Source organism: Microbulbifer epialgicus, assembly GCF_041447265.1.
Taxonomy (GTDB): Bacteria; Pseudomonadota; Gammaproteobacteria; order Pseudomonadales; family Cellvibrionaceae; genus Microbulbifer; species Microbulbifer epialgicus.
In genome coordinates this window covers 1-57,671 of sequence record NZ_JBGMEK010000004.1, presented here as the reverse complement: position 1 = coordinate 57,671, position 57,671 = coordinate 1, and the positions used below count along the sequence as shown (strand labels likewise).

Below are 57,671 nucleotides of genomic sequence, written 5' to 3'. Positions count from 1 at the left end.
AAGTATACTGGGGCGTTTACTCGGTTGACTCGCCCAATTGTAGTCAGTTGCCCGAGGCTGTACAGAATCCTGAAAAAGTAGTTATGTCATTAAAAGAGACTGAGTGGTCGCGCCCAATTTATGGTGCTGGCCCGGGCTGGCATTATGAAGCCCTCAGTGGGGCTCAGGTAAATGGAGTTGATCTGGATATCATGATCCATGCGAGGGATATTGCTCAGTTGGCCGTGCCACTTTGGCAGGAAGGCACCGCAGTAATAGCAGAAGAGTTGGAGCCAGCGTACTTGCGTAATGAAGTGACCTGGCAGAAACGACAAAAAATAAGATCCAAGTAATTCATGGAAATATTTCAGATTGTTGTATTGGCCCTGATTCAAGGGTTAACTGAATTTTTACCTATCTCCAGTTCGGCACACCTGATTTTACCCTCAGAGGTTCTGGGTTGGCAGGATCAAGGGCTGGCTTTTGATGTAGCTGTACATTTTGGTTCACTGATTGCTGTAATCACCTATTTTCGCAAGGATATTTGGTTACTGGTACGCGACGGGCTGGGAGGGTTCGGATCAGGACAATTTAGTGATGAAGGGCGGCTGGCTTGGTTAATTGTACTGGCTACTATTCCAGTCGGCCTCGTAGGATTGATATTTAAGGGTTATATAGAAACCCACTTGCGTTCGGCCGCGGTAATTGCAGCGACTACCATCGGATTTGGCTTACTGCTTTGGGTGGCAGATGTGCGTGGAGCTCGAACGCAGACCCTAACACAGCTCAATTGGAAAAAGGCCTTGTTAATCGGTTGTGCCCAGATCCTGGCTCTCATCCCTGGCACCTCCCGCTCAGGAATAACCATGACAGCTGGACTCATGCTTGGTATGAAACGTGAAGCCGCTGCGCGCTTTTCTTTTCTATTATCGATACCGGCAATCGCTTTGCCAGCGATGTTACTGACATACGATCTACTTGCTTTAGAAAGTGTGCCCTGGGGCGATATTCTACTGGGCACGGTACTTTCGTTTATCAGCGCTTATTTGTGCATTCACTTTTTCCTACAGTTTATTAGCCGCATCGGCATGGCGCCATTCGCGATATACCGCCTGATACTGGGTGCGGCCCTTATTTGGATGATATGGGGTTAATAAATATGGCAACCGTAGCGTTTTTAGGGTTGGGAGTGATGGGATACCCCATGGCTGGTTATCTGTCCAAAGCCGGCCATAAAGTGAGAGTTTATAATCGCACCCCCAGCCGTGCTGAAAAATGGCTGGGGGAATATGAGGGTGAGAGTTTCTCCACGCCGGCTGAAGCAGTAAAAGGAGCAGAAGTGGTATTCGCTTGCGTAGGTAACGATAACGACCTGCGCGAAGTGGCAATCGGTGAGCAGGGTGCTTTTGCTGCTATGGAAAAAGGCAGCCTGTTTGTGGATCACACCACTGCCTCAGCCGATGTTGCACGAGAGCTTGCGGAGATTGGCAAAGACAAGGGCATAGGGTTTCTCGATGCGCCAGTATCCGGTGGGCAGGCGGGTGCAGAAAATGGCGTGCTGACAGTCATGGTTGGCGGTGAGCAAGCGGATTTCCAGCGTATCCAGCCACTGGTTGATACCTTTGCGCGCGCTGTGACGCTGATGGGCCCCGTGGGTAGTGGCCAGTTGTGCAAAATGGTCAATCAGATCTGTATTGCCGGGGTGGTCCAAGGGCTTGCCGAGGGGTTACATTTTGCCAAGGCTGCCGGGCTGAATGCAGAGCAAGTGGTGGAAGTGATCTCCAAAGGGGCCGCCCAGAGCTGGCAAATGGAAAATCGTTCAAAAACCATGTTGGCAGGAGAGTATGATCATGGCTTCGCTGTAGACTGGATGCGCAAGGATTTGGCGATCGTTCTGCAGGAAGCCCAGAGTAACGGGGCCCTATTGCCGGTGACTGCATTAGTTGACCAATTTTACAGCGAAGTGCAGGCCATCGGCGGCTCTCGCTGGGATACTTCCAGCCTGTTTGCTCGTTTAATGAATGTGCGTTCCTTCGATTGACATTCCCTGCCTAAATACATACAGGGCTGGATATTTTAACTTCCAGCCCTGCATTTAAGACCTTAGTTATTTTATTCTCAATGAAAGTTCTACTGCTCTCGGCTTACGACGCGGATAGCCACAAGCGTTGGCGCAAGGGCCTGGTCGCCGCCTTTCCCGAATGGCAGTGGAGCGCTCTCACTTTGCCACCCCGCTATTTCAGCTGGCGCATCCGAGGTAATAGTTTGACTTGGGCCAGGGGTGAAGCTGCGCAAACTCTGAAGCAGGAATGGGACCTGATTATTGTTACCTCCATGACCGATCTTAGTGCCCTCCGTGGGCTGGTGCCGGAAATTGTAGGGATACCCACGGTAGTGTATTTCCATGAAAATCAATTTGCCTACCCGATAAGCTCAGATGCTTTTCAGTCCATTGAGCCGCAGCTACTTAATATTTATACCGCATTGGCTGGGGATCTTCTGTTATTTAACTCGGAATACAATCGTCGCACCCTAATTGAGGGTGCTGCGAAATTACTAAAGCGTTTTCCAGATTGTGTGCCGCAAGGGGTTTGTGAGGAAATTGAGCGTAAGTCACAGGTATTGCCTGTTCCTTTGGAGGATAAAATCTTTGAAAAGAAAAAAAATATGGCTGACTTTTCCTGGAATCACCGCTGGGAACAGGGTTACCAAGGTAAAGTGCCGAAAGATTCACTGATCATAAGTTGGGCCGCCCGCTGGGAGTATGATAAAGGCGCTGACCGGTTGTTACAAATCCTCCAGAGCCTAAAAGAGAGAAAAGTGAGCTTCCTCCTTAATCTGATGGGCCAATCGTTCCGCAATAGTCCAAGAGAGTTTGAGCAGATTAAACAGGAATTCGCGAATTATCTTCTGGTTGTTGGATATGTAGAAGATGCAAAAACCTATTGGCAGACCCTTCGCAACAGCCATGTTTTCTTATCCACGGCATACCATGAATTTCAAGGGCTGGCAGTAATGGAGGCTGCAGTGGCAGGGTGTACGCCATTGGTGCCGGATGAGCAGTGTTATCCTGAGCTTTATCCAGAAAAATTTCGTTATATAAATGTTGATAATGCAGTTGGAAAACTGGAGGCCAGTGCTGAGGCAATTAAAAGGGAAGAGCCGCTCTTTAAGATGGCACTTGATTCATTCTCTTGGGGGAGAGCAAAGAAACTATATGATGAGTGTTTAAGTAGTTTATAAAAAATTCATTTAGCCTGTTTGTTCGCAAGGATGGCGGTCAAGTCCTATTGGTCATTGTCTTTTGAGCTTCCCACTATTTCTTCTCATCCACATTTGGTGGTGACCCTTCATTATTTAGCTGGGGCTGTACCTGACTGTAGTAGCCGACGGTGTAATCGGTATACTTGGATTTCTATTTTTTGGCTTGAGGCTAAGCTGAATTTTATCAAGTTTCGCGGATTAAATTGACCTAAGTGAAACCCAGTGCTCAGGATATCACCGACACGGCCACGGTGTTACAGATCCGCGCGGCATTGGATTTGATAGAAGCCGATGTGGAGGCTATTTCCCCAGCCTTGGGTAAGCTGGCAAAAGAGCACCGGGATACACTGATGGTGGCGAGAAGTAATTTGTAGCAGGCTGTACCGATTGCTTCTCTGAAGCGGTTATGATGGCGTTGGGCCCCAAATTGGTCGTGAAAAAGCTCATGACCTGGGTTACCAAAATTGCTGCGATGCGGTGAAAAGTAGGCAGCCCTTTGCGAATCTATTAAAAGAAAACCCGGAAGTGTCTGCCAATCTCAGTCCCTGCGAGGTGGATAAAATGCTCGATCCTAGCAATTATTTGGGACTATGTGGAGAGATGGTGGACCAAACTCTGGACGGGCAAGAGCGGTGAATATCGAGATTTAGAAGTGTAGTTCTTATTACTATTGGCTCAGAAGGGATGAATACACTACACTCGAGACGCGCTGTGAATACATCCCTGTAAGCTCACAATCGGCATCCATGCCTCATACGGTCCCGAGCGCAGTGCATTCTTTCTTTCCCTCTATTTAGTAGGTCTGGATTAATGAATAAGTTTAATCGGACGAAAGTCGTACAGAGTTTGTGTCGAAAGTATTTATCTGCCTTGGAGAAAGGGGATCTAGAGGCCTTGCTAGCTCTTTTTACTAAAGATGCAATGGTTTTTTCGCCAATATTTGGAGAATGTCGAGTGGTGGATTTTTACTCCTATGTAATAAAGGCAACAAAAGATCGGTCTATGACTTTAAAGAATATTATGCTGGGTGTTGTAGATCCAAACCAAGTCGCTGTTTATGTAAGCTATACACGTGCTGTTGAAAATAATAAGCCAGCCACTATTGATACGGTTGATGTTTTTGATCTTGCCGCTGACTTAAGTGCATTTTCTTCAGTAACAATTATTTACGATACAGCGCCGGTTAGAGGTGATTTTAAGGCGCCTATATAAGTTACTTTTTGGCTTCCGTCAGCACCGACTCATTGAAAAGTTTAGGGTGTTAAAATTAAGCGAAATGCAATTATTAGAATCATTCCAAAGCATAAAATTAATTGAGGATTACTACTGGGCCAGAAGGAAAGAATACATTGCACTCGAGACTCGTTGTGAATATATGTCTCTGTAAGCTCGTAATCGGCATTCATCCCTCATACGGTCCGGAGCGCAGTGTATTCTTTCCTTTCCCCTTTTCAGTACAATAGAGGGGTGATATTGTTGCTCGAATAATATCCATGTCAGACCAGCAACTCTTTTTTGTAGGTCAATCCCCTGTCTGTAGATATATATTGATGGGGATTAATTTGTATTTCCATGTAATTCATCTTTTTGTTCTGCTCTGTATAATCACTTGGCTTTTCATAACCACAATATGCAGGTAAATATATCTGGTTAGTTGTAGTCTTGCCGGATATCGTGTGCTTCCTTATCAGCACTTTCTTTTTTAATACAAAAAAATCTGCCAACAGAATATTGCTTGAAAATATCAGTGATTGAGTGGCTTTGTGATATCTGGTTCATAAAGCTGATCATGCCTATTCCAGGTAATTGAGAGTTGGCGTCCAAAAGTCCAGTTTGCGATGGATAAAAGGTAAACCGTGCAGCTATTTATCGAAAATATCCATGGGATTAGCCATATTGCCCAAAAGAATTCGGGTAGTGAACCAGCCCTGACCGGGCCAGTGGATCCTGAGCGACTGCTCAGCATGTTCAGTAAGTCCACCCTGCAGAAAATTTACGATCACTTCTTTGGGATGGGGGATGGCGTCCAAGACTTCTTTCAGTCTGGATATCAATCCAACAATCAGGGTGGCACATCATTCTCCGCTCATCCTGAAGTTCCAGAAAGCCTTTCTTATTTCGAGAAGGTTATTTATAAAGCCCTGGCTCAAAATACCTTGATTATTGAAGAAGCGCCATTTGCCGATGAGGTGCTCACTCAAAAGCAAGCCAAGCTTATCCCTCAAATCTACATGAGCTTGCAACAAATTATTGTGCAGGAGAAAGCAGAAGCCGCTGAAATTCAGCAGCGTCATGAACAGCGTTCCACCCTGGAAAAGGTAGGTGCATATATCAATCACGGCGCTACAGGGCTTGGAAACGCTGCTTGGGGGCTGGTGACCTGGTGTAAGGATGTTCTGGATGTGGTAGCGCTGGTTCATCCTATCCGCCTGAGCTTAGAAGCACGTAGGGCAACGGTTAGTTATCTCTTGAATGACAAAAGTTTTGAGGAGTCAATTGAAGAGCACTTATCGCTAATACACAGAGAAGTAGTGGACGTCCTCGGTTTCGACCCTTCAAAAATTACTCAAGCGCAGCTGGAGCTGGCTTTCGAAGTGGCCGAATTGATTTATGAAGAAGCGCCGCTGCGTGATGCGATTTATCGTTTTGCCAAGGATTACGCAAATGCTCAGCACAGCCTTGAAATTACTGAAATGGCTGGCGGTGGTGTCTTTGAAATTATCCTCACATTTGTGCTGGCAGTAGTTACTGCCGGTGCCGGTGCTGCTGTGGTTATCGCTAAAAATGCACGCCTGATGACATCCTACCGGGCTGTGGGCGATTTAATGTTGGAGTTCGCAAAAATCAAAAAGCAGCGCAGCCTGCTATCCAAAAAGTATAGCGGCAAAGATGCGGACGAAGGTAAGGGAGCCAGTTTTGCCGACTTACCATCTAGTGAGACCGTCAATCCTTACAGTGAAGGTGGCCCTTTGCCAACTGGGGGGGGGTCCACGCAAAGCCAGCGTCATAATAATGACACCAACCCAGAAAGTGATACCAGCACACAAGAAAAACAGACCCAAAATAGTAATCCCAACCCATCCAACGAGCCGGATAAAGCCAGTACTGCTACTGGCAAAAACCATAATGACGGCAGCTCTCAAGACAATGCCAAGGCCTGTGAATGTGGCGATCCAATTAATTTAAAAACAGGGGAAGAGCGCCTTACTTTATCGGATGCCATGCTCGATGGCCCCTTGCCATTTATTTTTTCCCGCACCTACCGCAGCAGCAATCCCAAAGACTTCGGCCTGGGCCACGGCTGGACCCACACCCTGGGAGAGAAACTGGTCTGGCGCCCCGGTAAAACCGTGCAATACCACGATGCCGAAGGCCGGGTTATCAGCCTGCCCGTACCAGGAGACAGTGGTCGCAGTCACAACGTGGTAGAGCATTTAACTCTTACCCGTGTTAATGACGAACACTGGTTTATCACTCCCTACGGTGCCCCAAAGGGAGTGCAAAAACATTTTAAAGCCACCGGTGATACAGGCAGCCTCAAACTCTCAGAAATCCGCGATGGCTACGGCAACTACTACCTGTTCCACTATATCGATGAACGCCTGATCTGCATCGAAAGCAGCCTCGGTGAAGCCCTGCATATCACCCCACCGGAAGGAAGTGGCAACAGCCACCATATCGGCGAACTCAAAAAAGAAACCCGCGATGGCCGTATCAAAATACTCGCCCACTATGAATACAGTGATGAAGGAGACCTGATCAAAGCCACCGATGCCGATGGCCACAGCGAGCACTACCAGTACCATCACCATGTCATCAAACAGCGCACTCTAAAAAGCGGCTACCGCTTCCACTTTGAATGGGATGCCGAAGGCCCCTCCGCCCGCTGTGTACGCCAATGGGGCGATCCCATCGATGGGCAGGACACTTACAACTACCAATTTGTTTGGGATGATGACGGCAAGGGCGTAACCGTTACTGACACTCGCGGCGGTAAAGAACGCTACCGTTTTAACGATCGCGCCTTACCTATTTACCACCGCGACCCCGAAGGTGCAGAAACCCTCTACACCTATAATGACCTCGGCCAAATCACCCGCGTACAACTGCCCAGCGATCATGGCAGCCACCGGGAAGAACACTGCCATTACGACGATCAGGGCCGCCTGGTTAAAAAAGTGGATGCCAGTGGCAACAGTCATCGTATCGAATACAACAGCGAAGGGCTCCCCGCAAAAATTACCGACCCCAACGGTAACAGCTGGCAACGTGAATACAATAAAAACGGCCAGATCGTAGCCACCAAAGATCCTCTCGGTAACAGCACCCAATACGGCTACAACCCCGTTGGTTTAATCGGCAGTGTCACCGACCCTCTTGGCAATACCACCCGCTACCTCTGGAACCCGGAAGGGAACCTTGCTGCGGTAAAAGACCCCATGGGCCGTGCCCAGCACTACCGCTACGATAGCGCCCGGCGCCTCGAAGAAGTGCAGCACGCCCCCGGCCAGATCACCCGCTACGAATACGACACCCAAGACCGTATTCACGCAATCACCACCCCGGATGGCGCCCGTACTCAATACAGTTACGACCCCCACGGGTTACTCGCCGAAGTGATCGATTCCGAGGGTCGCAGCACCAGCTACACCTACGACGGCCTCAGCCAGGTAAAAACCCGCACCAACCCCGATGGCAGTCGCCTGGAATATCACTACGACGGTGAACGCAACCTTATTGGCCTCACCAATGAAAACGACGAGCGTTACCAGCTGAAATACGACCTTAACGAACGCCTGATTGAAGAAATCGGCTTCGATGGCCGCATCACCCGCTACGCCTACAATCGCGCCGGCCACCTCGCCAGCTCCAGGGCGGTTACCGACCCCGAAACCGGCAAAGGCATTAACACCATCTTCGAACGCGACCCCTTCGGTCGCCTCATAGAAGAAATTACCCCAGACGGCATTACCAACTTCCGCTACAACCGCAGCGGACAACTGATCGAAGCCGAAAACGCCCACCGCAAACTCCGCTGGGAATACGACGCTAATGGTCGCCTGATTACCGACTGGCAAGGCAAAGAAAAACTCAGCCACCAATACGACGCCGCCGGCAATCGGACTGCCACCACACTGCCCCACGGTGAAACACTAAGCTTCGCCTTCAATCCCTCAGGCCAATTCCAAAGCCTGCACCGTCGCCCTGTAGGCAGTGATTCCGATCAACTGATCACCAGTATCAGCCACGACGAACAGGGCAGGGAAAGCCAGCGCCAACACGGCAATGGACTGGAAAGCCAAAAGGACTACGACCCCCAAGGCCGCCTGCAAAAACTGCGCCTGGGTAAAGCCAGCAGTGAAAACCAGAGCCCAGTCTCCGATCCAGTACAAAATACCTATCCCATACTGGAGCGCGGCTATCAATACAACAAAGCCGGCCAAATCGCCAAGATCGAAGACAGCCTGCGAGGAACCCGTAACTACCACTACGACGCCCTGGATCGCCTTACCCAGGTAGATGGCCCCAATCCGGAATATTTTGTACACGACCCCGCACACAATATTCTCGCCGCCGCTAACTCAAAAGATGAAGCCAAACAACAGGCTGGCGCCACCCAGGTCAAAGGCAACCGCCTAGCCTTCCGTGGCGACACCCACTACCGCTACGATATCCACGGCAACCGCATTGCCGAACTGCGCGGCAAAGGGCAAAAACTGCAAACCCGCTACCACTACAACAGCCGCCAACAACTGGTGCGGGTAGAAAAGCTCAAAGTAGAGAAGGGCACAGAGCAATTCCAGAAGGCCATCCATTACCAATATGACCCCCTGGGCCGCCGTATCGGCAAAGCCACAAATACAGAACAAACCAACTTCCTCTGGGACGGCGATACCCTCCTCAAGGAAACCAACACCGACAACCAAACCAAGCAGGACCTCAATACCCGCACCTACTACTTCGAGCCAAATACCTTTAAACCGGTTGCGTTAAAGGAAAGTCAGCAAGATAAAGAACAGGTCTATCATTACCACCTGGACCACCTCGGTACTCCTGACACTCTTACTAACGAAGAAGGTGAAGTGGTATGGAGTGTTGCCTACAAGAGCTATGGTAATATCGCCTTAGCCCAAGAAAACCAAATTGAACAACCGATTCGATTCCAGGGGCAGTACTTCGATGAAGAGACCGGGCTGCACTACAATCGGTTTAGGTACTATGATCCGCAGGTTGGGGAGTTTACTCAACAGGACCCGATTGGGTTGTTGGGGGGGGCTAATAATTATCGGTATGTGCCTAATCCATTAGGCTGGATTGATCCGTTTGGCTTGCAAGCTGACAAAAAAAAGAAGTGTAGTAAATTAGGCTCAAGTGTTCCAGACAAGCCTGAAGTAATAATAAGAGGTACGGTTGATTTTCCGCATGAGGGGCCTCAAGCAATTAGATTTGGTGAATTACATGGAGGAGGTGTTTTTGATTTTGGCGACAGCAAGCAGGGAATTGAAGGTTACTTTACTCAAGCTGGGAGCGGTCAGGAAATACCTGTTTCACTTAAAAATAAACCTGAAACAAGTAACTTAAAAAATATTTTCAGAAAAATAAAGGAAAACGCTGGACAAATTCAGAAAGCAGAAAGCTGGCCAAGTAGTCACGTTAATCACTTGCCAGAAGGTACAGGGAGGGAGGCTGTTATTCATGTGCAGACCCCTCAATTTAACGCACAGCAAGTCATTGATCATGTTGACAATAGTAAAGCCAATATTTTCTTGGAAAACGTCTATAAAGAAATATTGATAGATACATCCGATGGGTTGGTAGTTATTGATGCTGAAAGGAAGGCGTCACTAAGGGATTAATTATGAGTATAGATGTTGAAGTTATACCCGGTAATAAGGCTCCAATTTATTTTTACAAGTTGAAAAATTTGATGTGTGAGTTGTTAATTGAAGGCGAAATTCAAGAGTTTGGAGGGGTTATTTTCCAAGAAATTGGCAAAGATAAACCTGTAAGCGAAGAAGATTGCTTAGTGCTAGGTAAGGATTATGAATTAGTTTCCGTTGAGGTTAATACATTAGTTCTATCTTTCATGCCTAATGACCCAGATGATGATGAATTAGAAATTGACATGTTAGAAGACTATGGGCGAAATTTGGAAGAGAATGAAATAAAAAGTATGTCTGAAAAGTGGGCTAAAATTGGCTTCACTTATAAAATAACGAGTAAAGCGGGTAGGCATAGAGTGGAGCCTAGGATATTTTGGGCAATAGTTGGGGCATTAACTGCCCTTTCATCTGGTGATGTAATTGTTATGGAATCAGATATATTTAGCCTGCCGGTAGGCGTTTATAAATACTCTGAATTTATAGGTTGTGAGGTGGTTTTTTAGTTTCAAATAAAGTTGATGTTTTAGGTGGTATGAAGCTAGCAGCTAAAGTTGATAAAGCAGACAGGATTTCTGGATAGCCATAATTTGAAGGATTGAAAATAATATTATATGGCTCCGCCTTAACAACTGCTTTTCTTTGGTTCAGGAGTAAAAGGAAGCGCCGACAATCGCCTATACCGTGCACCCAGCGTTTATCGAGCTGGGTACAAACTTGCCGTACTGCCTCCACTGGTACCACAAAGCCTTTAAAGCGACTTTCAAAATTTCGATTGAGGTAGAGCCAATGCATTGGCGAGCTACCTAATTGCTTAAGAATAGAAGGCGTGTTTTCAAAGATAGAACTGCGCTTTCGGGGATCTAAATGTCGACTATAGCAGTCCACCAGCCCTAAATAGTGATTTGGCTGAAAGGGCAGTCCTTTTGGCCTTATCAGACGCTCGCTGCCTGTAAATGACAGAAGCTCTTTGGTCTAAACTAATCCAATTATACAGGCTGCCAGGGCTTTTCCTTCTAGTAAACCTGGGACTGAATCAACCTTCCCAGAAGCAGCCGGTGGAATCATCTTCGCTATTGGTCTGCCGGGCCATAGATTTATTTAGACTCCTCACTGGCACAGCGCTACCTTCCGGGCATATGAAGAAATATAGGGCAATGGAGAGTATGCAAACATTGCCAATATCCAACTCAAATATTATCACTGAGATAGAAAGACTCCATATCTGATAGTCAATGTCCTAATTTGTCGACTTTATGTCCTTTGCGACTAGTCCTATTAATTTATGCTTTTAGCTGCCTCGACTAGAGGCGTTCTATTCATATGGCAGGACTTTCGTGATGTCGATGATAAATTGTCGAATATACCTCTGTACCTGCTAAAAATGACTGAATTTTAAATTTAAGTTAATAAGGATATAAGCATGAGACTGTTTCTCTGGACTGCCCTGTACTCGCTACTTTTAAGCAGTGTGACTTGGGCGCACTCCATATCTAAGGATGCTTTTCATATTGGAATACTGCTGTACGACGATGCGCAAACTATTGATTATGCCGGCCCTTATGAAGTTTTTGGTCAGGCAAACTATCGCTTGACCACCATTTCTGAAAATGGCGAAACCATTACCTCAGCGATGGGATTGCAGGTGGTTCCAGATACCAGCTTTGATCAGGAGAGTCAATTTGATGCGGTAATTATCCCTGGGGGTGGCATCAATAAAGCGATGGAGAACCCAAAAATATTGCGGTGGATTAAGGAGCAGTCGGAGCAGGTACAATATGTTTTAACGGTATGTAACGGTGCCTTTATTCTGGCGAATACCGGGCTGCTTGATGGAAAGAAAGCAACCACTATTCGCGGAGCCTTTAATTCCTTTGAGAGCAGCTTCCCTGATATTGAGTTAGTTAAGGATAAAAAATTTGTAGATAACGGGCAGCTTATTACTACCGCAGGGTTATCGTCAGGAATAGATGGCGCTCTATACCTGGTGAGTAAGGTTGATACGATGGAGAAAGCCAAAAGTGTTGCTGCGAAGATAGAGTATCAGTGGCGGCCACAGGGTGGTTATATCCGGGGTATGATGGCAGACAGGATTATGCCTGACCTTGGTGACCTGCCTGGCTCTATTCAGTTTGTTTCAGAGGAGTATAGCTACGGTAGCCTGGAGGATTGGTATTCCGCATTTCAACTATCTGCAGATATAAATGCGGTAAAAAATTGGCTAAATGAGCAGATGATAGAGAAATCTAAATGGAAGAAGGATCTAAAGAAATCCAATGCTAATAGGTGGGTATATCATTCTATTGATGAGCATGCTGAGTTCCAGGTTGATTTTGTTTCCCCCTCTAAATCCCAGCCCTGGGTGATTAAGTTAAGCATACTTGCTCAGCCATCGTAGACTGGCATCTAAGTGCGATAGAGGGGGGCGAGGAGTTGCGGTTGGACCAGATATTGTAAATTCGGTTTTTGGCGTGAAGCGTGAGTCCGTATTTATCGTCGACGCACTCCCATTGCCTCAAAGTTTCCATAAATTAGAACAGCGGAAACATATTGCCCTTGGGATCGTCTGATTCCACATATCGTTTGCAGCGCCATAAGGTCATTTTTGAGTTGCATTGTGCGGGCACTTCATTGCGGCGGTAGCATATTTGGTACGGCCTCTCAATCCTCCATCCTTTTCGTACATTTTTGTAGGTCTGATAGTTTGTGAATGATGGGTTCTTTCCTCCTGTGACTTGCACTTCACAAATACTGTCCCAGTTTTCCAACGTGACTCCAACAGAAGAAGCAAGGGAATAAGTGGGTATTAAGCACAACGAAAAGAGGAGGAGGGCCGCTTTCACAATCGTCTTTCCTACTTGGTTTTCCGCCACTCAGATTAAAACACTGGCAATTTTAGTGTTGTAAATCTTCAGCGGCGAATAGATTGTGGGCTATTTATTTCCAGCTAATGAAATTGAAACCAGTCAGTCATATTTAATTGCAAGGGTGAGTATCAACTCCGTAATTTAGGTTCTTGTTTTTGTGCGCGATTCGTTATCAAGACCTCCATATCATTTTACAGCATTCCATTTTAAGAACGGTTTTATCGATTTGCTTTTGGTAAATTCCAAAAACTGCTTACTAAATGCAAAGTGGTTCTGCCATGGCCACAAAAATCAGTTATTTTAGCAGCGGCGAAGGACGCGTTGTATTCCTTCTGGCACTAAAGGCTCGGTGATTAGCTCCACTTTGCTTATTGACTTAAAAGGTAGTTGACTTATAGCGGTTCGCCTCAGCTCGAGGAATTGGCCCTGGAATAAAGATTACGGTTACATTGATTGAGAAGGGTGATGCAAGGAAAAGCCCAAGCTTTGGACGGACAATATAATATCCGTTTTAAGTGTGCTCGGAATATTTCAAATCTAGTCAAGGCTGAAAGTGAGCGGCATGGCCTTTCTGATCAATTTCAAAATTGGTGCGAATAATTTACTCGAATTAACCCTTAGACTAATAAGGGACATTTGACCGCGTATTTTTAACCTACGAAAAATATTAGATTTAACATTATGATTGAACACATTTAGCTACAATAGCGTATCTGACTAAATGAGCTTTGTTTCATAACTGAACCTAACTGCCTAATTAAACACAAATGCAATAGGAGTACTAAAAATGCACCATAATCGGCCAGTAGACAGCCAAGTTTTATACAAACCCTTCTATCAAAAGAGAATAAGTGACTTTTCTTGATGTGCGGGTAATATCTGCGACATCCTGATAATAGAAGTCTATTAGATACTTTCAAATGAGGGTTGAAAAGTCACTGGAGCTGTGATGGGGAGGCAGCATATGAAACCGGCAGTAATCACCAGCAGATCTTTGGGTGAGAAATTAAGTCATCGCCGCTCCGCAGGAATCGCCTATCGATCTGACAATATGCTTAGAAGGCATATAAAAGAACGATAAGGTGAGACAGCTGTAGTAATTACAGAAGTTTTTTCTATTTATCATTAGATTCAATAAAGTAGAGGTTTAAAGCGGATTTTTATTCCGTTATATTGATCGATAGACACTCTATTAAGCGTTAGCGAACACCAGTGTCACAATATTATCTTTTCAAATGGGTGCATTTGTTATTTTTCTACGTCGCTGGCGCTCGACGTGTATTTGTAACAGTTAACTGGTCATCTGATCAGTCATCTTTGAATTAAACTCATGAAAAATTATCCATTGATTGATCAGTAATTTCTGGTTAGTATTTTCTATTCATTTATAAAAGCAATTTTAACAATAAAATAAATTAGAATTGTGGTCTAATCACATTCTCTACCACCACAATGAATGACATATTAACTTTAAACTCGTCCTCTATGTTTAAGATACTGTGCTTAAGTTGTATATTTATGATAGATGCTGCGGCGCAGGAACTGTCCAATCAAGATCAAAAATACGAAACCATTGTAGTTTATGGGGATAAGATTCAGCGCAGTTTTCTTGACACGACATCCAGTGTACAGGTGTTAAATAAGGATGTAATGGCTAATAGATCGGACCAAACGGCTCTGGATTTATTGCGATTTTCAGCTAATGTCAGTGCCTCTCCAGATGGAGAGGGTTTCTCTATTCGGGGTATAAAAAGTGGCGGGGTGACCACGGACGATGGAAGTGCCCTCTCAACGGTGGTTGTCGATGACATACCCGTAGTATATGGAATTAACAGTGATGGCCTGTCCGTATGGGATATAGAGCAGATTGAACTCTGGCGTGGACCACGGTCGACAATTCAGGGACGCAATACCCTTGCAGGGGCCTTGATATTACATTCAAAAGATCCAACCAATCAGGCCGAGGGCGCAGCTCGTGTAAAAGTAGGGGGGTACAACACCCATCAGTTAGCGGTAATGCAAAACACACCTCTTTTGGAAGACGAATTAGCATTGCGTATTGCAATGGAAGAACGTTACACGGATGGTTTTCTAAAAAATACCACCCGAAATGAAGAGGACTGGGATCGTCGCGAGTCAAAACTGATTCGCACGAAATTAAGCTATAAACCCAAAGACTGGCCCAGGCTCTCCGCACTACTGAGCTTAATGCACTCACAGCAGGAATATGGAGATGACCGTGTGCGTAGCGCAGATCCGTTTTTGCGCCAGGCAGATGATAATTTTCGTGCATTCAGGGATTATAAACGTACCGGTATCAGTGCAAAAATCGATCTAGAATTAAATGGTGGCTGGATAGCCAGAAGTATCACAGGCTACTCTGACCTCGATAAGGTATATAAGTTTGATGCGGACTTTGGCCCTACACCCCAAGGTGCGGCAAATTGGCCAGAATTTGAGCAAAGTGTAAATCAGGAAGTTCATTTTCAATACCAGGATGACTCTTTCCAGGCGATTACCGGGATCTATTTTAGCCGTGCAGATGTGGATCAACAAAAGATTTCCGAGCAACCTTTCCTGGCATCGCAGGTGGGTTTGGGGGATTTAGCATCACTAATCCCCTATCTAACAATAGATTTGAATTTAGCACTTAAACGTGAAACAGAGGCGGCTGCATGGTTTGGACATATCGACTATGCGTTATCTGATAACTGGTCGATTCAGACAGGGTTGCGATGGGATTATCATCAGTCAAAACGACATATTGACAATCAGTTTAATATACTGACAGATGTTGATGCGCTTGTAGATGGCAAAACCATAGAATTTCAAAATAGAGTAGTTACGATTAATTCATTGACGAAACCATTTATTTTGAGCGCATTGGGGTTACCTTATCAGAGCTTTAACGAGGCATCTTTAAACTTCTCCAGGCAGGCATCAACCGATCTTCTCGGCAATGAGCAAGATAATGTTTGGTTGCCGAAATTGGCTCTGATTTATCACGATAATGAATGGAGTACTGGATTAAGTTATACCAAAGGATATCGGCGCAGCGGAGTTTCCGTTAACATTGTACGCGGTAGCATAAGTCAGTATGAGCCCGAATTTACTGATAATTTTGAACTATTCTATCGCGCACAATGGCGGGATCAGAGCATTGGATTAAATGCTAATCTATTTTATGTACGATGGCGTGACCAGCAGGTGTTAACACGGCTCTCAGATAACGAATATGATAGTCAGGTTGAAAACGCCGGTCGCTCTCACTTGAAAGGGGGGGAACTGGAATTTCAGTTTAGGCCAAAATCATGGCCAGAATTTTCTGCCTGGGGAAGTATTGGCTATGTTAAAACGGGGTTTGAGCGTTTTAAGGATTCCATGGGTACAGATTACCAGGGCAATGAGTTTCCGGAAGCGCCTCGCCTCAGTACTGCTTTAGGTTTGGAGTATCGAAGTTCTAACGGCTTTATCATTGAAACTGATATAAGCTATCGCAGCTATGGTTATGCTGGCGTGGCGAATGAATTACGTTCGGATAGCCGTGCAATTGTAGGACTTGTTTTTGGTGTTGATAAGCCGAACTGGGCTATTAATTTATCGATACAAAATCTATTTGATCGAGAGTATATATCGCGTCCCAATGTTTGGGGAGATGCCTTTTATGCCACTAGAGTCGGAGAACCCAGGGTAGTGAGCATAAATAGTGAATATCGCTGGTAAAGCAAAAATGCGCACTATAGGCTTCACAAGGGGTAATATTATCGGTATTAACCCGATAATATTATTTGAAGTGCTAGTAGTACAGCTCAAGGGAAGACGTTTATTAGACTCTGATCAATCTAAATCGCAAAGGTTTACAAAAAAATCGACGGGAAGGAAGGATCAGTTTTCTTATAGAGCTAAGTATCCAAAGAGATCTTCGTATAGACTAAAATATTTTTTACTGTCTCTATTTTTGTTGACCAACAGTTATACTGAATATGCTCATGCGAGTGCTGCCCAAAAGATTGATGAAGTTGGGCTGAAATATGATATGGAGTGTGTCAAAATATCGAGCCTGGATCAGCCATTAAACCTGCACCCATATCTATACCATCATGAGGATGCGAGCCGCAGTCTTAAGGCCCCATGGAATGATAGAACGCTACCCTTTAAACGCGTTAACTCTCAAGAGTTCCATCATCGGTTTGATCAGATTGATAGTGATCACTGGGTAAAATTTTGCCTCACTAATGAAACTGAAGTGATTCAGGAATTCATAGTGACCTTTGGTCCAGCAATGATATCAGAGGTTGACTTTCATCCCCTTCAGGACAACCAGCCAGCCTTCTATACGGGTCATAGAAAACCCTACGATACAAGAGACCTGAGAGATCCAGCTTATAGTTTTAAATTGGTTGTGAGACCAGGTGAAACCTCATACTATTTTGTCAGGTTGTTTCTCGAGCGTTCATTTTTTTTTACTACTTTATGGGACTTGCATAGCTATCTGGATTTTAAAGCTGAGTTCGATGGTATGTGGGGAATATTCTTCGGTATATTTCTAGCTTTAGCTCTCTATAATACGATTTTATTTATTGCCATTCCTCAAAAGTCAGTATTGCTCTATATATTATTTAGCTCCAGCTTGTTTTTTTTAATGGCATCTTTTGATGGGAGGATTTCAGAGTATATATTGCCTAACCATCCCTCCCTGCTATATTGGTTGGAGATGTTTCTCTATTATATTACTAATTTCCTCGGCATGCTTTTTTTGCGCACCTTTCTTAATTTATACAAATATCCATGGCTTGATAAAATTGGATGGTTGGCTGCGATAGTATTTTCTGTATGGGTGATATTGACTGCAATTACAGACCATAAACAATTAATTGTCGTAAGCTCCATATATGCGATATTTGGTATAATTTACGCTTTGAGCGCGGGTTTTTATACGCTATTTAAGGGCGCATTGGAAGCGAGGTATTACCTAACTGCGCAAGTTCCACTCATTATAACAGTGGCTGATCGAACGCTTTATAATATGGACATAACGTCTTTTTATATTGTGCCCTTTCGACCAGAAGCTGGACTTTGTTGTTCTATGATTTTGCTGGCATTCGGTGTGGGCCGTATGATTTTTCATGATAAGGAACTGGCGCAAAAAGAAGCTATACGGCAGGCCGAAATTAGCAATCGATTGAAGAGTAATTATAATACGCAGCTGGAAAAAGAAATTGAAGAAAATACGACTGAAATTCGTGCGATGAATTCCAGTTTAGAGCGTCAGGCAAAACAGCTAGTGGAACTGGATAATATAAAATCCAACTTCTTCGCCAATATCAGTCATGAATTCAGAACGCCGCTGACTCTGATTCAAGGTCCTTTAAAAGGACTGTTGGAAAAGGAGGGTTTTAAGGAAAAAGCGGTCGTTGCCGGTGCTATCCGCAATTCTCAACAACTGCAACGGTTGATTGATCAGATTTTGATGCTGAGCCAATTTGATAATAGCAGTGTTCGACTTCAGACCAGTAAATATGATTTAGTTGAAGAACTGCGTTTTCAGACATCTCAGTTTTTAAGTCTGGCACAGAGAGAACATATAACCCTAAGCTTTACCAGTTTAGAGGATAATCTGGAAGTCTACTTCGATTATGACAAGCTCCAGATGATCATTAATAATTTATTGAGTAATGCGATAAAATTCACTCCAGAAAAGGGCGAAGTTCGTGTTGAGCTATCTCGGTTTCCTTCTGGATCTGCTTGGATCGATCCATCAGAAGAGGATTATCCGACAGATCGTTATGCTCAGATTGTCATAGAAGATACCGGGCGAGGAATTCCATCGCGAGATTTACCCCATATCTTTGATCGCTATTTTCAGTCATCCGATCCATCTTTCAGTAAAAAAGTCTATCCGGGGTCTGGTATCGGCCTGGCGTTGGTTAAGGAATTGATTGATTTGCATATCGGTCAAATTGATGTGAATAGCACTCAAGGGCAGGGAACCAAGTTTACGATATTACTTCCCCTAGGCCGCACTCATTTACATACTTCTGAAATCGTTGCTACAGAGGACGAAGCTAAAGATCATGACCTTTCCAATTGGGCACCTGTAAATGATCAACTCATTTTGAACGATCATAAGGACAACAAAGTTCTTATTGTCGATGACAACCGTGATATGCGCGATTACCTCAGGAGCCTATTGCAAGATGAATATGAAGTTATAGAGGCGTGTGATGGCTTCGATGCAGAAATAATGATGGAGCAACATTGCCCTTCCATTGTCGTCACTGATCTTATGATGCCTGAGCGAGATGGCTTAGCGTTTATTCGTTCGATTAAAGCTAATGACAAGTTTATCGCAACCCCGATAATTATGCTCACTGCCAAGGCGAGTCAGGAAGACAAGTTAATAGGGCTAAAGGCTGCGGCTGATGACTACTTAGCTAAACCTTTTGACGCGCAGGAGTTAAAACTACGACTTCAAAACCTGCTACAAAAGAGACAACAAATGCGGGCTTTCTATGGCGAAAGTGAAAATACACGCCATACAAACCCCTCCACCGACTTTTATGACATTGGGACCGAAAAGGCAGATGAATCAACCTCAGAAGTTGGGGTGATTCAAAAGATGCGTGCAATAGTTGAGGCTAATATTGGGGATGAAAATTTTGGTGTTGAGCAATTAAGTAAAGCGATGTTTATCAGCACTGCAACATTGCGTCGCCGATTGGCCCAAGCCTCTGGCTTCACGCCATCAGGTTTTATCCGTCAATGTCGTCTGGAGAAAGCACGTCAGCTTTCCTTAGAGGGTAATATCAGAACTATCTCAGAGCTGGCCTATTCAGTTGGCTTTAGCCATGCTGGCTACTTTTCACGCATCTATAAGAAAACGTTTAATGAACTGCCATTAGTGAATGTACAAGTAGTGAATAAGACCGAAGAAATGATTTAGGCCTTATGAAATCTTTCTGTGTGTTAATTTCACTTTAAGGTTAAATAAGGTCGGCGAGTGTCTAAATCTAAATGGGAGTGTCCATACATAAGCTAGCCTAATTAATTAGAGGGGCGTATAAAGTATGAATGATTGGTAATGGGAGTGATCACTTTATAGGCCAAATTAAATCCGTATCAGCGTATGGTGTGTTATATATTTAATCTCACTTTCTATACTAAAAAGGGGGAGGGAAAGAATACACTGTGCTATGAGGCATGGATGCCGATTACGAGCTTACAAGGATGTGTTCACAGCGTGTCACGAGTGCAGTGTATTCTTTCCTTCTGACCCAGTAGTAAATATTTATCAGAATCAATTCCCTACCTAGATATCCCTTTCAAACTGATTAAAAAGTAAGCATGGCAAGCTGCTAGAGTATAGTGATTTTCGATTAACAGATAACCATTCACAACAGAGTCTTCCGTGGGTGTTAGTCGAACATTCTTGATAACTGATGGCAGCTAAGCCGGCTTGCATCTGATCAGACATGTAAAATAGGTTGATCTTACTCGGCCACGCCCTGATCCCATTGTAGCACTGGCACTGAACAATCAAATATTGTCACTCACGCATCAAATCTAAGAATAGTGCTTTTTACACCGATTTTTGGTTTCTATAATCCACATCACATCGATAGAACAGGCGATTTGATTGAAAGATAGACCAAACGGTACAACTTAATGTCGTAATCATTACTCAGATCTAAGTGACTATATAGCAACCAGTTCCACCTCAAATAGAGGAACAGTGAGAGAGAGGAAAGTCAAACAGTCTTTAATAACCCTGAGACTTAAACCCCAAGTTTTAGGAACCGAGAATGACATTTAAATGGTGAGATATGCTCGATTTAATCGTGCCCTAATGAATTGGTACGGTTGTTTAAGTCAGCGGCTAGAATATTAAAGCCGTTAACAAATGTATTACTTGCATAACCGTGACACGATATTTAATAAAAAGAGGGAAGGAAAGAATACACAGCGCTCGGGACCGTATGTGGCATGGTTGCTGATTATGAGCTTACAAGGATGTATTCACTGCGCGCCTTTAGTGCACTGTATTATTTCCCTCTGATCCAGTAGTAAGTAATGATATGAGCCCATTTAGCAAGTGGTTGAATGGAACAATATCCAATAAATGGTAAGTATAAAAGATACAAGTAAAAACGGACAGCAAGAATTCCGTTTATCCATGGGATTTTAAGAGGTGTAGATACTAACTACGGGATTAAAGAGATATGTTTATAGTATATCTTGATAGAGATGTGTTCTTTACTATACAACATGATAATAGAACACACATCCAATTTAGCTTATTAGAGCATTGTAAACACACGAAACATAATAATATGTGTGAGATTTATGTTTAGGAGATATCCCATGCAGCGTATACTAATAATGGATAGCTGTGATTCAAACCTTAGTCATATATCTGAGATATTGAAAGCTGCATTAGAGAATGTTGAGCTTATACAAGCAAAGACATTGTTGGACGGGGTTAAAAATATCTCTAATCAATACTTTAGTTTGGTGTTACTTAACCTTAACTTTCCAGATGGTTCGGGATTTAAGTTAATTGGGGAGATAAAATCCAATTATCCACAAACACATTGTATAGTAACAACTCTATTTAGTGATCATAACAATATCTTCTCGGCTCTATCTGCCGGGGCTTATGGCTATATATTGCTGAATGAGTCTTTTCAACATTTAGTTGAGCATGTTCAAGGTATCCCGCGTGGAGTTCCGCCTCTGTCCCCGACTGTAGCTAGGATAATAATAAAATATTTTAAATCGCGAAGTGAGATAAAAGATCACGAAAATACCGAGATATGTATGCTTACACGACGGGAGCGGGATGTATTGCAATTGCTGTCTGAAGGGTGTAGCAGGAAAAAAATTGCAACGAATATCAATGTATCAGTTCATACTGCAGCGGACTATTTAAAGTCCATTTACCGAAAACTGGATGTATCCTCCAGCGCCGAGGCCACAAGAAAAGCCATAAAAACAGGCCTGGTTCAATAAATAACTGCATATTGTGATATAAATTAATTTAACACTAAAATTATTATGGCTTCTTATAAAAATGTAATTTCTTTGTTGTTAAATGCCCTGATTTTCTTTGGCATATTGATTGCTGCTGATTGTAATCTTGATACTTCTCTATTTCATTTTTTATTGCCTGTATTGATCGGGCTGCTACTACTAAACGCTGTCTATTACCACTATTACTATTCAACAAATAAAAATATTAACGAAGCTATTGTGACACACGTTGCAAAATATCTTCCAGATTTTGTGCAAAAACTCACGGAATGCAAAACGAGTGATGATTGTACGAAAAAGTGGAAATTGTTTTTACAAGCTATTTACAGTCCCGTTTCGATTGAAACAGTAGAAGATTTTACGTCTGAAGTAGGCTTAAACCAGCGTGATTCAACCCTGGTTGTTCCCGCCTTGAAAGATCACTATGTACTAAAGCTAAAATACCCTGATTCAGACAGGCGCACCTTTAGTAACGTTGATGTTACCATGATAAAGCTGCTACTGAAATTACTGAAAAATATAGTCGCGTTAAAAAATGAATCGAGTCTTCGCATATGTCATGAAAGAGAACGAATTATGCGTGACTTACATGATGATGTGGCCGCTCGATTATTAACGATAGTGCATAGTCAAAGCCTTACTAATAGTATTGAAAATGCTCAGATAGCTTTAAAATCCCTGAGGGAAGTTATCTATAGTATAGACTGTGGGCATATTGCGCATCTCAGCGACATGCTTAGTGACTGTGTGGAAGAGCTGACAATCAGGCTACGAAGTGCCAATATTATTGTAGAAATCCATGGCCAAAAGATACCAGCGCACATAGAGTTAAGTAACAGAGAAAATATTAATTTAAAGAGAATTCTCTCCGAGGCCACCTCAAATATAATCCGGCATGCATCTGCTTCTCACGCACGCATTGAGTATTTTATAAAAAATGACATGTTAAATATTAATATGTCAGACAATGGCAAACAAAACGAGCTGGATCAATGGATACCTGGTAAGGGACTCGTCAATATTCGCAAGAGATCAGCTGAAATTAACGCTCAATTATCTTGGCACAAATCTAAATTTTGGCAAAAAGGAACCTGTTTTAGTTTAACCCTTCCATTGAATATTGCGACCTAGCCAATATAACATTAAATTAAAAAATATACAAGGACAAAAAATGAGGGCAGGATTAATTTTAGAAGATCACAGTCCAACACGAAAACTATTATTTGATATAATGAAAACTGCATTTAATGAAATAAATTTATTACAGGCAGTTACAATTTCTCAGGCCAAAAAACAAGTCAAAGCCAAGGGTCCAGATATTGCTGTAGTTGATATCAACCTGCCAGATGGATCTGGACTTGAGTTCGTAAAATATATAACAGAAACTTACTCTGAAACTTACTGCATAGTAACATCCGTACTGGATGATGAGCGTAGTATCATTGGTGCCCTGGAGGCTGGAGCCAAGGGCTATATTCTAAAGGATGAAAGCCGCGATAATCTCTTAAAACATTTTAAGGATATCAATAAAGGCAAGCCTCCGTTATCACCGGCAGTCTGTCGAAAGCTAGTACGCTGGTTTAACAATAATAACCTCCCTATTTTCTATCCTACCTGAATACCCCCTAAATGTGGGGTATTAATTACGTAAACCAGCATTACAATAAGATCTAGTAATATTAGTTATTGGCTATAGTTTCAGGAAAGGTTACTAATGTCTAAATACTTTCTGTCCATTTGAAAGCATAAAACACAAATATCAATTTTATAAAGAAAAGTATAACATAATGAATGATACTCCTGTTGCAGAAATCTCTGGCGTTTTAGCTGACACCAATACTTCAATGAATGATCTAATAGCATTATCAAATGATGCCTCAAATCCAGATTTGTATATCGAATATAATGAAATTATAAATGAGATGATCATTTATAGTACGCTGAACTGTTTTACGATTGCAGGAGGGGATGAATCAAAGCTCAATGAAGAATATGTATATTCTATTCCTGAAACAATTAACAACCTTACGATATATGCGTTAAATCTCGAGATACTGGGAAATATAAAGTTATCTTCCGCAAAAAAAATAAAAATCTTTTGTAAAAATATAATTGTACCCAAAGATAGCAAAGCAGTAATTGATATTACACCAGATATAGAAGGCGACATTCAGGAAGTTAAAAAGCTAAAGAAAAGCTTTAATGTTTTATTAGAAAATAAAGTTAAAGATGGTAAAGCAATAATAGATGGAAGTAATGGAAAAAATGGCGATGACATTATCAGGGATAGTAATTTAAAGAAAAAGTATAGTTTTAACACGAAAAAAGGTAAAACTTTTAGTGGTCGAGGAGAGAATGCAGGAGATATTGCTATCTATAGCGATAAAATAGATTTAGAAAGCACGTTGCTTGTCAAAGCGGAGGGGAGCATAGGGTATCCAGGATTCGATGGACAAGATGGTGCTACCGGAGACTATGGTGATAAAGAGGAATGTAAAGTACATGAAAAAGTTATCAATATTAAATATGGAATACGTCGGTATTCGGTAGTACAAACTAAGGCACCTACTCGTGGATATCCTGGTGGTGCCGGTGGTTGTGGTGGTACTGGGGGGACAGGCGGCAATGGTGGCAATGTAAAGATTATGTGGAACACGATTGAAAACCGAAACAATCTTATTGTCAATGTCGCGGGCGGTTCTCCTGGTGAAATTGGAACCCCAGGTAAAGGAGGTAACGGTGGCCAAGGCGGTTTATATCATACCGGTAGGAATGGCATGACCGTTTTGTTTGATCCTAAAAGTGGTAATCGAGCGAAAAATGGCCCTATTGGTCCGAAGGGGGAGCATGCCTATCCTGGAGAGAATGGAAAAGATGGAAGCCTTACTCTACGAGCTAATTCGGATAGAAGTCAGTTTGGGGAAATGGCAGATGTACTTTTTATGCAAAAAGTACTACAAAAAATAAAATATCGGTATGCTTTATGTGATCCTTTATTGCTGAACATGGAAAGTTCAAAAATAGCTAAAAATAAATTGTGGGTAGATGTAGGTGAACACCTTAACTGGTTTAGTGAAGTTCTCGGTAGATTTACTGGAGGCGAATCAGGAGTTAAAGAAGCATATAACCATTTATTACATGAAGCCAGTTCGTTAAATATTAATCATAAAAAGAATATCTCGCTTTATGGCGATAAGTCGAATGAAGTATCACGTATAAGGCTAGAATTATTAAGAAATAATTTTGAAAAAAATGAAAGACATCGACAAGATATGGAGCGCCGCTATCTTGGACTGGTTACTGAATATAAAAAAAATAAGGAGGTACAATATGAAAAAGATAGAGATGAAGAGGTTTTTAAAAATAAGGTAAATGCTTATAGTGAAATTATTGATGACTATTTCAAAAAACTTGATGATCAAGAAGTTTTAGTAGAGAAAACATTTAAAGAATTACAGGCGGCCATTAACATTCTTAAAGATGTAGAAATGGAAATTGGAAAAGCTATTGAAGCTTCATTTAATTTTTCTCTAGATAAACTATGCAAAGGTCTAGAAATGCTCGCCTTTACCGGTATCACTGGTGGGGCAGGAGCCGCAATGTTTGGTATTCAGGCTGCCAATATTATTAATACCGGTGTTAGTACAATTAAGGATAAATCAGGTCGAGATATACCTAAAAACTATGTTATTGGTACGGTGAAGCAGTATAGTATTGACATACTGAAAAATGCTATCAGTGATGTTACAAATTATGATGGTAGCTATGACCGGGGAAATATAACCGCAATACTGACTGATGTAACGGCCATAGATCAAGAGATAGAAAATATTAAGGGCAGTCTTTCGGATAATGAACACATTGTGACACAAGCAAAAAAAGCACTCTCCGTCGTCGTCGATAAATGTAAATCTCATAGCCGGGAGATTGTTACCTATAATGCTTATCTCGCTAATTTTAACGATCTTTTTAAGGAGAGGGATGATGCAGAAGAAATATTGGAAAAATTAGAAGCTAAACCCGATCAAGTTACACCATATGAGAATAGTGTTGTTACAGAATACACCTTTATATATCAAAGCATGGTGCAACGCTGCCTAAGAGATTTGTATCGTATAAATAGAAAGTACTATTACCTTACCTTTAATAATTTTTTGGGGGAAGCACTGATTGATGCTGAGAATGATAACTTTCTGTATGGAGGCACTGAAACTCAGAAGAGTTTTACCGAACTGGTCGATATCTATGAAAGAATAATAGAAAAGAATTTTTCATCGGATGCCAAGGAGAGTAGAGATTTCCACCCGATATGCCGCCAAAATGAGAGAAGTTTAATACACATTAGTATTAATGAATACCAGCATCCAGAATTACTGAAGGAATTTAAGGAAACGGGAAAGATTACATTTAAGACAATATCTGAAAATAGACAGGCGGCCGAGAATGAAGTGGTGGTTAAAAATACAAAAAACAAATATAACATCCGAATTTCACATATTATCCCTAGGATAATTGGTGCTAGTTGTCACTCTGCAGATGGCGGTTTTATCAATATAAAGATTAAACATAATGGTCATAGTACTTTTGAATCTGTACCTAAGTTATTTACCAGCAATGATTATACATTTAAGCATCCACCTGTGGAGGCACAGTTGGATCACCCTCAAGATGTAAAAAGAGAAGGAAATACTGATGACGACCTAGGTAGAGGTCAGATGGGGCAGCTTGATGGTGCAGCGCACGATCCTGTTGGCCTCTATGCAAACTGGACTATAGAGGTTGAGAGCGGCGAAGATCCAGATGCGGAAAACTTTCTATTAGATCTTTCCGAAGTCACCGATTTAAAGATAAATTTTAGAGGATTTGCCATGTTAATGAATGGATAATTTATTCAATAATTGGTTGCCCATAAATACATTGAAGCGGCCATACTATATTGATAGTTTACCTAAGTTTTAATACCTACTTCCGATAACAATCAAACCTAAAATGAGGAAATAATGATGAACATACCAACATTAGATTTTAACAATAAATTCCGAGACGAAGCTAAAAGATTTTGGGGGGATCTACAGAATAATCCATACATAACTCTATATTACCATGTCTATAGTATGGAGCTGCTAAAAGAGTTCGGACCATCCGATGAGCGGTATGAAGATCAGCTTCAGTCTGTTATTAAAGATACGCTAAAATATAACACCACCCTGGATGCAATTAGTGAGACATTTACTGAAACTGTCGAAAATGATATCAGTTTTTGGCGAGGACGTTATTGGTTACACGGTAGCGGGGATGAGCGATACCTTTTAAACATTGCTAAAGACAAGCGCGGAAATATAACACTCTTTTGCAATGAAGTCATACCAAAATCCAACTGGGTATTTGAGAATAATATATTAAGGTTTAACGGTGAAAAAATTTCTGGAAATCTGGTATTTGAACTGCCGGGGAGAAATGTGATAGAACAATTGGATATTGATGCATTTTGGGAAATGCTTAATGAGAAAAAATGCCGGTTACCCAAGTGTAACGGCAACATAAAAATCGAGAACGATAGAGAATTAAATGTTTTTGGTAAAAAGGATACTTATAGCCGAGAAGGCGCACTGAATGAGTTTAGATCGGACTCTCCGGAATTTTGGTCCGGAATCTATGATTTAAAATTTACTGACAAAAAAACTGATGAAGTAATAGAGCTTACTTTTGTTGGCTGTGAAATTAGTGGAGATAACGAAATACATATTGCAGTTAATGGTCGGGTAATAGACGGTGCAGTATACTATAATAATATCGTATTGTTTAAATATGACAGCAATGATATATTTCTTAAGTTTAAAAAAACACATGATAACCTTATAAAAATATCCGGTTACTGGAAGAATGGTAACGTAGAACGTTATATTTATGGCTCTCAAACAGAGAGCTTTAGTTATCAATTTGACAAGAAAAACAGTCCAGTCAACAAATTTTTTGAATTAGCATCTGAGTCGCTGACAATTAATACAACTCAAGAAGATTTTAACAATCATGAATTTTCTATCGGAGGTAGATTTAGCTCATTCCAGCTGAAGTCTAATGCAGGGGCTGATGAATACAGTTGGTCAAGAGTCGAAGGAGAGTTACCCGAAGGACTTTACCTCATGTCTGATGGGTTAATATCTGGAGGTATAGTCGAATCCGCTGGCGCAGGAGATTATAGTGTTAAATTTGGCATAAAACGGAAGAATGATATTGATGATAGTAATTTTATAGTAGAGAAAAAATTTGTAATTAAAGTAAGAGAAAAACTCAGCATTAAGGATCAAGAACTAATTTTTGAAATCCAGGAGAACGTCAATTATCAGTTTCAACTATTAGGCGCCGACAATGATCAGGAAATTAAATGGAGTTGGAAAGAAAACAGTGGAACATTAATAGATAATAATGAGTTGACAACTAACGTCATTCACGGTCTTACCTTGAATGATGAAGAGGGGAGAATCACCGGTACCATTTTAGGGGATCCAGGGCAATATCAGGTTGATGTTGCTGTTAAAAATGGCCCTAGAAACGTGAATAATATATTTGATTTAAAAATCACAACAATTACGCTTACGATACCGGAAATAATAGGTATAATTTCAGGGAGTGTTTTAGCTACAATTCTTACCGCAGCGGGACTTGGATTTACTATATACCAATATAGAAAACAGAACAATATAGATAATGGTAAGTACAACCTATATAAATTTGAATCAACAAGACGAATGACAAATTTACAAGATGATTTTTTTACTGAAGAGGGTATGGATGGCACTTATATAGATGTGTTAGAGGGTGCATTTCTTACCATAGATCATGCGAGGAAGTTTGTGAAGCATAATCATCATGCATATGATGAGGTTTCGAAAATGCACAATGCAGAGAAGAATAGATTTATAAAATGGTATAAAAATCGTAAGGCTGATCTGAAAGAACGGATAACTCAGGCGGAAGAAAAAGACGCTACAGACGCTGTTGATAAATTAAATAATGCAAAGAAGGAATTAAAAAGATTTAAAGAAAGTTACTTGAATGACCAAGAAAATTTAGATGATATAGAATCCGCGAGCGAATCAGTAAGCGAATCAGTAAGCGAATCAGTAAGCGAATCAGTAAGCGAATCAGTAAGCGAGTAAGAGACTATTTTGTAACTAGAAAGCACCCATATAAAAGAAGTAACGGTTTTAATTTGTTCCAAATCATGCACATTGGGTTCAATTTTTATCCAAAATCAATCGGATTTAATTGTAGGTAGCTAAATTAAAATTGTGAAATTAATACTAGCTAAATAGATTAAGACTAGGGCAACTTGCATGAAGGCGTAACTCAACATGAGAATATATATAGAATTTTATAAGTTTTTTTGATAAAACATACAGTTAATCAAGTGAGAGAGGCTAAATTATACAGATATAAGATTTTTAAAATGTAAACTTCAATCTGCTGGTTGATTTTTAAATTTTCCAGCAGTTTTAATCAATGGATTATTGCTCAGTAATGAATTAAGGGGTGAACTACTGTTGACCATAGAAGTTTGATAAAAGTTTTAAGAAATATAATAACGCATAAAATCTCCTAAGCATTATAAAGAAATCTTATATTTAGATTAGTATATATAGCCTATCAATCTTTGACTATTTCAGTTTTAATTTTCTGTTGAATTGTTTTAGGTGTTAGTGATTTATTAAAGATAGAAATTTGGAATTAACGATTATGACGATATCAAAAACCAGATTTAAACAAAGTATTTTCGTTTCACCTAGGGGGAATGACCAGGGTAATGACGGATCGAGAGAATATCCGGTGAGGACCGTCTCAAGGGCGATGGTGATTGCAGCAGAACGTGATTTTCAAGATGTCGTTATTGAAAAAGGAAGATATTACGAAGAAAATTTAAAAATAATTCCAGGCATTAATATATGGGGAAGTTTTGATGATTTTGATGATTCTAAAGGTCACTTTAACTATAACATTGTCCCTGGTTGGTCAAAGAAAATTAAAAGTCGAAACTTGGGCGATTATCGTAGATATACCCTTATTATAACTGATGATCTTCAATTGGATCAGGTTGATAAAGAAACGTCGTTAAATAATATCATCTTTCAGGGGATGAATTATGATAGTGCCCTTTCTCTGGATCAGCTTGGGGATGGTGTATATGGTGTTGGATATACACTTTCTGAAGACTCTAAGCTTGATAAGCTAAGCTTCCACAATATCATGCTGATAGCCAATTGCATTCATGTATCGCTAAACGGCGATAATACTTGTTCGGGTGAGTGTTGGGAGTCGGCTGTTCAATCTATTGGGAAAGCAATAGAAATTGGCCAGTCTAAAGGAATTTTCGATATCCTTATAGAGGCAGGTATTTACAAGGAGTCGATGGAGTTTATTCAGGGTATAAACCTTTGGGGTAGCTATTGTAAAGTGCAGAAAACAAGAGAACGACGATCGGTCGAACTTACGTATGAAACTATCGCGAATGCAAATAGAAATTTAGACAAATATACGACGCACACCGTTATTCAGTGTTCCTCATACCAGCCAACCAATACAGAGCAATTGACGGTACTTAGTAATATTGTCATTGTTTCGGATAAAGTTGATAGGAGAATAAAGGTAGCGGATTATGATCACGGCATATATGGCGTTTTAATCAGCCCCAAGAAGCCCGAAAGCCTCAATAGATTGCGATTGCAAAATGTCAGTTGGATAACGCGCTGTATTCATGTTTCTGCAAAATATGGAAACGACAATGCTGCCGGTTGCCAAAAGGATCCGGTAGCAACGATTAAATGTGGAATGGAGTTGGCGAATAAATATGGCATCAAGAATATATTGTTAACTCGTGGAGAATATTCCGAAGATATAGATTTTACTGCAGGTGGTGTCAATCTGTGGGGGAGTTATGATGAGCAGTACTCATCCTTTTCTACACTTAGCGCTTCTCAGATTGCTTCTGCTAGTCGTAAGGTTCCTCAGGTGCTACTAAGAGGAAAAAAAGAAAGGGAGAAAAAAAATAATTATGTTAACAAGTATACGGTAATTAAAAACTATAAAGATAAAGTTGATAGAGTAAGGCAAACTTTTACACTGGCTAATATTATTATGGATGGTTGCCGGTTTGATCAATCGAAGGCTGAAAAATATGATCAAGGAGTTTATGGCGTTATTGAAAAATCCCCTCAATACTATAGGTTTGGTGCAGTTAGGCTTAAAAATGTAAGACTATTACCGCATGCGATTTATGTCCTATGCGATAAATTGAAGAATACTCTCGAAAAGAAATCTGATGGTGAAATAGGTACAATAAGCAACCCAGTTCGCACAATTTCAGAAGCGATTCTGTTGGCTGAAAAAAAGCACTATAAGGAAGTGCTGGTGTCCTATGGTAATTATAAAGAGACAGTCGCTGTTAAGCCAGGAGTTAATATATGGGGTAGTTTTTCTAGGGATTTCGATCGAGTCTATGGAATAGGTTATGAATTAATTAAGAGCCATAAATATGATCCCAGATATTATTCAGATGCGAATCATACCGTAATACAGGGTGAGCCTGAGGGGGACGCCGTGATTATTCCACAGGCAAAAACATCAACTGTATTAAGTAATATAGTATTTTTAGGTGTAAATATATCTTCTCTAGAGAAATCAAAGATTGAGCAAGCTAAGGAAGAAGACTTAAAAATTTCAGAGAAAAAAGATAGAGTCTATGATTTCGGTCAGGGCTGCTATGGTGTAAGTGTTGATGCGGATTCTGCTAATAGTAGCATAAAGTTATTTAATAGCAGAAAATATTGGGGCTTTAAAAATGTAAAATTTATTGTGCCTCCTATTTATGTTGATGGAAACTCTGAATCGGATGGAAATGGCACGCGTGGCAAACCGTATAAAAAGATTGGTCATGCAATTAAATACTATAATAAAACGAATAATGCTGCCTCTACCATCCTGGTGGCGACTGGTCTCTATGAAGAGCACGTACATATTCCTCCCGGTGTGCATATTACTGGTGGTTTTAGTAATAATTTTTCAGAATACAAATCTCTTCCTCTTGAATCGAGCAAACCCGATAAGCCCACTCTATTTTCCGAACATATAGACCCCGCTGACTATGATAAAGAATATACGGTAGTCATCAACCAGCATGAGCAATGGAATCCTACTATTACGGCCCATAATATTAATGAGTATACGAGTATTACCAATATGGTAGTGATCGGTCAGTCTACGACTAAAAAAAATCGAACAAGCTACGGTATTTGTATGTCTAATTCTGCGGATAAGAATAGCGAGCCCTACCTGCATCTGCAGGATATCAAGGTTCTGGCTCGGCCGGGAGTGACGCCTGATCAGGCACCTGACGGTGCAAATGGCACCAGACATGTTACGTGTGGGGGGGAGGGAGGAAAAGTGAACTCTTCTGATATCACAAATGATAACTGGGGCAAGTGGGAAGAAATCGTTAAAAAGTCATATATCCCCGCAAAAGGGGGGGATAATGGTAACAATGGCCATGGCGGCGGTGCAGGAGGAAGCGGCGCTCGTACTTTGGAACATAAAACTGAGAAATACCTTGCAGGATTAACTGGAAAGCCTGGTACAACTGGAGGTAACGGAAGTAGTGGCAAAGCCAGGTGCAGAAGCTTATTAGGCAGTATAGATACGTCGTCTACAAAGATCAGATGGAAAGGGGAGCCTGGCGAAAATGGGAAAGACGGTACGCCGGGCGGTGGTGGTGGTGGCGGTGGTGCCGGAGCATCATACTGTTGGAACGAGTGGTCACGACTTCTTTTAGAGTTCGGTGGCGAAGGAGGGAAAGGTGGAATGGGAGGCGGGGAAGGCTTTGGTGGCGCAGGAGGCAATTATGGAGGAGCGTCTATAGGAATCGCCCTCAAGAATATAGTAATTGCGGCAGACAATGTAGCAATTATTAAAAGCTCTGGAGGTCAGGGGGGCGCAGCCGGGAGCGGCGGTAAAGGAATGGAAGGCGAGAATGGAAAAGAAGGACAGAAGGGTACCATTTATTGGCATCCACGTTACAAAGACTGGGATTTAGAGTTATACACAGGGAAGGGCGGCAAAGGAGGTAAAGGAGGCGAGGGTGGCAATGGGGGCCCGGGTGCTGGGGGTACAGGAGGTGCCTCGATCGGAGTAGCTCTTATCGACAACGCCAGAATTGAGAAACAGGGTATTTTTCATGTGGCTGGGGGGGTACCGGGAAAAGGGGGGCACGGAGGAAAAGAAGGGAAGTATATCCGCGGTGACCATGGCTGCAATGCTGAAAGCGTCAATGAATACAAATTTTTCACGACGGATAAGAAATAGTTTTTAATGGATACCGAATTCTATTTAAGAAGCTATCCATCCATATATATTTTCTAAATACTGATAAGTTACAGGGTAATGCGGCATAAGGATAGTTTCACCATCGGCATATACATCGATCCGAAGTTTTGAATTATGCGTAGATTTTCGTATTGGGACCAGTATATCACTGCAAGATTAATTATTAAAAAGTAAGTCTAAAATTTTCAAAAATGTAATCAATTTATTGAATTGGAGCTAGCTAATGGAATCTGTAGCATTTGCCGGGGCAGCGTCAAATAGTATGCGCGATGAAGCAATACGTTTCTGGAGTGATTTGCAAAATAATCATGTTGTTTCGATGTTCTTTTCGGCGCATGTATTTCATCTTTCTAAACAATATCGTGATTCTAATTATCCAGAAGAGTTTAGGGATGATCTTGACCGTATGCTCCGTGAGGATTTAGGTTATACGACTACCTATGACGAGATATTGGCAGTGCGAGATGATGCTATAGAAAACGAACCAGGCTATTGGCGAGGATGCTACTGGCTGTTTGATGAGCATGGTAATTATAATATATTGTGGCTTGTACAAGGGGCTAACAACAAAGTAAAAGTGTATTATAGATCTGCGGATGATCTAGGAGAAAATATTGATTTAAAAAATGGAGCGGAAGAGATTGTTGAATTTTCATTTGAAAGTCGTACCCTAAGATTTAGAAGTAAGGACGCCCATGTAGAACTGCACTTTTCCACTCCTTTTTTAGATAAAATTGATGAGATGGATGTTGGGGATATTCTGTCTCTATCAGAATCTGGAGTGTCAATAGCTGTGAGATGTAGCGGGAGAATTACAGTTAATGATACAGATATCCTGATTGTTGATGGAAAAAAAGACGTCTATAGCCCGGACGGAGCAAAATGTGAAACCTACGATGATAAAATCGAGTTCTGGAATGCTTTGTATCAACTTGTTGATACTGCAGAAGGGCAGCCGGATTACATTGGTCAGGAATTGTTGATCAATGGCTGTACAAGTGAATTGACGGGAAATCCAGAGGTTGAGCTTTATATAAATGGATGTCGGTGCGATGGGAATATATATTTTCGAAATAATGTACTTTCCTGGGAGTCTTCGCAAAATTCTGGCCATTTTTCTCTGGCTAGAAATTTCAAGGGATATAAACATATTAAAGGGGCCATAACTTCAGGAGATGAAGATTATTTTTATACGGGATATGTAAAGAAACTGCCTAAAAAAATGGGAAAAAAGTATGCTTCTTCTGAAAAGAATCTTATTAGAACAATTGCTTACGCAGCTGATACAGGTCAGCTTGATATAAAGACCACACAGGAAGTTCTAGATAAGCACTCTGCTTACATAAACAATATGTATAGTTTTCAGTTTGAGGCTGCAGGAGGAAATGAGCCCTATATTTGGTCGACGGAGGATGAACTTCCAGGACAGCTCAAATTACATTCTACAGGTAGGTTATCGGGAAATATACCAGCAGATTGTCCTGCGGGAGTACATACATTCAAGGTGAAAGTGAGGGGGAGCGGTGTCAGCGAAAACATCGGTTTCGAAAAAACGTTTAAATTCTCGATCGAGAAATTGAATGACTTGACAATTGAAGAAATTGAACCAATTCAGGTGGTTACGAATACGGAACACACCTATCGCTTTTCAGCCAATGGTGGTGATGAGTCTAGTTATCAATGGAGTATACAAGGTGATACCTATTATGGCCTGGATATTGACTGCGAAACAGGTGACTTGACAGTTAATATTAGCGCGCCCGGTGACTATGACGTTACGATTAAAGTTGAAGATGCATTTGGTCAACAAGCTACCCAGACATGCCGGATTACTATTCAGCATAAATCTCTTGAAGTGAACCAGTCATCTACACCAGCGTATCTTTTTCCCTTAATTGGCGCCGCTCTTCTGGGTATGGTGGGTTTTACAATATTTGGTAAATATAAGATAATCAAGAAAAAATTTCTTGAAAATGTGGAGGAAGTTGAAGGCGGTATGGATAAACTGCTGAACACCTTGGCAAAGAATAGTACCTTCGAAAGTCGGCGTAGATTGGAGAGAAATTTTGATAAATTAGTTGAGTTGAATAATAACTATAGGGAACTTAAAAGTTGGACCAAAGACGTTAATAATAGAAAGTATGAATACTATAAGGGTAAGGCGGATTATATTGATGTCATTAGGAAGAAATTGGAAGAGCGCGTGAACCGATTAGATGAGTCTGCGGACGCAGATTTAATAGATACGCTAAGGGAGATGTCAGAGAGATTAGAAGGTGAATTTGATTATTCCGATCTGGAAAGAGAAAGTATAGATCAGGACAAGTCGACTTCACTCGAATTTGAGGGGCTTTGACGAATGGTAGTTCAGAAATAGTAAAATGTTGTTGTTTTGATATGGGATAATATGGTTAGACCGGCGAGCTGACCTGGTAACTTTTTAGTCTCCCTAGTTAATAACTTGACTCATCACGCTTTGGTGATCTAAATAGTAAATTTTTTTGAGTTTTTCTAGATATGCACAATACAACACTCGCTTTGGCCCTATCAGGCGGCGGCATTCGGGCAATGGTATTTCATGCTGGCGTTCTTCTGTATCTCGCTGAGCACTCTTATCTGGAAAAGGTGAGTCATATTTCCAGCGTATCTGGCGGAAGCTTGCTGGTGGGTATGGTTTATAAGTTCAACAATTATCATTGGCCGGATTCCGAGTCTTACAAAAACCATATATTTGAAAGTGTAAAAGCTGAGCTTTGTAGCCGGAATTTACAGATGGCCGCTTTATTCGAGGTATTGAAGCCTTCCAACTGGCCCAATCTTCTATCGAGAGCTAATGTATTGGCTGAAGCGATCAGTAAGATTTGGGGGGTAGATGCTTTTATGGGTGACTTAGGTGGCTACCCTCTTTGGTCTATTAATGCAACGACTGCGGAAACCGGTAGGCGGTTTCGCTTCAAATACGATACCTGTGGAGACTATTCAATAGGCTACAGTAATGCAGCAAGCTTTAGGCTGTCGCAAGCAATGGCTGTTTCTGCGGCATTTCCCGGAGGGATTGGCCCTTTACAATTGGAGACACGTCGGCTGACGTGGAGAAAAAGGCGAAGATGGGAAGATCTGGAAGATATGGGCGAGGAAGTTCGCCTCCCTTATCGTAAGCTGCACCTTTATGATGGTGGTGTCTATGATAATTTGGGGATGGAGCCATTATTTAATCCTGGAAACGCCCAGCCTAAATTTGAAGGGGTATCCGTATTGGTTTCAGATGCCGGCAGCCCATTGCCTCGTGGCTTTTCAATGTTTGCTTTAAATCCCTTTAGGCTCAAACGCATTTTGGATATTTGTATGGATCAGGCTCGATCGCTGAGAGTACGGAGCTTTATGGAGTATTTAAATACGCATAATCGAGGGGGCGGTTATCTGATGATCGGGCAACATCCCGGTGAGCTTTTAGATAATGATCAGCAATTGCCTTTTGATGGCCAAACCGTGGAGGACGTCCGCACTGTGACGGCTTATAAGACAGACCTAGCGAAAATCGGTAGTTCGGATTTTGATAGGATTGCCCGGCATGGCTACGAAGTCGCGCGTGCAGTGGATACTTTACGAGGTGGGCTAATCTAGATATTTTTTTGTTTAAAAACCTATTTGTTTGTAATCTTATATTTATATTATTTTGAAAGCTATTAATCTTAAATAATAGTGGTTGGTTATGTTTAGGGTGCATCTTTTAGAATTAGATTTTGAGATTTTTAGATTTATTATTTACTACTGGGTCAGAAGGAAAGAATACACTGCACTCGAGATGCGCTGTGAATACATCCATGGAAGCTCGTAATCGGCATCCATGCCTTATACGGTCCCGAGCGCAGTGTATTCTTTCCTTCCCCCTTTTTAGTACGTTAGGATGAAATCGCTGGTTGGATTCTTCAACAAAACTTTTTCTGTTGCGACCAAGCATGAAACTCCTCATGCAATCGGGTAGCTAAGGATTGCCAATTAGAAACTGTGAATGCTTAAGAGCTTTAACATTTTTTCGTTTGCGTGTTTAAGGAGAAGTTTCAAAAATAGAATTCTTATGGCCTTCGGTCAATCAAGCTGATTCTTCTGATTACTTGTGATGGAAGCGTAATATAGTATGCTTGCGCGTTGATGCGGGTGACTTGAAGTTTACCCATTGACATTAAATAAGGTAGTGAGACGAAATGAGGTATCAACCTTCAAAGAGCCCGGTATTACAGCTTTGGAAGAAATTTGGTAGTTCAGCGCTTGGGCGTTGGGCGGTTTCAAAGGGCGTAGCTTTCAAAGCGCCGTATTTCAGGTCTATTAGGCCGCGCTTTGTTGAGGTATCCCCCGGGCGTGTGGAGGTCGTACTAAAGAAGCGTTGGGGTGTGACTAACCATATAGGTATTGTGCATGCTATTGCCATGTGCAATGCCGCTGAGCTTGCAGGAGGCGTTTGCCTCGATGTCTCCCTGGATCGCCGTTTTCGCTGGATACCAGTGGGTATGGAGGTTAAGTACCTGAAGATGGCCAAAACTGACTTGAGAGCCGCGTGTGAATACCCAGACTTCGAGTCAATTAGGGCGGGGGATGTGGTAATGCCTGTGGGCGTTTTCGATCGCAATGGGGAAGAAGTTTTCCATGCAGATATCACCATGCGTGTATCCCAAAGGCCCAGTGCTGAGTAATTGCTATTTTACGAGGCTAGGGAACATACTCCTAAGCCTATCTCGAGGGCTGGCGTACCAGGCTCACTCGCGGATCTTTTGTATGGGGGTTGTGCACTTGTGTTGACTTGGCATGAATAGGTGTGGATTGATTGAGGAAGCCGTAAAATACCCGGCTTGTTAAACAGTATCAGCCAATTTACCTGGAGGAGTTATGGGATTGGAATGGAAGTTGGAGCAGTCGTCAGGTCCAGCTGATTTAACCAGTGATGACAGCGCCGAATGCCAGCTGCACTGCGCGCGGAGCAGTGCTATTTCGGAAAGTGATGTATATCGGGACTTAGCCGAAACCTTGGGTATGGCGGTATCCAAGCTCAACGAGAGTATTAATGATTCCTCTCTCTACCTCCTGATTCGCTGGGAAGCCGTTTCTGCTACTTTGATGATCTCAGTAACTGACGATAGCAGGATGCACGATTCTGATATTGTTGTGCAATGCCATTTCCAGGCGTTGGAGCAGAAGCTTCAGGAAGTTCAAGATCATTCTGCTAAAGAGAAGCAGGAGGCGCAGGAGATATTTGCCGAAAACCTGAGGTTTTGGTGCAAGGAGTACCTGTCTACTGATCAGGGATTCAGCCAGTTTTCCCTTGTAGCACTTTTTGCTGATAAGTCTAGGGAAAGCGCTGTTATCCTTTGATACAAAAAAGGGGGAAGGAAAGAATACACTGCGCTCGGGACCGTATAAGGCATGGATGCTGGTTACGAGCTTACAAGGATGTATTCACCGTGCGTCTCGAGTGCAGTGTATTCTTTCCTTATGGCACGATGGGCTGGAGCAGGAAGGACTCTTGCCCGGATCACCGAGGTTAGCGCTGTTGAGCGATCTGGTAAAAGGCGATAACGATATTGTCATCAGAAAAATAATCAATGATGCTTATTATTGTAAAACAGCCCCGAAGCACTCTTTGGGGAAGCTTGGAGCCTACCGCCTGATTATCGCCGGCTGGGCAACAGATTTTTGTGTAGGCAGCACTGTCGGGTCTGCACTAAGCCATAAGTTCAGCGCCTGATTACCAGGCTTTAAGGTATCGCCAACACCTTATGGCACAACAGGTAATAGCCCATCATAGCTGGGTGTGGAGTTAGCTGATTACCGATGATACACCTACTCGAGTGGTGCCATTGGCCCAGAAAGTGGTGAGTTAACTTCTGGAAAACTCTGCTTATAAGCAGACTGAAGCCAGTAGTAACTCCAGCTTTGGCTTCTAACCCTATGCCCGCTTACTGCTCTGCCCGGTAATCACTGCAGCTCCAATCATATGAGCCAATCGCAGTGCTTCCGGTACATTGCCGTTATCGGTTGCCTGTTCCAGTACTTGGGCGGCAATATTGGGATTACAGCCTTGTACTTGGAAGTAAAAATTCCTGAGAGAGTGTATTTCTCCGGCTTTTAGCAGGGTTTCTTTACGCAGTTTATAGTCTGGAAAGTTTTGCAGGGCGCGGTCTATAGCGGCCATATTCGGCGGCTTGCGCATCACGGCAATGCAGGGGCGTTCGAGCATTTTTGCGAGTTTGGGCAAGTCGATAATATTAAAGCCGCCGACGGCAACGCCATCGCTAAGGATGGCGTTTATCTGGCTGTAAAACTTGCTGCTTATCAGGAGTTCTGCAATGACCTGAGTGGCTTCCATACCATCTTTTTTAACTTCTCCCCAAAGCATGCCCTCGAAGCGTGTATTGGAGCAGACGATGCCACTAATCTTTACCGGTGCGCCCCGCTCTTTTTGGAAGGGAGCGTCGTCAAAACCGATCAGGCGGATCTGCTTGTTCAGCCGCAGTAGCTCTTCGAGAGATTTCATTGCTTGTAGTTTATCTATCGAAAAAGATAGGGAAAGAGCCGCAGTTTCTCTTTATGGCTGAGTGATTCAACCCGACGAATATTGTTCTCCGGAATACTCTCAGGGTTTGGGTACAGCTCAATCATTTTTTCCAGGTTTTCCTCACGTATCAGGTGCAGGATCGGGTAGGGGGCCCGGTTAGTAAGGTTTTCAGCATCTTCCGGGGTTGTGTCGGCGAACTGGTAGTCTGGGTGGAAGCTGGCGAGCTGGTAAGTTCCTGAATAATTGTTGCGTTCCAGTAACCATTCGGCCTGGTCGAGAAACTGGTTGTAGTCGGCAAAGTCCCGCAAGTGATTAGGGATGATCAATAGGGTGGTGAGCAGCTCATCCTCGGGGGTGCTGTCGAGCCGCTGTAGCTCAATTAAAAGGTCTGCCAGTAGGGCTTCGTCAGTTTTACTTGTACTGGCTACATAGCGTATTTGGCCGGCGCGCATGGGTTTGCGCGCGAAAGGGCAAAGGTTTAGGCCCACCACTACATCGGTGAGCCACTGCTCCACTGCCTGGATTACATCTTGATCCATGGTGCGATCACCACATCAGGTCATCGGGGATCTGGAAGTCCGCATATGGATCGTCTTCATCTACCGGTGCAGATGTTTCTGCGGGCTTCACTACAATCTCTGCATTGCGTTCGGCGATCTTGTCGGCGATTACCCTGGGCACCAGGTCAAAGCGTTCACCCTGGACGACAATCACCAGGCGACCGGCGATCAGGTGATCGCGCAGCTCTTCACTGACATAAATGGATTTGATTTTCTTATCGAATGTAAAATTATAGGCGGTTTCACCGGAATAGGGTTGGCGGTTGGTTTCCACCAGTTGCTTGATCTGAGCGGCAATGGCTTTCTGCTGTGCTGCGGCATCGCGCTCAGCATTTAGAGCGCGATCGCGAGCAGCTTTTTCAGCGCGGGTTTGTTGGGCGGCCAGTTTGGTTTCATCTATCTGTGGCTGTGCAGATTTTTTGGCAACTTTTTGTTGCTTGCGTTTTTCCTTGCTGACTTGTTTAGCTTTTTTTTTGTCGACAAGTCCCGCTTGCAGGAGTTGGTCTTGTAGTGAGGCCATGGTGTGCTTCCTACCGAAATGTATTGGAATTCAAGTCGCCACTCCCCAGTGGTTGGCGACCAGTTAGTCAAAAAGGGTGCCGACCCGCTATCGAGCCCAGCTTATTGGCATTTTACCCGAAGATTGCCTTTGTGCTGCCAGTGAAATTTATTTATAGGGTCCAGGGCTTACCCGATGTCGCGGTGGCGATAATCTCATCTGGCTCTTTACCTTCACTCAACATGTGCGCGCCTCCAGGAATGACCAGTGCTGAGCCAGTGGCAATAGCTACGCGCTTGCCACTGGGCGTATCGACATTACAGGAGGCAACTCTTAGCTGCCGACCGCGATGAAGCACCTGGGCTTCCAGAATTAAGTCTCCGCTGTTGAGCTTGGCCGGGCGAGCAAAGCGGATATGCATATCGAGTGTGGCGAAGATGCTTCCTGCCGGTAGGGTCGAGTAAACGGCGCCCCCCATGGTGAAATCTGCGGCCCACGCAATCAATCCGCCGTAGATGGACAGGGTCCCGTTGGAAAACCAAGGGGAGCTGGGCATGGTAGATATGCAGCGGCCGTTTTCCACTTCCACTGCTCGGTAGCCCGTCAGGAGCCATATAGGGTGCATTCGACCCTCACTGATTGTGACTCTCTGTAGTTCAATGGGTACCAGATCGGGCAGCTCTTTCATGTCGCAGAAGAAGGTCTTGGGTGGTGTCCTTAGGTAGGGGTCTGGGGGATCAGTTGGACCCAGATCCGGTAACGGTAGCTCCTGGTCTGGACTGACCGGAAAGTCGGCAATCAGGCAGCGTGTGCTACCGTAGGCCAGGGTTCTGCCGTCCTGGTCATTGATTTGAATACTGGAAAGCCCTACTTGGCTGCCGGAATGTACCGTTGTTGCTTGTCCAACAATGTTTTGGGTGCTGGATGTAATCGGCCGGATAAAGCACATATTTAACTCTGAAGTGCTAAGTACTTTACCGGCGGGTAGCGTGGTCCATATGGCTGACGCGAGTGGCGCGTCGGCGAACATCGAATAGATGCCTCCCCAGTAAATCCCCGTACCATCGGCCAACCAGGGAGTTATGGGCATTGAGTAGGTGGCTTTGCCCAGTCCGGCCTCTGTTGGCAGCATACCTGTAAGCCGCCAGAATGGCGGTCCCGGTAGGCTTCCACGTATATATCGCTTGAAAGTCTGTAGTCCGGGTTGCTGTAGCGCCCGCAGGTCACAGATAGCTCCGCGATGAACTTCGTCGGTGATATTGGTCATCCCCCGCCTCCGGTCACATCTACAGCAAGGTTAATGTGCCTGGTAAGGGGATGCGAGGGATTGTGTAATGGTGGTGCATAGGCAGGAGAGAGCATCAAACCACTACTGGAGATTGCCCCTATTTGGGGGCCAAATCCGGTAAGTCTATGGTGAGGGTGGTTTGCTCAATCGGGCGCCCCTCCATAAATAGGTTAATGGTGTCCTGAATTGCGCTGGATGCCATAAACAGGTTGTGCCCGGCATTCACTACAGTTACCTGAGTCGCATTGCTTAGTCCCGAAATAGCCTCACGTTGGCTTTCAATATAAGTTCTGCCATCTAAGGTACCGCTAAGAAGAAGTATCGGGACATCGCTTTTCGGGTTGGTTCTAAAGCTATTGCCAAGGTCCAGCTCTGGCGCCAAGCCATCATAGCGGTATGAAAAATTGAGATAGTCCCTCAGAAGTGCCGTCTCGGCTTGCACGGCTACTCGCGCTTTGCGCCCTTTACTGATACCGGAGGCAATATCCATGGCGGTTGGCATGGGGCGCAGAGATATAGGGGCCCCTGGCTGCAGGAAGCCATCGGGGAAATAGCGACCAGGTACTTGGTCGAAAGTCGGTGTTTTGCCGAGATCGATTGCCCGATAGAAGTTGAGCAAGTGCGCTGCGCTTCTGGGATCGGCGATAAATGCAGAGGCTATCTGCTGCATATCTCTGCGTTGTAACAAGTAATCTTTTTTGCTGCCGTCCCGTTGGGTCAGTTGGATTTTCAATGGTTGCTTGTCCAGCTTTGCGTGCACCCGTTGCATCAGACGCTTTATATCTGGGTAAGCAGTTTTGGCTGCTGGTTGTTGATTGACCGCCAGTTGAAGGCGATCCAGGTAGGATTCTGTACGGGACGGTAGTTTAACCGTTTGATTTAGCCCCTCTGCACTGGAAAGAATAACTCGGTCGATAGAACCCTCTATGTGCTTTAATGCTGCCAACGCCAAGTGGCTGCCGTAGGAAGTGCCCCAAAGTACTATTTTTTCCGCTCCCAGGTGTTGCCGCAGGGCTTCCAGATCCCGCGCATTCTCCAAAGTGTTATAGGCTGTAAGGTCGACACCTGTATTGCGCCAGAAAGAGAGGCACTCCTGTAGGGCGCTGCGATGGTGATCGATGTATTGCGCATCGGAAATGGGAGTTAGGGGCGGAATAGTCTGTTTCGACTCACAGTTGGCCAGGTCGTTGGAGCGCCCGGTACCGCGCTGATCCAGGGCAATAACATCACCGTATTTGCGCAACGCCATAAACATACCGAACCGGTAGTTGACCGCCATAATTCCAGAGCCTCCCGGCCCACCGGCCAGGTAAACAATGGGAGGTGCGGCTTTTTTTCCAGTTGCTGGAAAGCGCACATATTCGATAGAGAGTCTACGGCTGTCTTTGATATTACGATTTTCTGGCACTTCAAAATAGCCGCTGAAACCGTCGGCAGTTTTTTTACTCCAGGTAGTAAACGTAAAGGGCTTCTCGTTGGCCATTGGTGCTGTGTGAGCGCTTGCAGAGCCCAATATAAAAGTGGTGAGAATAGGGCCCCAAAAAAAGTTGCGATTTCTAAAGCGTTTCATAAGCTACTACGCTCTCCTTGTAGAGTTCTAAGTACTGGGCTGGATGTAAAAAACACTTCTCTTGCGACACGCTGTGAATACATTCCTGCATGCTTGCAATCGATATCCATGCCTCATACAGTCCCGAGTGAAGTGTATCCTGCCCCTTCGTCTTATTAGTATTTTCGAGCAGCCTGATTGGAAAAATTCTGGCTGAGCCAGTTTATGATACGAGAAGATACCTCCTGAGGCTTCTCTTCCATCACAAAATGACCACTGTCCTCAATAGCAAATGCCTGAAGATTCTCAATATAGTCTTCCAGGCCGACTTTCAGCCCCAAAGGATTTATTGGATCCTGGGAAGGCCAGAGGTAGAGATAAGGAATATTCAGCCCCCAATGTAACTTGCGTTTCTGAAGTTCTTCCCAGGTTTTAGGCATTGCGCGATACCAGTTGATACCCCCATCAAAACCCGTCCTGCTGAAGGTTTCAATATATACCTTGAGTGCAGTTTCAGAGATAAAGAGAGGGTCTTTTGGCTGGGTGCTGGCCATCATTGTGGCTAGGTCGAGCTTTCTCTCCGGAGCCTCTACCGGGAGTTTGGAAAGGTTGGTGGTGGTTAAGTAATCCTTGCGAAAAAAAGTACGGAAAAAAGTTTCTACATTGCGGTTAAGTAATTTCTCTGGGGCTTCTGGTTGTTGCATAAAGCGGTTATACGCCGGCTTGTCAACCACCTCCTTAACACTGGTGTGTGCTGGAGGAAGATCTTTGGGACGGAAATTATGGGGTCCACCGATATTTATCAGGCCCGCACACCGATTTGGATAGAGTAGTGCCATGGTATCTACAACAAAACTGCCCCAGTCATGCCCGCAGAATACCGCTTGCTCCAAGCCCATGTGATCCATCATGCCCACTAGATCATCACAGACTTCCGTTGTTGCGTAGGCAGATATATCTCGTGGCTGATCACTTTGCCCATACCCACGTAAGTCTGGAGCAATAGCCTGGTAGCCGGCTTTGGCAACAGCATTCATCTGATAACGCCAGGAAAAAGCGAGCTCAGGAAAGCCGTGGCAGAATATGATGGGGAAACCCTTTCCCAGTTTATAAACGGCCAAAGTGATGTTGTTAGTAGGTATAAAAATCGGATCAGGGAAGCTTGTTGCTTTAACTGCACGTGGACTACTGCCGGAAGTGGCTATTGGTAGCGTTGAACTGGCCAGAAATAAAGCTGAGAACCTGATGAAATTCCTCTTATTCATTGTTCTTTTCCGAGTGATTTTTTATAGCTTTAAAGTGTGGGCGGAATCTTTTTTTTTGGGGGGCTTTTTCTCCAGATGTAGCTACAGTTAAAAGGGTCGTTGTTTACTTAATCAGTGGTCCAATAATGGGGCAGTCGATTATGTTGGGATCGAAAGCAATCAGTAAGTGAAAAGATGCTCTCAAAATTACCGATACAGCTTTCAGGATGCTTACAAAGTATAACGAGTCACGTTAGTAATGAAAATAGATTTCAGTTGTTACTATAGGTGACAGGTGTATCCATAAAAGTACCAGTTAGGGAAGGTTGATACGATTGTTACATCTCTTAGTTTGGATGGGTTGGAAATGGATTTTTGAAGAGGTTACGGTGATTCCTTTAGCACAATAGAACTGTTTTGTGTTTCAAGTTTTGTAGGTTTGTTTGGGGTTTTGTCAGTTTGTACTAATTTACCTAGAGTTTAATATTGTTGGTGCAAATTAGCAGGAAAGAATTGATTCAGGAATTTGTGTGACTTTTCCAAATTTATAGAGGTGCTCTTATACTAATTTCCCAAATTACTGGACGCCTTTGGGTAAAGCGCCGAAAGTTATTCCCAATGCTTTGTGGGGCGGGTTGGCTGGATGCGTTGTTTCCCATGGATCGCCACAGGGGGTGTTTCGCTTTATAGTAAATTTTAGTAAGTATTTATTTCTTCACGGTACTCGTTTGATTCGTCCAGAAACAACTGAGTATGTATGTGCCGAATCTTTACCCACCGCTGCCAACGCGAAAAGCTCAAAGAGAAATGTACTGCAAACCCCGTACTGGGGACATGGTTATAAGTATATTGACCCTACACATGGTGAACAGGACAATCATAGTTATTATTTGGATATGCAGCAGCGATTGCCTGAAGTATGGGGTGCTAAAGGGCATTTCATCGAGGAGTATAAAGAAATAGCAATATCGATTTTGCGAATGAATGGAATTTTAGCATAACAGAGCTAATAGTGGTTTATGCGGTTAATTAAAAAATGATGAACCACCGTCTTTGGCGGTGATACTTGAAAGGGCTTTGCCGTTGCGGTGTGCAGAGTAAAAATATGGACTTTATAAACCGGTAAGTTCTATTAATGCGGCAATATGCTAGATTGGAAATGTCAAGTTCGCATCAAGCGTTGTTGCAGGTTCTATATTGTATTTATGCCTAAATATCGAAAGAAGGCGTTACTTGGGATGCTGCGCAGAGAGAGATTGGATCAATATTCCAAGATTTTTGCCGTCAAAGCGGCGTTGAGTTGGTTGAAGGTTATGTGATGAAGAACCATATTCATATGTCGTTGATGATTCCAGCGAAGTTCAGAGTAGCTAAAGTAGTTGGATTTCTAAAAAGAATGTCAGCAATTCAAATATTTCGAAATTATAAACATGTGCGGCGGAATTTTGCTGGCTATTATTCCTGGGCACGAGGTTACAGTGTAAGCACGGTGGGATTTAATGAGAAGATGAATCGAGATTACATCAAGAATCAATAAGGCGAAGAGCGCCGTCAGGAGCATATGAGGCTGACGGGGTTGTAACATAGCTGCCCCGGAGGCTTTCATCATACTACTCACTCTTTGGATGATTGCTGATTTGGAGGTGTTTTTACTCTAGATGTAGTCGGGGTTGAAAGCGCCCTCTTTGAAATTACCGGCGAATATAAGCTGTGTACAATTTCTTATATTGCTCAGTAGTTCAATAATGGGTCATTTGAATATATTGGGATCGAAAGCAATCAGCAAATGTTCCAAGAGATGCCCTCAAAATTATCGAAACGGTTCTAACCTGTCTGTACATTCACATCGTGATTTTCGATGCTGGGTGAAAGTAATATTTGGATTACAGAAGATAGCATTAAAGGAGTTCTTAGATTGTCAGGACACAAACAAGGTGTAATGAGTCATGTTAATGATGAAAATAGATTTCAGTTGTCACTATAGGTTACGGGTGTGTCCGTAAAAGTATCAGTTAGGAAAGGTTGGCACGGCTGCTACATCTCTTAGATTGGAAGGGTTGGAAGTGGCTTTTGAAGGGGTTGCGGTGATTCCTTTAGTGGCGTAGAGCTGTTTGGTGTTTCTGGCTGTTTAGGTATGTCTAGAATTTTGTACTAATTTATTTTCGATTCAGTCAGTTTGTCTTTTGGAGCTTATGGGGGGTGGATCAGGGTGGCTTGAAGTGGGAGTGTGAATGTGAATGGTGTGCGTTTGTGGTTCGGCACTAAAAATGTATTGAAAGGAGTTTACGGGTTTTCATCCCCCCTGAAAAATTTTAAGACACATTTTATGTGATCACGATGGTTTTTCTTTTTGTTGATTGTTGAATATTCTCAAATATTTCTGAGGAGAAATGCAGATAGGCGCATAATTCCTCATAAAGTAAGTCTTGGAAGTTTATCAATGGTCGATGTGCGGTTATTCTAATTTTACTGGGATTTGATAAAACAAAAATAAATTAAAGTGCATTTTCCAACTGTTGTTGTGCGTTGATTTTTTGTGACCTAGCGGTCCTAGGTTTTGCTTGGTTTTATTGCTGTTGGTTGCAAATGCTACGCCATGAAGTTTTAGTAATTTTTCTTTTGTTACTCGCCCGGTATTAATGCTGCCTGTTAATGTGTCAAGCTTTTTTTGGTGCAGTTGAGTGATCAGCATATTTTATAAATAACCAAATGCTTGTTTGTCTATGAATAAACGCTGCCAACAGGATGTAGCTGCATGGGTGAGGGAGTACCGTTTAGGGTTAAGGCGATATTTTTCCTCTAGAGTAAATCTTTCTGATGTGGATGATATGGTTCAAGAGGTTTTTGCCCATCTGCACTTGCAAATCAAAAAATCTGGAGCAGACATAAAAAATCCTAGGAGCTACATTTACACAATAGCTGGAAACCTCTTGGTCAGTCATGGCCGATACCAGAAATCACGATGCAGAGCGTCGCATGATTCACTCAGTTGGGAGTTGGATATTCCAGATGTCATAACACCTGAGCGCAGGGTGATCGGTATTCAGGATTGTCACCGGGTTCGGCAAGCCATCTTGCGTCTGCCGCCTCGAGCGGGAGCTGCTTTCAAGTTTCACCGCTTTGAAGGAATGACCTATCAAGATATTGCCGAACGTATGGGCATCTCCAAAGAATCGGTAAAAGAGCTTATTCAGCGTGCTTTAGTGAGAGTAAGGAAAGCAATGGATGAAGTACCTTGAATTTACTACTGGGTCAGAAGGAGAGAATACACTGCACTCGAGACGCGCTGTGAATACATCCCTATAAGCTCGTAATCGGCATCCATGCCTCATACGGTCCCGAGCGCAGTGTATTCTTTCCTTCCCTTCCCTCTTTTTAGTTTCTCGTGTAAGGGATGGGGAGATGATCGTTTAATAGATTTGTACAGTAAGTGTGGATGTTTTTGCGACAAATATAGTTATACTTAAAGATTATCCCTCGCGTAAGCTAAAGCTTATTATCTCTTTTCTTTCTTGTAGTTTGTCTGTCCGTAATATTTTTTAGTTGCCCTAAACTCTATTTTGGTGGTGACAAATTTATAAATTTTGCATAAATGTCCAGAATTGGGTCGGATTTTTAGTGGTCTTGATTGCGGTTGAAAAAATTTACCTGTTTGGTTTTTTGTATTGCTACTGATTCTTGTTTTAATTTGGCAGTTTTTGTCATATGGAGTTGAAAGATTTCGATAATTTTAGCCTGGTGTTTATTACAAACCTTTTTGCTGATCAATAAAGAAGGAGGTGAAAAGTTAAATATTTATCCCCCCTGTTGCGAATTTAAAGCGTCGATATTTTAGTTAGGCCAGAGATAAGGTGGTGTTTGGCTGACGTAAAAATAATAGAGAAAATTACAAAGAGAGACTCAGTATGATGAGCCTGCGTAAACAAGAAAAATTGATTGCACAAGTGATTCGTGCCACCAATCCGGTCAATCAAACTGCACCCTGGTACAGTGCTGCAATAGCCTGCCTGGTAATGACTGCCGCACCTTTGACGGCCTTTTCCCAGGATGGGCAGGAGGAGGAGCAAAGAAGCCGCTCCAGACAGCCTATAGAGGAGGTAACAGTTACCGCCCAGAAGATCGAAGAGAGTATCCAGGATGTCCCCATCGCAGTTTCTGCGCTCTCAGGGGACAATATGGATGAACTGAAGATTGAACGCGGCGAGGAGTTGCTGCGCGCGGTGCCCAATGTGAATTTCTCCAAGTCAAACTTCAGTAGCTATAATTTCGCTATCCGAGGAGTGGGTACCAAAGCGGTTTCTGCCGCTTCCGACCCGGCAGTAGCGGTCAGCTTCAACAATGCTCCATTGATTCGTAACCGCCTGTTTGAGCAAGAATTTTTTGATGTACAAAGAGTCGAGGTACTGCGCGGCCCCCAGGGTACTTTATATGGCCGCAACGCCACTGCGGGTGTGGTCAATATGTTGCCTGTGATGCCAGAGGATGAATTTGCCTCTGAAGTTAAGGCGGAGATAGGCAGCTACAACTCCAAGCGTACCAGCGGTATGTTTAACCTGCCTCTCGGGGAAACTATGGGGTTTCGCCTCTCTGGTGCGTTGACCAAGCGAGATGGCTTTGATTACAACATCCATACCGGTAACGATGTTAACGACCGCGATCTCTATTCCACCCGAGCCATCTTTGAGTGGGAGCCGAGCGAGTCTTTTAATGCCAATCTAATTTGGCAGCATTTTGAGGAGGATGACAAACGCTCGCGTACCGGTAAGCAGCTCTGTACTAAAGATCCAGGCCTCTCAAAGATTGGTGATACTGAGTTGACAGGTTTTACACCGGTTTTTTTAAGCCAGGGATGCCTGCCTGGATCGGTATATAGCGATGATGCCTATGATGTACCAAATGCCAAGGGGTTCGCTCATGTCCTAGTCACTGGGCTAATCCCTACGAACTATGGTCCGGTAATCGATTGGTACATTGACCCTTATGAAAATGCGAGTCAATCCCGGGACCTTCGTAAGATCGAGACTAGCTATGATCCTGTATTCCGTGCAGAGAATGACTTGGTGCAACTGAATTTTGAATGGGCCCTGACGGATTCTCTCACATTTTTCTCTCAGTCAACTTACGCCAAGGATGATTACTTTTCCTCCCAGGATTACAACCGCTATGTGTCAGACCCAATTTTTAATGATGGTGGCGATTTAAGTCCCACCCCCGACGGGATTTATACTGATCCGCAGCTGGGTCCTTCGGATGGGATACTGGCGGTAGATGTCAGCCGTTCTGATAATAAGCAGTGGAGCCAGGAGTTCCGGCTGCAGACATCTTTCGACGGTCCCTGGAATTTTTCTGTAGGCGCTAACTACCTGGATTTTAAAACTCAGGATGACTATTTTGTTTTTAACAATATTTTTAGCTTGGTATCGGAATACCTATTTAATCAAGTACAAGATGAGGATGGGAATTGGATCACCCAAAATTGTATAACTCCAGAGGAGAATGTGGGTGGTGACTGTATATATGTAGACCCCAACTCACTCGAAAATATTGATGAGGAGGGTCACAATTACTTCCTGAGTCGCAATTTGGTGGAGACCCGCTCCTGGGCGCTATTTGGCGAGGCCTATTGGCAAATTAATGATGATGTAAAATTGACCACCGGGCTGCGCTATACCGATGATCGCAAGCGCTCAACCCCGGTGTCCAGTCAGCTGCTACTGGGTACCTTGTATAATGAAGAAACTGGTGAGGTTGAGTCAGGTAACTTCACTGGGGGCTTTGCTCACAGAGGTTACCCAGAAGGAGATCAGGTTACCCTAGACTGGCAGGAGTATACGGGGCGTGCGGTATTGGATTGGCGCAGGGAAACCCCGTTTACTGACGAAACCATGTTCTATGTTTCCTTTGCCCACGGCTACAAGGGTGGCGGTACCAATCCGCCCCGCGCCGATATTGATCCAACTAAAGTGCAATACCAGCCCTTGGAGGAAACATTTGAACCCGAGTTCGTCAATGCGATTGAATTTGGCACCAAGAATATTCTGCTCGATGGTAGCTTAACGCTGAATGCCAATGCCTTCTACTACGACTATACCGACTACCAAGTTTCCCAAATTGTCGACCGTATTTCGCTCAATGAAAACTTCGATGCCGAGAGTATGGGCCTGGAGTTGGAGTTGGCCTGGCAGCTTACCGATGCTACTCGGGTGGATATGAATATGGGTTATCTGAAGACCCGTATTGCGGATGGTGAAGAGTCTATTGATGTGATGAATCGAACTCAGGGCAATGAAGACTGGGTGTTGGTGCGCCCTAGCTTTAAAGTGCCCTCCAACTGTATTGCACCAGTAGATCTGGTTGAGACAGTTTTGAGCACGGAGAATATATTTGCTATCTGGTCACTTTGTTCGGGGTCTGCTGAGTATGGATCATTTTCTCCTGAGATCGAAACCGATTTACGCTGGGATACCATCTATGGACTGGACCCTTACAACCCACTCACCGATGCGCCGAATGGAGGGCGAGGTTTTTCTGCTGACCTGAGCGGCAATGAGCTGCCCAATGCGCCGCACTTTACGGTAAATTTGGGAGTGCAGCATACGATTCCGATTGAGGACTGGGACTTGACACTGCGTACAGACTACTATCGTCAATCGGAGAGTTATGCAAGGGTTTACAATACCGAGTATGACCGTTTAAAGGCTTGGAGCAACCTCAACGCTTCAGTAAGCCTGAGTAACTCCAATTCTAACCTGTATATGCAGCTCTATGTGAAGAATCTCTTTGATGATTCGCCGATCACGGATATGTTTACCAATAGCGATGACTCCGGTCTTACCACTAATGTCTTTACTTTAGAGCCGCGTATAGTTGGTTTTAGTATTAGTAAAGGCTTTTAAAATGATTTGGCACCTTGGTATAACGCCATTTATTTAAAAGGTTGCCTCTCCCGAAAATACTGCAGCAAGCGGACAAAATACAGTTGTTATTTGCTTGCTGCAGTGTTGCAATAAGTTTCTTATTTGCAAATAGATTATCTGTCAAGAGCCTTTCAGTCCTGTAGATTTTCTCCGATCAAAATATCCCTCATTGGAATTGAATCGACAAGCCTACAAACCTACAAGTTGGCGGGTTAATGCAGTACAAGGGCGTATTGTCGTCAGTCATAGGCCGACGCAAGCCGGTAAAATACTAGCAGATTCGCATACCTACCAGTAATTACTAACAAGAGGAAAGGAAAGAACACAGCCTCGGGACCGTATGAGGTATGGATGCCGATTACGAGCTTACAGGGATGTATTCACAGCGCGTCTCGAGTGCAGTGTGTTCTTTCCTTCTGACCCAGTAGTAACTGTCAGGTTAATAGTATATTTATCGCACTTTTGCTGGAAAATGGGGGATTATTCAGACTCTCTTTAAGAGCGTCTATTCGTTTGGTGAACTGCTGAATTTGAACTGAAGTGGGATAGAATTAAATCAGTAAGGTGAGATTTTATCACAATCGAGATAAATCAAATCAAGACTTTGGAAGCTATACGGTGAAGAAGATAATTGAAAGACGCCACAAATACCACCAACATTTGTTGGCGGTATTTGTGGCAGTTCATATCATCAGTGGTTATTTAGGGCACAGTGTAAGATGACTGGGGGTTGGTTGACACAACACCATCAATTACGCAGGCACCTCCTGAGCCTGAGCTTGGGATTTGAGCATTATTAAATGTAATTCTTCCGGTTGACTGATCAAAAGAGCCTGTCAGATCTCCTGTACAGTCGCCAGTTACCGCGCTTACAGTCACATTCTTTATGGTAACGGTATTATTGGCATTACCCACTAGAGCGTATGGTAGCCCCTCAAAAGCGACCCTACTACACATATTTAGCGCGCCACCTGAGAGCGCCAAGCTGCCAACAGAGGCATCTGCTCCAGTTGAATTAACACTTCCAGAGAGATCGCAGAATAGCGTGAGGCCTTTTTTGACTTCCAGGTTGCCAACACTTGCCAGAGCGATAGCGCCAGGGGGTGACCAGGTTTCGGCAGTGGCCATACTGGACATTCCGATAGTGGCAAGGCAGATAGAAGCAGCGGAAAGGATCTTTTTCATAGTAATAATATTCCTAATATCTCAGTGAGTTATTTGTGTGGACGTATTAATCAGCAGTTAGGTGTTTTTCATACGCCCCTTTTATATATCCATCATCGCCGGAAGTACTTCACTTAAGAGCAGGGACTAACGATGTTGCCCTAAGGTTCGATACCTTCCACCATTGAAGACGAAGTGGGACGCCTGTTGGGGGGGAGGGAGAATTTAAAAAGGCGTAGTTTTATTTCTGAGGAGAAAATTCCATCCGCAAATTTAATTGAGTGTTCGGATTAATGCTTTCATTCAGTTTTGAGTAGTTAGGGCGGAAAGTCCCGAAACTGTTTCAAGTTTTTGTTGGAATTAAATGTAAGGCAGGGTAGTTACGGGCTTCCATTTTCAATCGCCGATTTGAAGCTGGACGTCCAGAAAATTTCCTGCTTATATGATTTTATTAAAGGGTTATTTTAAAATGATCTAAAAATAAAATTTCACTAGCTCGTTAAAGGGGTGTAAAAGGAAGTGGCGGGTAGGTTGAGATAGTGCCGCTCACTATGTAGGTGGCTTACTTGGTATCTCATTGGTGAATTTTGCTTTATCGAACGTGATCTCACCAATGGACTGATTAAAATCGCCGCTCACCCCCCCCTGAGCAATCCCCTCACATATGGAAGTCGGAAATGGTGATAGTGCCGTCCGTATTTCTTGTCAGTTGAAGTGGAAATTCCATATTTCTATTTGAATTTTTACAGAACTCAAAGTGGCGGCCTGCGAAAGTGAGGCTACCAATTGAGGTATCATTCCCGCTTGAGTTGATGCTACCTGAGAGTGTGCAAAGGAAGTAAAAGCCGTCAAAAATTATCAGTTATCCAACATTGGTAAGCTCAATAGCACCCTCTGTATACCAAGTTTCAGCGTTGGCAAAATTGGAAGCGCTACGGTCAATACAGCTAGATACAACAAACGGAGAAGTAAAAAATACACTGCGCTCGGGGCCGTATGAGGCATGGATGCCGATTACGAGCTTACAGGGGTGTATTCACAGCGCGTCTCGAGTGCAGTTATTCTTTCCTTATGACCCATTAGTATTTCTTTATCCTTATCATGGGAGCGTCCTTAATTGGTGAGTAACCTTGATAGGTTTGCGGAGAGGTCAGTTTGCTTCTGCCAATCGAGCTTTTGGGGTGCAATACATCACGACTTGCAGGGTGGAGGCGACTTTCCAAGCAGTTCCGCATTGTTTAGGTTGCTATTGGGTGGGGGCTCTTGCGAGGAGAGCGTGGTGTGCCGGCGCCCCAAGTAAGATTCTGGCATCATAAGAAACTATGGCGGTACTGGCCAGTGGCTCACCGGGGCTGGTCCCCGAAGCAGCCTTGTAGGTGGTTTCTGTTGCACACAAGGGGGATATTGTTGGATTTTTGCTCTCCCGGCGATCTATCCATATTGTTATACTCCGCGCCCCTGAAAGCCCTTATGTTGATACGGAGAACCTGATGTCTGATTCACAGTGCGATATTGGCTTTATCGGCGCCGGTGTGATGGGCAAGAACCTGATCCTAAATCTGGCCGATAACGGCTACAGGGTCTGTGCCTTCGACCTGGATCACAACCGACTCAATGCACTGTTAGAGCAGGACAAGAAAGAGCGCGGTGATCAGCCTGCGCGTGTAGAAACCTGTAACTCTTACACCGAGCTGCTGGCCAAAGTGAAGGCGCCGCACCTGATCGTTCTCTCGGTACCTGCGGGGGCGCCGGTAGATGATGTCTGCTGCAAATTATTGGATGCGGGCCTAAAAGCCGATGATATTGTGGTGGATACCGGCAATAGCCTTTGGACCGATTCGGTGGATCGGGCCAAGCGCTATGAGGGCAAGCTGATTTTCTTTACCACGGCAGTATCTGGTGGCGAGGTGGGCGCCCGCTTTGGACCATCGTTGATGCCCAGTGGCGACCGCTATGCCTGGAGCCGTATAGAGCCGGTTTGGCATGCGATCGCAGCCAAAGTGGATAAAACCAACGGCCAGCCTATCGAACGCTTCGAACCTGGCAATCCAGTGCAGGAGGGCGAACCCTGTGCCGCTTACATTGGCCCTATCGGCTCCGGCCACTATGTAAAGATGGTGCACAATGGTATTGAATATGCCGATATGCAGATGATCTGCGAAGCCTATCATGTGATGCGCAGTGCCCTCACTATGTCTCCGTCGGAAATTGCCGAGGTGTTCCGCGAATGGAACCGCGGTCCGCTGAACAGTTACCTGATCAATATCAGCGCAGAAGTACTGTCCACTCTGGATTCAGTGACTGAGCAACCGTTGGTGGATGTGATCCTGGATCGCGCCGGCCAAAAAGGCACCGGCCTGTGGACAGCGGTCAGCAGTTTGGAAGTGGGTTGCCCGGCACCGAGTATTTCTGAGGCGGTATACGCGCGCTCCTTGTCCACCCGCAAGACCTTGCGGACCCGCGCGGCGCAGAAATTAAAGGGGCCCCACGTATCACCGGTAGCGGCTGAGCAGCGTGAAGAGGTGATTCAGCAGCTGCACGATGCGCTCTACTGCGCCAAGATTTGTGTATATGCCCAAGGTTTTGACCTAATGAAGTTGGCGGCGCGGGAGCAGGGCTGGCAGTTAAACTTCTCCGAAATTGCGCGGATCTGGCGTGCCGGCTGCATTATTCGCGCAGTATTCCTGCAGTCCATAAGCGATGCTTATGATCGCGATTCCAAGCTTTCCAACCTGTTACTGGATGATTTCTTCACTCAACAAATTGCCGATCATCAAGCCAATTGGCGTCAGGCGGTGGCAAGTGCCACGCTGAACGGTATTCCGGTGCCGGCGCTATCCTCGGCATTGAGCTACTACGATGCTTTCCGCATGGAATCCCTGCCGGCCAACCTGCTGCAGGGGCAGCGGGATTTCTTCGGTGCGCATACTTTCTCCCGTGTGGACCAGCCGGAACAGCGCAAATACCATGTGCAGTGGAGCGAGCCGGGTCGCCCAATTGTCGAGGTCTGATTGAGTGGGGCACTTGAATCCAATTTACCAGCCCATCAGGAAGGGATGAGCAGATCTCTTCTTTGGTGGGCGAATCCGGCGCGGTAAGCGCCGGCAGGGCACTCAGAACACGACCTCTTCCACTTACCCTGCCAAGCTGTCGGCTTCTGAGCGGGAGGCTTTGGCGATAATTTCCTCGACACTGACCGATTCTGTATTGGTGCCACCGAAAGCGGTGAGCAGGTCCTTGAGCAGGGCGGAGATTTCCAGTGTCATTACGGCGAAGTCGGCATCGAAGCGTAGCGCTGCGTTATCGCCATCGGCACTGTCTGCCTTTTCCAGTAACTCATCGCTGAACTTAACGCGCTTGAGGGAAAGCTGGTCATCGACCAGGAATTCGACTCCGCCGCGCCACACCAATCCCAGCTTGTGCACCTGTAACCCGGCCACTAGGTGATTGTGGATTTCTTCCGCACACAGATCCTGGTTTTTACAGCGAATGACACTGCCACTGTCTTTGGGGTCGCGCAGTTCGCATTCGTGGCCAAATTCAAATTGCGCTGGGGCCTCTGGTGCAGTGAGCCAGTGGGTCATGGTTTGTTGTGGCAGGTTCTTAGCTGATAAGGGTATTACAGCAAGGCCACTAATCGCTTCGCGCAGGTTTTCCAGCAATTCCTCGGCAGCGGAGGCTGAAGAGGCATCCACCACCACCCAGCCATCCTGGGGGGCAATATAGGCATAGTGAAGTCGCGATCGGGCAAAGGCCTTGGGGCGCATTTCCAGCAGTACTTCATCCTTGAGATTTTGCCGCTCTTTGCGGCCTACTTGGCGGGCTTCTTTTTCAGAGATAGCTTGGGCGAGCTCTTCCACCTTTTCATTCACGACTGCTGCAGGCAGAACCTTTTCCTGCTTTTTGGCACAGATCATTAGGTAGCCATTGGTGGCGTGCACCAGCTGGCTGCCGTGGCGGCCCAGAGGGGGGACCCAGCCATAGCGACTAGAATCCTGGCTGCCGCAGGGTACGAATGCCTGAGATTCCAGCAGTTCGTTTAATGTTTCGGCATTGAGGTCGAATTCTTTGGTCAAGCGGTAGATACGAAGGTTTTTAAACCACATACATCAGGCCATTTATTTTGAGTTGCGAGTGCGGTCGCCAATTATGCTGAAACTAGGGCGGGGCAGCTAGTGATGTGTTCCCAAATGCCTGATTGGATATTTTTACACCACTTTCTATCACCGGGCTTAAGGGGCGCCAATGGTGCCCCCCCAAAGTTGAAAGGGCTACCTCAGAAAGCCGCCCAAAGAGGGTCCGGTGGCCTGATCAAAATCAGCGGCGTGAAGCCTGGCAACTTTCATATAGATAAAGCAATCCGGTTTTGGCCCAAAGTGGCATCGTTGGATATGCTACGGGGTCAGAAGGAAAGGATACACTGCGCTCGAGACGCGCTGTGAAACATCCCTGTAAGCTCGTAATCGGCATCCATGCCTCATACGGTCCCGAGCGCAGTGTATTCTT

The 57,671-nt window shown here is 43.9% G+C and carries 38 protein-coding genes (1 of these 38 running past the window's edge); 28 read left to right on the top strand and 10 right to left on the bottom strand.

Annotation, left to right across the window (positions count from 1 at the left end; translation table 11 throughout):
• The 9 genes from tsaB to ACCI49_RS03245 form a co-directional block, all read left to right on the top strand.
• Positions 1 to 332: the 3' end of a tRNA (adenosine(37)-N6)-threonylcarbamoyltransferase complex dimerization subunit type 1 TsaB gene (tsaB, locus tag ACCI49_RS03285; RefSeq protein ID WP_371837550.1), read on the top strand. The gene continues 370 nt to the left of window position 1, outside the view; 332 of the gene's 702 nt are visible here — the last part of the coding sequence; its start codon lies beyond the left edge, outside the window; it ends in the stop codon at positions 330 to 332.
• A 3-nt stretch (positions 333 to 335) separates the two neighbouring features.
• Positions 336 to 1,133, top strand: coding sequence for an undecaprenyl-diphosphate phosphatase (locus tag ACCI49_RS03280; protein WP_371837549.1), 798 nt, complete (start codon positions 336 to 338; stop codon positions 1,131 to 1,133).
• A 5-nt stretch (positions 1,134 to 1,138) separates the two neighbouring features.
• On the top strand, positions 1,139 to 2,020 hold the full coding sequence (locus ACCI49_RS03275) for an NAD(P)-dependent oxidoreductase (RefSeq protein ID WP_371837548.1): 882 nt from the start codon (positions 1,139 to 1,141) through the stop codon (positions 2,018 to 2,020).
• Between the two features lie 80 nt (positions 2,021 to 2,100).
• Entirely contained in the window at positions 2,101 to 3,222 is a 1,122-nt protein-coding gene (locus tag ACCI49_RS03270; RefSeq protein WP_371837547.1) for a tRNA-queuosine alpha-mannosyltransferase domain-containing protein, read from the top strand.
• Positions 3,223 to 3,455: 233 nt separating this feature from the next.
• Positions 3,456 to 3,617 (top strand): hypothetical protein, encoded by a 162-nt coding sequence (locus ACCI49_RS03265; protein WP_371837546.1) that lies wholly within the window; start codon positions 3,456 to 3,458, stop codon positions 3,615 to 3,617.
• Between the two features lie 103 nt (positions 3,618 to 3,720).
• The gene (locus tag ACCI49_RS03260; RefSeq protein WP_371837545.1) at positions 3,721 to 3,879 is read left to right on the top strand and encodes a hypothetical protein; all 159 of its coding nucleotides are present in this window, start codon (positions 3,721 to 3,723) and stop codon (positions 3,877 to 3,879) included.
• A gap of 174 nt (positions 3,880 to 4,053) precedes the next feature.
• On the top strand, positions 4,054 to 4,455 hold the full coding sequence (locus ACCI49_RS03255) for a nuclear transport factor 2 family protein (protein ID WP_371837544.1): 402 nt from the start codon (positions 4,054 to 4,056) through the stop codon (positions 4,453 to 4,455).
• 644 nt (positions 4,456 to 5,099) lie between these two features.
• Positions 5,100 to 10,100, top strand: a complete 5,001-nt coding sequence (locus ACCI49_RS03250) for an RHS repeat-associated core domain-containing protein (RefSeq protein WP_371837543.1) — start codon at positions 5,100 to 5,102, stop codon at positions 10,098 to 10,100.
• A gap of 2 nt (positions 10,101 to 10,102) precedes the next feature.
• Positions 10,103 to 10,630: a hypothetical protein gene (locus ACCI49_RS03245; protein ID WP_371837542.1), complete on the top strand. Its 528-nt coding sequence runs from the start codon at positions 10,103 to 10,105 to the stop codon at positions 10,628 to 10,630.
• Here ACCI49_RS03245 and ACCI49_RS03240 read toward each other — a convergent pair.
• Entirely contained in the window at positions 10,605 to 10,919 is a 315-nt protein-coding gene (locus ACCI49_RS03240; protein WP_371837541.1) for a hypothetical protein, read from the bottom strand. The genes ACCI49_RS03245 and ACCI49_RS03240 overlap by 26 nt on opposite strands.
• Positions 10,920 to 11,547: 628 nt before the next feature.
• On the opposite strand from ACCI49_RS03240, the gene ACCI49_RS03235 reads away from it, so the two are divergent.
• The 14 genes from ACCI49_RS03235 to ACCI49_RS03170 all read left to right on the top strand — a co-directional run bounded on the left by ACCI49_RS03235 (position 11,548) and on the right by ACCI49_RS03170 (position 39,134).
• Positions 11,548 to 12,522 carry a DJ-1/PfpI family protein gene (locus ACCI49_RS03235; protein ID WP_371837540.1) on the top strand — a complete coding sequence of 325 codons (975 nt, stop codon included), beginning with the start codon at positions 11,548 to 11,550 and terminating at the stop codon, positions 12,520 to 12,522.
• A 1,987-nt stretch (positions 12,523 to 14,509) separates the two neighbouring features.
• Positions 14,510 to 16,714, top strand: coding sequence for a TonB-dependent receptor (locus ACCI49_RS03230; protein WP_371837539.1), 2,205 nt, complete (start codon positions 14,510 to 14,512; stop codon positions 16,712 to 16,714).
• Positions 16,698 to 19,934, top strand: coding sequence for a 7TM diverse intracellular signaling domain-containing protein (locus tag ACCI49_RS03225; RefSeq protein ID WP_371837538.1), 3,237 nt, complete (start codon positions 16,698 to 16,700; stop codon positions 19,932 to 19,934). The genes ACCI49_RS03230 and ACCI49_RS03225 overlap by 17 nt, the downstream gene beginning before the upstream one ends.
• A gap of 1,418 nt (positions 19,935 to 21,352) precedes the next feature.
• On the top strand, positions 21,353 to 22,000 hold the full coding sequence (locus tag ACCI49_RS03220) for a response regulator transcription factor (RefSeq protein ID WP_371837537.1): 648 nt from the start codon (positions 21,353 to 21,355) through the stop codon (positions 21,998 to 22,000).
• Between the two features lie 45 nt (positions 22,001 to 22,045).
• Positions 22,046 to 23,152 (top strand): sensor histidine kinase, encoded by a 1,107-nt coding sequence (locus ACCI49_RS03215; protein WP_371837536.1) that lies wholly within the window; start codon positions 22,046 to 22,048, stop codon positions 23,150 to 23,152.
• 40 nt (positions 23,153 to 23,192) lie between these two features.
• Positions 23,193 to 23,639 (top strand): response regulator, encoded by a 447-nt coding sequence (locus ACCI49_RS03210; RefSeq protein ID WP_371837535.1) that lies wholly within the window; start codon positions 23,193 to 23,195, stop codon positions 23,637 to 23,639.
• 169 nt (positions 23,640 to 23,808) lie between these two features.
• Entirely contained in the window at positions 23,809 to 26,907 is a 3,099-nt protein-coding gene (locus ACCI49_RS03205; protein ID WP_371837534.1) for a hypothetical protein, read from the top strand.
• Positions 26,908 to 27,024: 117 nt separating this feature from the next.
• Positions 27,025 to 29,181, top strand: coding sequence for an Ig domain-containing protein (locus ACCI49_RS03200; RefSeq protein WP_371837533.1), 2,157 nt, complete (start codon positions 27,025 to 27,027; stop codon positions 29,179 to 29,181).
• Between the two features lie 577 nt (positions 29,182 to 29,758).
• Entirely contained in the window at positions 29,759 to 33,373 is a 3,615-nt protein-coding gene (locus ACCI49_RS03195; RefSeq protein WP_371837532.1) for a hypothetical protein, read from the top strand.
• A gap of 244 nt (positions 33,374 to 33,617) precedes the next feature.
• Positions 33,618 to 35,750 (top strand): COG1470 family protein, encoded by a 2,133-nt coding sequence (locus ACCI49_RS03190; protein WP_371837531.1) that lies wholly within the window; start codon positions 33,618 to 33,620, stop codon positions 35,748 to 35,750.
• 161 nt (positions 35,751 to 35,911) lie between these two features.
• On the top strand, positions 35,912 to 37,018 hold the full coding sequence (locus tag ACCI49_RS03185) for a patatin-like phospholipase family protein (RefSeq protein ID WP_371837530.1): 1,107 nt from the start codon (positions 35,912 to 35,914) through the stop codon (positions 37,016 to 37,018).
• A gap of 581 nt (positions 37,019 to 37,599) precedes the next feature.
• Entirely contained in the window at positions 37,600 to 38,085 is a 486-nt protein-coding gene (locus ACCI49_RS03180; RefSeq protein WP_371837529.1) for a hotdog fold domain-containing protein, read from the top strand.
• 193 nt (positions 38,086 to 38,278) lie between these two features.
• A complete protein-coding gene (locus tag ACCI49_RS03175; RefSeq protein ID WP_371837528.1) occupies positions 38,279 to 38,761 on the top strand; it encodes a hypothetical protein in 483 nt (160 codons plus the stop codon).
• Between the two features lie 55 nt (positions 38,762 to 38,816).
• Positions 38,817 to 39,134, top strand: a complete 318-nt coding sequence (locus ACCI49_RS03170) for an isochorismatase family protein (RefSeq protein WP_371837527.1) — start codon at positions 38,817 to 38,819, stop codon at positions 39,132 to 39,134.
• 201 nt (positions 39,135 to 39,335) lie between these two features.
• Here ACCI49_RS03170 and ACCI49_RS03165 read toward each other — a convergent pair whose 3' ends face one another.
• The 6 genes from ACCI49_RS03165 to ACCI49_RS03140 form a co-directional block, all read right to left on the bottom strand.
• Positions 39,336 to 39,923 (bottom strand): endonuclease dU, encoded by a 588-nt coding sequence (locus ACCI49_RS03165; protein WP_371837526.1) that lies wholly within the window; start codon positions 39,921 to 39,923, stop codon positions 39,336 to 39,338.
• A gap of 14 nt (positions 39,924 to 39,937) precedes the next feature.
• Positions 39,938 to 40,483 carry a DUF1415 domain-containing protein gene (locus ACCI49_RS03160; RefSeq protein WP_371837525.1) on the bottom strand — a complete coding sequence of 182 codons (546 nt, stop codon included), beginning with the start codon at positions 40,481 to 40,483 and terminating at the stop codon, positions 39,938 to 39,940.
• A gap of 7 nt (positions 40,484 to 40,490) precedes the next feature.
• Entirely contained in the window at positions 40,491 to 41,024 is a 534-nt protein-coding gene (locus ACCI49_RS03155) for a DUF2058 domain-containing protein (protein ID WP_371837524.1), read from the bottom strand.
• Between the two features lie 151 nt (positions 41,025 to 41,175).
• Positions 41,176 to 42,270 (bottom strand): PaaI family thioesterase, encoded by a 1,095-nt coding sequence (locus ACCI49_RS03150; protein ID WP_371837523.1) that lies wholly within the window; start codon positions 42,268 to 42,270, stop codon positions 41,176 to 41,178.
• 118 nt (positions 42,271 to 42,388) lie between these two features.
• Positions 42,389 to 43,861 (bottom strand): alpha/beta hydrolase, encoded by a 1,473-nt coding sequence (locus ACCI49_RS03145; protein WP_371837522.1) that lies wholly within the window; start codon positions 43,859 to 43,861, stop codon positions 42,389 to 42,391.
• A gap of 155 nt (positions 43,862 to 44,016) precedes the next feature.
• Entirely contained in the window at positions 44,017 to 45,105 is a 1,089-nt protein-coding gene (locus tag ACCI49_RS03140) for an alpha/beta fold hydrolase (protein WP_371837521.1), read from the bottom strand.
• A 569-nt stretch (positions 45,106 to 45,674) separates the two neighbouring features.
• On the opposite strand from ACCI49_RS03140, the gene ACCI49_RS03135 reads away from it, so the two are divergent.
• Positions 45,675 to 46,085 (top strand): hypothetical protein, encoded by a 411-nt coding sequence (locus tag ACCI49_RS03135; RefSeq protein WP_371837520.1) that lies wholly within the window; start codon positions 45,675 to 45,677, stop codon positions 46,083 to 46,085.
• 212 nt (positions 46,086 to 46,297) lie between these two features.
• Positions 46,298 to 46,621 (top strand): IS200/IS605 family transposase, encoded by a 324-nt coding sequence (gene tnpA, locus ACCI49_RS03130; RefSeq protein WP_371837660.1) that lies wholly within the window; start codon positions 46,298 to 46,300, stop codon positions 46,619 to 46,621.
• Positions 46,622 to 47,539: 918 nt separating this feature from the next.
• Here the strand turns inward: tnpA and ACCI49_RS03125 are convergent.
• Positions 47,540 to 47,776, bottom strand: a complete 237-nt coding sequence (locus ACCI49_RS03125; RefSeq protein ID WP_371837519.1) for a hypothetical protein — start codon at positions 47,774 to 47,776, stop codon at positions 47,540 to 47,542.
• Positions 47,777 to 47,807: 31 nt separating this feature from the next.
• On the opposite strand from ACCI49_RS03125, the gene ACCI49_RS03120 reads away from it, so the two are divergent.
• Together ACCI49_RS03120 and ACCI49_RS03115 are read left to right on the top strand one after the other, a co-directional pair.
• On the top strand, positions 47,808 to 48,323 hold the full coding sequence (locus ACCI49_RS03120; protein ID WP_371837518.1) for an RNA polymerase sigma factor: 516 nt from the start codon (positions 47,808 to 47,810) through the stop codon (positions 48,321 to 48,323).
• 666 nt (positions 48,324 to 48,989) lie between these two features.
• The gene (locus ACCI49_RS03115; RefSeq protein ID WP_371837517.1) at positions 48,990 to 51,980 is read left to right on the top strand and encodes a TonB-dependent receptor; all 2,991 of its coding nucleotides are present in this window, start codon (positions 48,990 to 48,992) and stop codon (positions 51,978 to 51,980) included.
• Between the two features lie 723 nt (positions 51,981 to 52,703).
• Here ACCI49_RS03115 and ACCI49_RS03110 read toward each other — a convergent pair.
• Positions 52,704 to 53,186 carry a PraA/PraB family alkane oxidation protein activator gene (locus tag ACCI49_RS03110; protein WP_371837516.1) on the bottom strand — a complete coding sequence of 161 codons (483 nt, stop codon included), beginning with the start codon at positions 53,184 to 53,186 and terminating at the stop codon, positions 52,704 to 52,706.
• A 1,469-nt stretch (positions 53,187 to 54,655) separates the two neighbouring features.
• Here ACCI49_RS03110 and gnd point away from each other — a divergent pair.
• Positions 54,656 to 56,176, top strand: a complete 1,521-nt coding sequence (gnd, locus tag ACCI49_RS03105; protein ID WP_371837515.1) for an NADP-dependent phosphogluconate dehydrogenase — start codon at positions 54,656 to 54,658, stop codon at positions 56,174 to 56,176.
• A gap of 123 nt (positions 56,177 to 56,299) precedes the next feature.
• Here gnd and rdgC read toward each other — a convergent pair whose 3' ends face one another.
• Positions 56,300 to 57,271 (bottom strand): recombination-associated protein RdgC, encoded by a 972-nt coding sequence (rdgC, locus tag ACCI49_RS03100; protein ID WP_371837514.1) that lies wholly within the window; start codon positions 57,269 to 57,271, stop codon positions 56,300 to 56,302.
• Positions 57,272 to 57,671 lie beyond the last annotated feature (400 nt).

Excerpts from the sequence above, each read along its gene's own strand:
- ACCI49_RS03110 (WP_371837516.1), bottom strand. The coding sequence starts at position 53,186 with ATGAAAAAGATCCTTTCCGCTGCTTCTATCTGCCTTGCCACTATCGGA.
- ACCI49_RS03180 (WP_371837529.1), top strand. The coding sequence starts at position 37,600 with ATGAGGTATCAACCTTCAAAGAGCCCGGTATTACAGCTTTGGAAGAAA.
- ACCI49_RS03240 (WP_371837541.1), bottom strand. The coding sequence starts at position 10,919 with ATGCATTGGCTCTACCTCAATCGAAATTTTGAAAGTCGCTTTAAAGGC.
- ACCI49_RS03245 (WP_371837542.1), top strand. The coding sequence starts at position 10,103 with ATGAGTATAGATGTTGAAGTTATACCCGGTAATAAGGCTCCAATTTAT.
- ACCI49_RS03125 (WP_371837519.1), bottom strand. The coding sequence starts at position 47,776 with ATGCTGATCACTCAACTGCACCAAAAAAAGCTTGACACATTAACAGGC.
- ACCI49_RS03145 (WP_371837522.1), bottom strand. The coding sequence starts at position 43,861 with ATGAAACGCTTTAGAAATCGCAACTTTTTTTGGGGCCCTATTCTCACC.
- ACCI49_RS03280 (WP_371837549.1), top strand. The coding sequence starts at position 336 with ATGGAAATATTTCAGATTGTTGTATTGGCCCTGATTCAAGGGTTAACT.
- ACCI49_RS03235 (WP_371837540.1), top strand. The coding sequence starts at position 11,548 with ATGAGACTGTTTCTCTGGACTGCCCTGTACTCGCTACTTTTAAGCAGT.
- ACCI49_RS03275 (WP_371837548.1), top strand. The coding sequence starts at position 1,139 with ATGGCAACCGTAGCGTTTTTAGGGTTGGGAGTGATGGGATACCCCATG.
- ACCI49_RS03155 (WP_371837524.1), bottom strand. The coding sequence starts at position 41,024 with ATGGCCTCACTACAAGACCAACTCCTGCAAGCGGGACTTGTCGACAAA.
- ACCI49_RS03210 (WP_371837535.1), top strand. The coding sequence starts at position 23,193 with ATGAGGGCAGGATTAATTTTAGAAGATCACAGTCCAACACGAAAACTA.
- ACCI49_RS03170 (WP_371837527.1), top strand. The coding sequence starts at position 38,817 with ATGCTGGTTACGAGCTTACAAGGATGTATTCACCGTGCGTCTCGAGTG.
- ACCI49_RS03230 (WP_371837539.1), top strand. The coding sequence starts at position 14,510 with ATGATAGATGCTGCGGCGCAGGAACTGTCCAATCAAGATCAAAAATAC.
- ACCI49_RS03115 (WP_371837517.1), top strand. The coding sequence starts at position 48,990 with ATGATGAGCCTGCGTAAACAAGAAAAATTGATTGCACAAGTGATTCGT.
- ACCI49_RS03165 (WP_371837526.1), bottom strand. The coding sequence starts at position 39,923 with ATGAAATCTCTCGAAGAGCTACTGCGGCTGAACAAGCAGATCCGCCTG.
- ACCI49_RS03220 (WP_371837537.1), top strand. The coding sequence starts at position 21,353 with ATGCAGCGTATACTAATAATGGATAGCTGTGATTCAAACCTTAGTCAT.
- ACCI49_RS03185 (WP_371837530.1), top strand. The coding sequence starts at position 35,912 with ATGCACAATACAACACTCGCTTTGGCCCTATCAGGCGGCGGCATTCGG.
- ACCI49_RS03195 (WP_371837532.1), top strand. The coding sequence starts at position 29,759 with ATGACGATATCAAAAACCAGATTTAAACAAAGTATTTTCGTTTCACCT.
- ACCI49_RS03175 (WP_371837528.1), top strand. The coding sequence starts at position 38,279 with ATGGGATTGGAATGGAAGTTGGAGCAGTCGTCAGGTCCAGCTGATTTA.
- ACCI49_RS03200 (WP_371837533.1), top strand. The coding sequence starts at position 27,025 with ATGAACATACCAACATTAGATTTTAACAATAAATTCCGAGACGAAGCT.
- gnd (WP_371837515.1), top strand. The coding sequence starts at position 54,656 with ATGTCTGATTCACAGTGCGATATTGGCTTTATCGGCGCCGGTGTGATG.
- ACCI49_RS03190 (WP_371837531.1), top strand. The coding sequence starts at position 33,618 with ATGGAATCTGTAGCATTTGCCGGGGCAGCGTCAAATAGTATGCGCGAT.
- ACCI49_RS03140 (WP_371837521.1), bottom strand. The coding sequence starts at position 45,105 with ATGAATAAGAGGAATTTCATCAGGTTCTCAGCTTTATTTCTGGCCAGT.
- ACCI49_RS03150 (WP_371837523.1), bottom strand. The coding sequence starts at position 42,270 with ATGACCAATATCACCGACGAAGTTCATCGCGGAGCTATCTGTGACCTG.
- ACCI49_RS03120 (WP_371837518.1), top strand. The coding sequence starts at position 47,808 with ATGAATAAACGCTGCCAACAGGATGTAGCTGCATGGGTGAGGGAGTAC.
- ACCI49_RS03215 (WP_371837536.1), top strand. The coding sequence starts at position 22,046 with ATGGCTTCTTATAAAAATGTAATTTCTTTGTTGTTAAATGCCCTGATT.
- ACCI49_RS03270 (WP_371837547.1), top strand. The coding sequence starts at position 2,101 with ATGAAAGTTCTACTGCTCTCGGCTTACGACGCGGATAGCCACAAGCGT.
- ACCI49_RS03205 (WP_371837534.1), top strand. The coding sequence starts at position 23,809 with ATGAATGATACTCCTGTTGCAGAAATCTCTGGCGTTTTAGCTGACACC.
- rdgC (WP_371837514.1), bottom strand. The coding sequence starts at position 57,271 with ATGTGGTTTAAAAACCTTCGTATCTACCGCTTGACCAAAGAATTCGAC.
- ACCI49_RS03160 (WP_371837525.1), bottom strand. The coding sequence starts at position 40,483 with ATGGATCAAGATGTAATCCAGGCAGTGGAGCAGTGGCTCACCGATGTA.
- ACCI49_RS03255 (WP_371837544.1), top strand. The coding sequence starts at position 4,054 with ATGAATAAGTTTAATCGGACGAAAGTCGTACAGAGTTTGTGTCGAAAG.